General features: G+C 63.4%; 49 protein-coding genes. 15 read left to right on the forward strand and 34 right to left on the reverse strand.

Features of this window, described 5'->3' with window-relative positions; translation table 11 throughout:
- Positions 1 to 562: 562 nt before the first annotated feature.
- Entirely contained in the window at positions 563 to 1,414 is an 852-nt protein-coding gene (locus AC07OP_RS29190; RefSeq protein ID WP_495101182.1) for a GNAT family N-acetyltransferase, read from the forward strand.
- A gap of 22 nt (positions 1,415 to 1,436) precedes the next feature.
- Positions 1,437 to 2,150 carry a cupin domain-containing protein gene (locus AC07OP_RS29195; RefSeq protein WP_495101183.1) on the forward strand — a complete coding sequence of 238 codons (714 nt, stop codon included), beginning with the start codon at positions 1,437 to 1,439 and terminating at the stop codon, positions 2,148 to 2,150.
- A 1-nt stretch (position 2,151) separates the two neighbouring features.
- Here AC07OP_RS29195 and AC07OP_RS29200 read toward each other — a convergent pair whose 3' ends face one another.
- Positions 2,152 to 3,036: a LysR family transcriptional regulator gene (locus tag AC07OP_RS29200; protein ID WP_495101184.1), complete on the reverse strand. Its 885-nt coding sequence runs from the start codon at positions 3,034 to 3,036 to the stop codon at positions 2,152 to 2,154.
- A 95-nt stretch (positions 3,037 to 3,131) separates the two neighbouring features.
- Here AC07OP_RS29200 and AC07OP_RS29205 point away from each other — a divergent pair, with 95 nt between their 5' ends.
- From AC07OP_RS29205 to AC07OP_RS29220, 4 genes are all read left to right on the forward strand, one after another.
- Entirely contained in the window at positions 3,132 to 4,268 is a 1,137-nt protein-coding gene (locus AC07OP_RS29205; RefSeq protein WP_495101185.1) for a DSD1 family PLP-dependent enzyme, read from the forward strand.
- The gene (locus tag AC07OP_RS29210; RefSeq protein ID WP_495101186.1) at positions 4,258 to 4,665 is read left to right on the forward strand and encodes a RidA family protein; all 408 of its coding nucleotides are present in this window, start codon (positions 4,258 to 4,260) and stop codon (positions 4,663 to 4,665) included. The genes AC07OP_RS29205 and AC07OP_RS29210 overlap by 11 nt, the downstream gene beginning before the upstream one ends.
- Entirely contained in the window at positions 4,662 to 5,834 is a 1,173-nt protein-coding gene (locus tag AC07OP_RS29215) for an NAD(P)/FAD-dependent oxidoreductase (protein ID WP_141606830.1), read from the forward strand. Before AC07OP_RS29210 ends, AC07OP_RS29215 begins: the two co-directional genes overlap by 4 nt.
- 143 nt (positions 5,835 to 5,977) lie before the next feature.
- Positions 5,978 to 7,441, forward strand: coding sequence for an aldehyde dehydrogenase family protein (locus tag AC07OP_RS29220; RefSeq protein WP_495101187.1), 1,464 nt, complete (start codon positions 5,978 to 5,980; stop codon positions 7,439 to 7,441).
- A 296-nt stretch (positions 7,442 to 7,737) separates the two neighbouring features.
- Here the strand turns inward: AC07OP_RS29220 and AC07OP_RS29225 are convergent, their stop codons facing one another.
- Positions 7,738 to 8,226: an Hcp family type VI secretion system effector gene (locus AC07OP_RS29225; protein WP_141155538.1), complete on the reverse strand. Its 489-nt coding sequence runs from the start codon at positions 8,224 to 8,226 to the stop codon at positions 7,738 to 7,740.
- Positions 8,227 to 8,410: 184 nt separating this feature from the next.
- On the opposite strand from AC07OP_RS29225, the gene ssp4 reads away from it, so the two are divergent.
- Positions 8,411 to 9,325, forward strand: a complete 915-nt coding sequence (gene ssp4 / locus AC07OP_RS29230; protein ID WP_495101188.1) for an Ssp4 family T6SS effector — start codon at positions 8,411 to 8,413, stop codon at positions 9,323 to 9,325.
- Positions 9,322 to 9,828, forward strand: coding sequence for a hypothetical protein (locus tag AC07OP_RS29235; protein ID WP_495101189.1), 507 nt, complete (start codon positions 9,322 to 9,324; stop codon positions 9,826 to 9,828). The genes ssp4 and AC07OP_RS29235 overlap by 4 nt, the downstream gene beginning before the upstream one ends.
- 3 nt (positions 9,829 to 9,831) lie before the next feature.
- On the opposite strand, the gene AC07OP_RS29240 is transcribed toward AC07OP_RS29235, so the two are convergent.
- Positions 9,832 to 11,166, reverse strand: a complete 1,335-nt coding sequence (locus AC07OP_RS29240; protein WP_495101190.1) for an LLM class flavin-dependent oxidoreductase — start codon at positions 11,164 to 11,166, stop codon at positions 9,832 to 9,834.
- Between the two features lie 316 nt (positions 11,167 to 11,482).
- Here AC07OP_RS29240 and AC07OP_RS29245 point away from each other — a divergent pair, with 316 nt between their 5' ends.
- Positions 11,483 to 12,211: a class I SAM-dependent methyltransferase gene (locus AC07OP_RS29245; protein WP_495101191.1), complete on the forward strand. Its 729-nt coding sequence runs from the start codon at positions 11,483 to 11,485 to the stop codon at positions 12,209 to 12,211.
- Here the strand turns inward: AC07OP_RS29245 and ribD are convergent, their stop codons facing one another.
- From ribD to AC07OP_RS29280, 7 genes are all read right to left on the reverse strand, one after another.
- Complete coding sequence (gene ribD / locus AC07OP_RS29250; RefSeq protein ID WP_227451416.1) at positions 12,212 to 13,315, reverse strand: bifunctional diaminohydroxyphosphoribosylaminopyrimidine deaminase/5-amino-6-(5-phosphoribosylamino)uracil reductase RibD; 1,104 nt, start codon at positions 13,313 to 13,315, stop codon at positions 12,212 to 12,214.
- Entirely contained in the window at positions 13,312 to 13,968 is a 657-nt protein-coding gene (locus tag AC07OP_RS29255; RefSeq protein WP_057722505.1) for an SAM-dependent methyltransferase, read from the reverse strand. The genes ribD and AC07OP_RS29255 overlap by 4 nt, the downstream gene beginning before the upstream one ends.
- Positions 13,969 to 13,985: 17 nt before the next feature.
- On the reverse strand, positions 13,986 to 15,674 hold the full coding sequence (locus AC07OP_RS29260; protein WP_495101192.1) for a WD40 repeat domain-containing protein: 1,689 nt from the start codon (positions 15,672 to 15,674) through the stop codon (positions 13,986 to 13,988).
- Positions 15,675 to 15,702: 28 nt separating this feature from the next.
- Positions 15,703 to 16,299, reverse strand: a complete 597-nt coding sequence (gene ribA / locus AC07OP_RS29265; RefSeq protein WP_027607438.1) for a GTP cyclohydrolase II RibA — start codon at positions 16,297 to 16,299, stop codon at positions 15,703 to 15,705.
- A 10-nt stretch (positions 16,300 to 16,309) separates the two neighbouring features.
- Positions 16,310 to 17,341 (reverse strand): formylglycine-generating enzyme family protein, encoded by a 1,032-nt coding sequence (locus AC07OP_RS29270; RefSeq protein ID WP_495101193.1) that lies wholly within the window; start codon positions 17,339 to 17,341, stop codon positions 16,310 to 16,312.
- Positions 17,342 to 17,415: 74 nt separating this feature from the next.
- Positions 17,416 to 18,309 (reverse strand): VOC family protein, encoded by an 894-nt coding sequence (locus tag AC07OP_RS29275; protein ID WP_065940296.1) that lies wholly within the window; start codon positions 18,307 to 18,309, stop codon positions 17,416 to 17,418.
- Positions 18,309 to 19,364 carry a class I SAM-dependent methyltransferase gene (locus tag AC07OP_RS29280; protein ID WP_115486974.1) on the reverse strand — a complete coding sequence of 352 codons (1,056 nt, stop codon included), beginning with the start codon at positions 19,362 to 19,364 and terminating at the stop codon, positions 18,309 to 18,311. The genes AC07OP_RS29275 and AC07OP_RS29280 overlap by 1 nt, the downstream gene beginning before the upstream one ends.
- A gap of 342 nt (positions 19,365 to 19,706) precedes the next feature.
- On the opposite strand from AC07OP_RS29280, the gene AC07OP_RS29285 reads away from it, so the two are divergent.
- Together AC07OP_RS29285 and AC07OP_RS29290 are read left to right on the forward strand one after the other, a co-directional pair.
- A complete protein-coding gene (locus AC07OP_RS29285) occupies positions 19,707 to 20,360 on the forward strand; it encodes a helix-turn-helix transcriptional regulator (protein ID WP_141155543.1) in 654 nt (217 codons plus the stop codon).
- Positions 20,361 to 20,395: 35 nt separating this feature from the next.
- A complete protein-coding gene (locus AC07OP_RS29290) occupies positions 20,396 to 21,133 on the forward strand; it encodes a nitroreductase family protein (RefSeq protein ID WP_027607433.1) in 738 nt (245 codons plus the stop codon).
- On the opposite strand, the gene AC07OP_RS29295 is transcribed toward AC07OP_RS29290, so the two are convergent.
- The 22 genes from AC07OP_RS29295 to AC07OP_RS29400 form a co-directional block, all read right to left on the reverse strand.
- On the reverse strand, positions 21,100 to 22,542 hold the full coding sequence (locus AC07OP_RS29295; RefSeq protein ID WP_495101194.1) for an efflux transporter outer membrane subunit: 1,443 nt from the start codon (positions 22,540 to 22,542) through the stop codon (positions 21,100 to 21,102). The two genes, AC07OP_RS29290 and AC07OP_RS29295, sit on opposite strands and share 34 nt — an antisense overlap.
- Positions 22,539 to 25,622 (reverse strand): MexW/MexI family multidrug efflux RND transporter permease subunit, encoded by a 3,084-nt coding sequence (locus tag AC07OP_RS29300; RefSeq protein WP_065940300.1) that lies wholly within the window; start codon positions 25,620 to 25,622, stop codon positions 22,539 to 22,541. The genes AC07OP_RS29295 and AC07OP_RS29300 overlap by 4 nt, the downstream gene beginning before the upstream one ends.
- Before the next feature lie 21 nt (positions 25,623 to 25,643).
- A complete protein-coding gene (locus AC07OP_RS29305; RefSeq protein ID WP_495101195.1) occupies positions 25,644 to 26,750 on the reverse strand; it encodes an efflux RND transporter periplasmic adaptor subunit in 1,107 nt (368 codons plus the stop codon).
- Between the two features lie 36 nt (positions 26,751 to 26,786).
- Positions 26,787 to 27,287 carry a DUF2165 family protein gene (locus AC07OP_RS29310; RefSeq protein WP_495101196.1) on the reverse strand — a complete coding sequence of 167 codons (501 nt, stop codon included), beginning with the start codon at positions 27,285 to 27,287 and terminating at the stop codon, positions 26,787 to 26,789.
- A gap of 233 nt (positions 27,288 to 27,520) precedes the next feature.
- Positions 27,521 to 27,943 carry a RidA family protein gene (locus AC07OP_RS29315; RefSeq protein WP_146476527.1) on the reverse strand — a complete coding sequence of 141 codons (423 nt, stop codon included), beginning with the start codon at positions 27,941 to 27,943 and terminating at the stop codon, positions 27,521 to 27,523.
- Between the two features lie 11 nt (positions 27,944 to 27,954).
- On the reverse strand, positions 27,955 to 29,538 hold the full coding sequence (locus AC07OP_RS29320; RefSeq protein WP_495101197.1) for a flavin monoamine oxidase family protein: 1,584 nt from the start codon (positions 29,536 to 29,538) through the stop codon (positions 27,955 to 27,957).
- Positions 29,539 to 29,550: 12 nt separating this feature from the next.
- A complete protein-coding gene (locus AC07OP_RS29325; RefSeq protein ID WP_065940304.1) occupies positions 29,551 to 30,474 on the reverse strand; it encodes an ABC transporter substrate-binding protein in 924 nt (307 codons plus the stop codon).
- 18 nt (positions 30,475 to 30,492) lie between these two features.
- Positions 30,493 to 31,266, reverse strand: a complete 774-nt coding sequence (locus tag AC07OP_RS29330) for an amino acid ABC transporter ATP-binding protein (protein WP_065927298.1) — start codon at positions 31,264 to 31,266, stop codon at positions 30,493 to 30,495.
- Positions 31,259 to 32,224 (reverse strand): amino acid ABC transporter permease, encoded by a 966-nt coding sequence (locus AC07OP_RS29335; RefSeq protein WP_027607424.1) that lies wholly within the window; start codon positions 32,222 to 32,224, stop codon positions 31,259 to 31,261. Before AC07OP_RS29335 ends, AC07OP_RS29330 begins: the two co-directional genes overlap by 8 nt.
- A 15-nt stretch (positions 32,225 to 32,239) precedes the next feature.
- Positions 32,240 to 34,633 (reverse strand): TonB-dependent receptor plug domain-containing protein, encoded by a 2,394-nt coding sequence (locus AC07OP_RS29340; RefSeq protein WP_495101198.1) that lies wholly within the window; start codon positions 34,631 to 34,633, stop codon positions 32,240 to 32,242.
- A 577-nt stretch (positions 34,634 to 35,210) separates the two neighbouring features.
- The gene (gene gspD, locus AC07OP_RS29345; protein ID WP_495101199.1) at positions 35,211 to 37,433 is read right to left on the reverse strand and encodes a type II secretion system secretin GspD; all 2,223 of its coding nucleotides are present in this window, start codon (positions 37,431 to 37,433) and stop codon (positions 35,211 to 35,213) included.
- Positions 37,430 to 37,954 (reverse strand): type II secretion system protein, XpsN-like, encoded by a 525-nt coding sequence (locus AC07OP_RS29350; protein ID WP_495101200.1) that lies wholly within the window; start codon positions 37,952 to 37,954, stop codon positions 37,430 to 37,432. The genes gspD and AC07OP_RS29350 overlap by 4 nt, the downstream gene beginning before the upstream one ends.
- The gene (gspM, locus tag AC07OP_RS29355) at positions 37,951 to 38,562 is read right to left on the reverse strand and encodes a type II secretion system protein GspM (protein ID WP_065940309.1); all 612 of its coding nucleotides are present in this window, start codon (positions 38,560 to 38,562) and stop codon (positions 37,951 to 37,953) included. Before gspM ends, AC07OP_RS29350 begins: the two co-directional genes overlap by 4 nt.
- Positions 38,537 to 39,580 carry a PilN domain-containing protein gene (locus tag AC07OP_RS29360; protein WP_495101201.1) on the reverse strand — a complete coding sequence of 348 codons (1,044 nt, stop codon included), beginning with the start codon at positions 39,578 to 39,580 and terminating at the stop codon, positions 38,537 to 38,539. Before AC07OP_RS29360 ends, gspM begins: the two co-directional genes overlap by 26 nt.
- On the reverse strand, positions 39,577 to 40,302 hold the full coding sequence (locus tag AC07OP_RS29365; RefSeq protein ID WP_495101202.1) for a type II secretion system minor pseudopilin GspK: 726 nt from the start codon (positions 40,300 to 40,302) through the stop codon (positions 39,577 to 39,579). The genes AC07OP_RS29360 and AC07OP_RS29365 overlap by 4 nt, the downstream gene beginning before the upstream one ends.
- Positions 40,299 to 40,928, reverse strand: coding sequence for a type II secretion system protein GspJ (locus tag AC07OP_RS29370; RefSeq protein ID WP_092354852.1), 630 nt, complete (start codon positions 40,926 to 40,928; stop codon positions 40,299 to 40,301). The genes AC07OP_RS29365 and AC07OP_RS29370 overlap by 4 nt, the downstream gene beginning before the upstream one ends.
- Entirely contained in the window at positions 40,925 to 41,293 is a 369-nt protein-coding gene (locus tag AC07OP_RS29375; protein WP_092354855.1) for a type II secretion system protein, read from the reverse strand. Before AC07OP_RS29375 ends, AC07OP_RS29370 begins: the two co-directional genes overlap by 4 nt.
- On the reverse strand, positions 41,290 to 41,721 hold the full coding sequence (locus AC07OP_RS29380) for a type II secretion system protein (protein WP_027607416.1): 432 nt from the start codon (positions 41,719 to 41,721) through the stop codon (positions 41,290 to 41,292). Before AC07OP_RS29380 ends, AC07OP_RS29375 begins: the two co-directional genes overlap by 4 nt.
- 9 nt (positions 41,722 to 41,730) lie before the next feature.
- Positions 41,731 to 42,156, reverse strand: coding sequence for a type II secretion system major pseudopilin GspG (gene gspG, locus AC07OP_RS29385; RefSeq protein ID WP_024076412.1), 426 nt, complete (start codon positions 42,154 to 42,156; stop codon positions 41,731 to 41,733).
- A gap of 20 nt (positions 42,157 to 42,176) precedes the next feature.
- On the reverse strand, positions 42,177 to 43,379 hold the full coding sequence (gene gspF / locus AC07OP_RS29390; RefSeq protein WP_495101203.1) for a type II secretion system inner membrane protein GspF: 1,203 nt from the start codon (positions 43,377 to 43,379) through the stop codon (positions 42,177 to 42,179).
- Complete coding sequence (gene gspE, locus AC07OP_RS29395) at positions 43,376 to 45,106, reverse strand: type II secretion system ATPase GspE (protein ID WP_495101204.1); 1,731 nt, start codon at positions 45,104 to 45,106, stop codon at positions 43,376 to 43,378. The genes gspF and gspE overlap by 4 nt, the downstream gene beginning before the upstream one ends.
- A 128-nt stretch (positions 45,107 to 45,234) precedes the next feature.
- Positions 45,235 to 45,462, reverse strand: a complete 228-nt coding sequence (locus AC07OP_RS29400; protein WP_065927288.1) for a hypothetical protein — start codon at positions 45,460 to 45,462, stop codon at positions 45,235 to 45,237.
- 507 nt (positions 45,463 to 45,969) lie between these two features.
- On the opposite strand from AC07OP_RS29400, the gene AC07OP_RS29405 reads away from it, so the two are divergent.
- Entirely contained in the window at positions 45,970 to 48,720 is a 2,751-nt protein-coding gene (locus AC07OP_RS29405) for a beta-glucosidase (RefSeq protein ID WP_169899962.1), read from the forward strand.
- A gap of 468 nt (positions 48,721 to 49,188) precedes the next feature.
- Here the strand turns inward: AC07OP_RS29405 and AC07OP_RS29410 are convergent, their stop codons facing one another.
- Together AC07OP_RS29410 and AC07OP_RS29415 are read right to left on the reverse strand one after the other, a co-directional pair.
- Positions 49,189 to 49,803: a TetR/AcrR family transcriptional regulator gene (locus tag AC07OP_RS29410; RefSeq protein ID WP_115486958.1), complete on the reverse strand. Its 615-nt coding sequence runs from the start codon at positions 49,801 to 49,803 to the stop codon at positions 49,189 to 49,191.
- Positions 49,804 to 49,832: 29 nt separating this feature from the next.
- Positions 49,833 to 50,855 carry a LacI family DNA-binding transcriptional regulator gene (locus AC07OP_RS29415; RefSeq protein WP_495101205.1) on the reverse strand — a complete coding sequence of 341 codons (1,023 nt, stop codon included), beginning with the start codon at positions 50,853 to 50,855 and terminating at the stop codon, positions 49,833 to 49,835.
- A gap of 209 nt (positions 50,856 to 51,064) precedes the next feature.
- Between AC07OP_RS29415 and AC07OP_RS29420 the strand changes: the two genes are divergently transcribed.
- The 3 genes from AC07OP_RS29420 to AC07OP_RS29430 are packed head-to-tail and all read left to right on the forward strand — an operon-like array spanning position 51,065 to position 55,510.
- Positions 51,065 to 53,248 (forward strand): TonB-dependent receptor, encoded by a 2,184-nt coding sequence (locus AC07OP_RS29420; RefSeq protein WP_495101206.1) that lies wholly within the window; start codon positions 51,065 to 51,067, stop codon positions 53,246 to 53,248.
- Position 53,249: 1 nt separating this feature from the next.
- Positions 53,250 to 54,581 (forward strand): LLM class flavin-dependent oxidoreductase, encoded by a 1,332-nt coding sequence (locus tag AC07OP_RS29425; protein ID WP_495101207.1) that lies wholly within the window; start codon positions 53,250 to 53,252, stop codon positions 54,579 to 54,581.
- Entirely contained in the window at positions 54,578 to 55,510 is a 933-nt protein-coding gene (locus AC07OP_RS29430; protein ID WP_495101208.1) for a sulfonate ABC transporter substrate-binding protein, read from the forward strand. The genes AC07OP_RS29425 and AC07OP_RS29430 overlap by 4 nt, the downstream gene beginning before the upstream one ends.
- The last annotated feature ends 180 nt before the right edge of the window (positions 55,511 to 55,690 follow it).

Below are 55,690 nucleotides of genomic sequence, written 5' to 3' on the forward strand. Positions count from 1 at the left end.
CCCATTGCGGCGGCCCACGCTCCAAAGCCGGAGTGAGGGCACACCGAGCCTAGGCGAGGTGCCGAGTGTTGGGGCGAAGACCTTTTGGTTACTTTTGGGTCTTTCCAAAAGTGACCCGCTGTAAGAGCGGAACCATAGGCAGCCGTTACCGCAGCAACGGATATGTACTCCACCCCAACAAAAGCGGTCGCCCAAAGGCCGCCACGGAACCAAGCGCCCTCACCACAGACCGCTGAAAAAAATTATGCAGATACTTATGCCCCGATGGCAGCAGCTCAGCTACAGATGCATCCACTGACACTACTTCATCGCGGCAAGTCGAACCGTCGCACCGCCCCTCCCACATTTTTAACCGTGCACACCCGCCCTACTCCAGTTGGCTCCAACGCCAACCCCATGGCATTTGCTGCTGCCCCCCAACCCCAATTAAGTAGTAACTGTGGTCTCGCCCCGCACACCGCGAGGAATCTACCGAATATTCCCGGCCCTCTTGCCAGCCTCCAACCCAGGTGGGATACAAGCAACCTGACACCGCCAAAACAACGCTCCACGGAGGCTCGCCATGTCCGCCCTGCCACACCCCACTTATCTCTACCGCGCAATGACCGCAGCCGATCTGCCGGCCGCCCACGATTTGTCGGTGCAACTCAAATGGCCTCACCGCCTGGAAGACTGGGCAATGTTGCAACGGGTCAGCGACGGCTTCGTGGTCATGGATGGCGAGCGGCTGATCGGCAGCGCGTTCACCTGCCCCCAGGGCGACTACGCCACCATCGGCCTGGTGATCGTCAGCAATGACTACCAGGGCCAGGGCATCGGCCGGCGCTTGATGGAGAAGGCCATTGCCGCCTGCGATACGCGCACGCCGGTCCTCAACGCCACCCTTGCCGGCGCGCCGTTGTATGCCAGCCAGGGGTTCGTCGAGTTCGGCCGGGTGCAGCAGCATCAGGGCCAGGCGTTGGTGCCCGCCCTGCCGACGCTGGCCGACGGCGATACCTGCCGGGCGCTTAACGCCGATGATCACGCCAACCTGCTCGCGCTGGCCAAGGCCGCCAGCGGTATGGATCGCCGTGAAGTGCTGCGTGACCTGCAGGTGGAGCACGCCGTGGGTATCGAACGCGACGGCCGGCTACGCGGCTTCGCCCTGCTGCGGCCGTTTGGGCGTGGGCGTTGCATCGGCCCGGTGGTGGCGGAAAATATCGAGCAGGCCAAGTACCTGATAGCCACCTTGCTGGCCCAGGTGCCGGACACCTTTGTGCGCATCGACATTCCCGTCGCCTGCGGCCTCAGCGACTGGCTCGAACAGGCCGGCCTGAAGAACATCGACACCGTCGCGCAAATGGCCCTGGGTACGCCGCCCCAAGCCAGCCAAGGCGTCCACCCCTTTGCCCTGATCACCCAGGCGATCGGCTGACTTTTCTCCCGGAGCACTCCCCATGTCATCTCCCCGTATCCTGCTGTTGGCACGCGCCGACGGCAGCCGCGTTGCCACGTCTTTCAACCAGGCCGCCTTGAGCGCGCTGGACCCGTTCGGCGACAGCCGCCAACTCGCCTGGATGGGCGACGATGGCGTGTCAGCCGGCGTGGTGTCCTTCAGCGGCGAAGCGGTGATCGAAGAGTTCCCCCACAGCGAAACGCTGGTGGTACATGCAGGCCATGTCGTGCTCAGTGACGCGGAACAGACCTTGGAATTGGACGTCGGCGCCAGCGCCGTCATCGGCTTCGGCACACGCCTCACGGTGCAGGCCAGTGCAGGCAGCGAATGGGCGTTCTGCGCAGTCGAGCAGGCCGATGCCCCGGTGTGCCCCGGCCTGACCCTGCTCGAGCCGCACACTCTGCTCAACTCCTCCGCCGCGCCGGAACCCCAGATACTGATCGGCCCTACCCCGCAGTGCCGCGCCCTCAACCTGTTCGACGATGCCGTGACCGAGCTGCGCGTCGGCATCTGGGACTCGACGCCCTACGCCCGCCACGGCCGCCCGCACAAACTGCATGAATTGATGCACCTGCTCGAAGGCCGCGTCACCCTGCTGGATAACGAAGGTGGCGAGGTCACGGTGAATACCGGCGACACCGTGTTCGTGGCCAAGGGCGCGCCCTGCGCCTGGACCAGTACGGTGTACGTGCGCAAGGTCTACGCGGTGAAGTGACTCAGGCCTTCAACGCCTCTTCCAGAAACGCCACCAACGCCTGTACGCGCGGGCTGCGCAGTTTGCGCGACGGCACCAGCAGCAGCACCGGTGCGCTGTCAAAGCTCCAGTCCGCCAACACACGTACCAGGCTGCCGCTGGCCACGGCGTCACTCACGTCCCACTGCGAACGCAGCACCAGACCCAAGCCTTGCTCGGCCCAACGCCGGGCAACGCTGCCATCGTTGCTCAACAACGCAGGTTCCACGCGCAGGGTCTTGCGGCCCTGGCCTTTGCGCAGGTGCCACAGGGTCACGTCCTCATCATTTTCCCGAATGCAGATGCAGCGATGAGACGCCAGCTCATCCGGCGCAGACGGCACGCCGTGGGCGTGCAGGTAGGCCGGGCTGGCGCACAACCAACGCTCGTTTGGTGTCAGTGGCCGCGCGGTCCACAAGCTGTCATTCAGATGGCCGATATGAACCACCGCATCGCTGTCATGGCGATCGGGCCAGGGCGTCTCGCGCAAATCCAGATGCAAACACAGCTGCGGGTGCAGTTTGGCAAACCGCGCCAACAGCGGTGCGATGCGCTGGCGGCCATAGCCAAACGGCGCCGCCACCCTCAAGGTGCCCACCAGGGTTTCATCCTTGTGCCGGAACGACTCCGGCAGCGCCTCAAGCTGTTCCAGCAACAGCGCGCTCTCCCGCGAAAACCGCTCGCCATCCGCCGTCAGGCTGAGGCGCCGCGCATCGCGATTGGCCAGGCTCAGCCCGAGCAGCGTCTCCAACTTGCGCAGGCGCATGGACAACGCCGGCGGCGACACATTCAGGGTGCGGGCGGCGGCGCTCAGCGACTCCGAGCGGGCCAGGGTCACGGCAAGGCGCAGGTCTTCGATGGAAATCATTCAATTTTACTTAATGATTGATGAGTACCGATTGAACCACAGGTTAACGACAGCTGAGTAGAGTGCAGCCTGTCCCCCGCCACACGAGTTCCGCCATGCCCACGCCGATTGCTTCCCTCGACACGCCCGCCGCGCTCGTCGACATCCCGCAGATGCAGCGCAATATCCAGCGCATGCAAGAGCGCATGAACAGCCTGGGCGTGCGTTTGCGCCCGCATATCAAGACCAGCAAGTGCCTGCCGGTGATCCACGCCCAGATCGCCGCCGGAGCCAGCGGTGTCACAGTGTCCACCCTCAAGGAAGCCGAGCATTGTTTCGCCGCCGGCATCCGCGATGTGTTCTACGCCGTGGCCATCGCCCCGGGCAAACTGCCCCAGGCCCTGGCCCTGTGGCGCAAAGGCTGCAACCTCAGCCTGCTCACCGACAGCGTCCCGGGCGCCGAGGCCATCGTCGCTTTCGCACAGCAGCATGACGCACGCTTCGACGTGTGGATCGAAATCGATTGCGACGGCCATCGCTCCGGCCTGGCCGCGCAGGACCCGGTACTAATCGACGTCGCCTGCATCCTCAGCAAGGGCGGCCTGCACCTGCGTGGCGTGATGACCCACGCCGGCTCGAGTTACGAGCTGGACAGCCTTGAACCCCTGCAAGCGCTGGCCGAACAGGAACGCGCACTTTGCGTACACGCCGCAGACACCCTCCGCGCAGCCGGGCTGGCGTGCCCCGAGGTCAGCATCGGCTCCACTCCCACGGCCCTCTCGGCGCTGAACCTGGACGGCGTCACCGAAGTGCGCGCAGGTGTATATGTGTTCTTCGACCTGGTCATGCGCAACATCGGCGTGTGCCAGGCCGACGAGTTGGCGCTGAGCGTACTGACCACCGTGATCGGCCATCAGCCGGACAAAGGCTGGATCATCACCGACGCCGGTTGGATGGCCATGAGCCGTGACCGTGGCACCCAGCGCCAGCACCAGGACTTCGGTTACGGCCAAGTGTGCAGCGAAGCGGGCGACTGGATCGACGGCGCGCGGGTCACCGCTGCCAACCAGGAACACGGCATCGTCAGCCTGGGCGCTGCCCACAGTGACGCGCTTGTCACGCGCTTTCCCATCGGCAGTCGGCTGCGCATCCTGCCCAACCATGCCTGTGCCACCGGCGCGCAGTTCCCGGATTATCACGCGGTGGAGGCCGATGGCAGCGTGCACACCTGGAGTCGCCTGCATGGCTGGTAATCGCATCCACTTGATTCATAGCCCCCACGCGGCACCGCCGGGCGGGCACTATTCCCAGGCGGTGGCACACGGCGGCGTGCTGTATGTGTCGGGGCAACTGCCGGTACGCGCCAATGGCGAGCACAGCGCCGGGCAACCGTTCGCGGTGCAAGCCTCGCTTGCCCTGGATAACCTGGTGGCGATCCTCGGTGAAGCGGGCCTGAGCCTCGGTGACCTGCTCAAAGTGACGGTCTACGTGGTCGGCATCGAACACTGGCCCGCCTTCGACCGGATCTACGCGTGCTACCTGGGTGAACATAAACCGGCCCGCGCCGTGGTGCCCGTGCCGGTGTTGCACCATGGCTACCTGATCGAAATCGAAGCGGTGGCCCGTGCCACACAGGAGCAGCCTGCATGAACCCGCAAAAAAGCGCTGTGCTGATCATCGGTGGCGGCATCATGGGCGCCTCGTCGGCGTTTTTCCTGCGCCGCCGCGGTTGCTCGGTCACGCTGCTCGAACGCGACCAGATCGGTCAGTACGCCAGCGGTGTGAACTTCGGCAATGTGCGCCGCCAGGGCCGCTACCTGGGGCAACTGGAGTTGGCCAACCGTTCGTGGGCGCTGTGGAAACGCCTGCCGGAGTTGATCGACGACGACCTGGAATTTATCCCCAGCGGCCACATGCGCGTGTGCTATCGCGAAGATGAAATCGCCGAACTGGAGGCCTACGCCGCTGCGCCGGAAGCCGCGCAACTGGACCTGAAAATCTATCGCGGCGCCGAGTTGCACCAGCGTTTCGGTTTCCTCGGCCCCGAGGTGAAAGGCGGCTCCTATGCGCCCCACGACGGCCACGCCAACCCCCGCCTGGCCGCGCCGGCGTTTGCCCGCGCCGCACAGCGCCTCGGGGCGCGAATTGAGGAAAAAACCGAAGTCGCCGACGTGGAAAAGGTCAACGGCCTGTTCCACGTCACCACCACCGACGGTCAGTTGTTTGTTGCCGAGCAACTGTTGATTACCGCCGGTGCCTGGGCCGCGCGCCTGTCCGAGCGCTTCGGCGAGCCGGTGCCGCTGGAGCCCAACGGCCCGCAGATGTCGGTGACGGAACCGGTGCCCTACGCCTTGCCCACCGTGATCGGCGTGTTCACCAAGATCAAGGAAGAGGTGATCTACTTCCGCCAGATCCCGCGCGGCAACATCATCATTGGCGGCGGCGCCCGCTGCACGCCGGACATGCTCAACCGCCGCGCGTTTTTCAAGCCCGAGAGCCTGCTCAACCAGATGCGCCAGATGAAACGGCTCTTACCGGGCGCCGAGAAACTGAACATCATCCGAGTGTGGAGCGGCATCGAAAGCTATACACCCGACTCCCTGCCGGTGATGGGCCCCAGCGGCAGCGTGGACGGGCTGTTTTATGCCTTCGGCTTCTGCGGCCACGGCTTCCAGCTCGGCCCGGGCGTGGGGGATGTGATGGCCGAACTGATCAGCACCGGCAGCACCAGCACCTTGATCAGCCCGTTCGATATCCGGCGCTTTACCCAACCTTCGACGGTGCCGGCAAACGCCCCCACCACAGGAAAACTCATATGAGCCTCACCCGCCTGCCGGATTCAGCAGATTATCCCTTGCAGCGTTGAATAACGGCATCTTTGCGCGGGAGCCTTTTGCTAGCTTATCCGGACACCGGGCCGTGCTGTTTGCAGCGCCTATTACCGCTCCAGGGAGCCAGTTGGATGACAACTCAATCTTCAAACAGCTACAGCGTTGATGCGCAAACGGCTCACCAGTTTTACATCAACGGTCGTTGGACGTCCCCGGCGATCCCGGCGACGCTGCCGGTGGTCAACCCGGCCACTGAAGCCGTGGTTGCCGAGGTGGCACGCGGGTCTGCCGAGGATGTCGACCGGGCCGTTGCGGCGGCACGCGGGGCGTTCGCAGGTTGGTCTGCAACCCCGGCTGCTGCGAGAGCCCAGGTGCTGGGGAACATCCACGAACTGATCCTTGAACGCAAAGAGCAGCTGGCACAGGCGCTGTCCCTGGAAATGGGCGCGGCCATCGGTTTTGCGCGGGCGATGCAAGTGCCGCTGGCGGCCGAACACGTGCGGGTCGCCCGTGACCTGCTGTCCAGCTATCGCTTCCAGACTGTGGAAGGCGGCACCGCAATCGAGCGCGAGCCCATCGGCGTGTGCGGGCTGATCACGCCGTGGAACTGGCCGCTGTATCAAATCACCGCAAAAGTCGCCCCGGCCATCGCCGCAGGCTGCACCGTGGTGTTGAAACCCAGCGAACTGTCGCCATTGAGCGCTCTGCTGTTTGCCCAACTGGTGCATGACGCCGGCCTGCCGCCTGGGGTGTTCAACCTGGTGAACGGCAGCGGTGCCGACGTCGGCGCGGCCATGGCCGCCCATGGGGATATCGACATGATTTCCATCACCGGCTCCAACCGCGCGGGCGCATTGGTTGCCCAGGCGGCCGCGCCGACAGTCAAGCGGGTCACCCAGGAATTGGGGGGCAAGTCGCCGAACGTGCTGCTGCCCGACGCCGACTTCGCCAAGGCTGTGCCGCTGGGGGTGATGTCGGCGTTTCGCAACGTCGGCCAGTCGTGCAGCGCGCCGACCCGCATGATCGTGCCGAGAAACCGCCTGGCCGAAGTCGAAGCCCTGGCGGCGGCTACCGCGAATGCACTGATCGTCGGCGACCCGCAATCGGAACAGACACAGTTGGGCCCCATTGCCAACGAAGCCCAGTTTCATCGCGTCCAGGCCATGATCCAGGCCGGCCTCGACGAGGGCGCCAAACTGGTGTGCGGTGGGCCGGGACGGGCGGCGGGTTTTGACAAGGGCTTCTATACACGGCCGACGGTTTTCTCCGACGTGGACAACGCCATGCGCATTGCCCAGGAGGAAATATTCGGGCCGGTGCTGTGCATCATTGCCTATGACACGGTGGATGAAGCCGTCGCCATCGCCAACGACACGGTGTACGGGCTGGGCGCCCACGTTCAGGGGCAAGACCTTGATCTTGCGCGGGCGGTGGCTTCGCGTATACGGGCGGGCCAGGTGCACCTGAACCATCCGGCGTGGAATCCGATGGCGCCGTTTGGGGGCTACAAACGCTCGGGGAATGGGCGGGAGTATGGGGTGCAGGGGTTTGAGGAGTATCTGGAAACCAAGGCGATTATCGGGTTTGGCGAGTGAGTGATGGGCCTTTATCAAGATCAAAATAACTTATTGATTTTAAAGGGTTAAATTTTCACTCTAAAATCTTGAGTCTTGCATAAACAATTTCAGGCGACCGCATTCTTGTGGTGAGCGGGCTTGTCCCGCGCTGGGCTGCGAAGCAGCCCCAGTCAAGAAGAACGCGGTGTATCAGACACTCTGTAGAGGCTGGTTTTGGGGCTGCTTCGCAGCCCAGCGCGGGACAAGCCCGCTCACCACAGGGAGATGTGTCAGGGTTTAAAAAGTTGTGTCAGTACCTATGCCCTCTCAGCGCATCACACCTTGACGTTCTGCCGGATATTCCAGCCAAATTTCACCGGCCCGCCGTCCTTGGCACCATCGGCCTTCTGCGGCTGATAGCTGACGTCGACGGTGGCGAAGTTCAAGGCGATGCTGTCGTACAACACATCATCGGTCGTTTCAGCGCGGGTGCTGTAGGACACCACCATGACCTCCTTCAAGGTGATCACCAGATATTCCACCGGGCTGGCTCCGCCGGCCTTGCGCACCACCAATTTGGCTTCGGGGTAATGCTTGCCGGTGGCGCAGGCCATCATCAGGTTGGGGCTGGATTTATCCAGGGGTTTGGTCAGGTTCAGGTTGGCAAAGTCGGCCTTGCCCGAGCCGCCTCCCGTGCCGGAATGCATCGAGCCCGTTTGCGATAAACCCCAGCCCCAGTTGGTAATGTCGATCTCGTCACGATGGGCCTGGTCCCGCGATTCACCCTTGATATCGCCCAGTTTCAAAAACATATCGACTGCCATGTTGGCTCCTTGTCCTGTGGTCCGCCGGAAGTGACGTGGGGCGCACTTTTCCTCAATCGGGAGCGGGCCTACAAGACGTCAAAGTCGCGTCAGGAAGTGCCCGACTGCAAATGGCGAAGCTTCCGACACTCATCCCAGTCGCGGCGTCTTTACTCTCTCAACTCCCAAAAAAAGGAGTTCAGGAATGACCGTCGCCCTGTTCAAGGATGGATTCCCATCAGCCCACCGCACTACACGCCAACGCATTGAAAGCAGCCTCGACCTGCGGCGGTTGTTTTTCGCCATAGACGCCGACCCGACGTTGATCGGCGCGGGGGTGGTGTATATCGATGGGGATTTCAACGTGGTGGTACTGCGTGAGTTCCAGGCGATTTGCAGTGTGCGGCCGATCAAGGTGGTGCTGCGGGAAGCGCCGAGGTATGTGGGGCCGGTGGAGTTCAAGCGGATGTTGGAGCATGAGCCTCGGGAGTCGAGGTTGGCGGTGGAAGCTATAAATACGGCAATTGCATGCACCGGAGTAGTGTTGAGTTGGATGGTCATTGCGAGTGGGGCTGCGCTGATGCCTTTTACAGCTGGGGCTAGCTCGATAATTTCGTTTATCGGTAAAGCTGCTGCCGTTGCAAGTACAGTTCAATGCATCGGTGGCGCTTTACGTACAGCATCGGAGTTAGCCTTTCCAGAGGTTAATGACTACTTGGATAACGAGACGTGGTATGAGGCCGCAACAGCAGTGTTGGACGGTATTGCTTTGATGGGTGTTGCCAGCTCGGCATTCGTCACCGTGAAAGTCGTCACAACGACCACAAAAGTAACCGGAAAAACAGCTAGGCAAGTGCTTAGAGGGATGACACGGCAAGAACGGAAAAAATTGAACAATGAGCTGCTTAAAATCCGAGATCCAAGACTAACGACCAAGTTGCTCAAGCTGGAAAAAGCCTCCGGCAATGTGGCCAAACGTATCAGCGCTATTCAAATGCAGCGTGCAACTGCCGCGCACAAAATGGATATAGCTGCGGCCTTGCTCGGCTTTACCAGCAGTACAGTCTCTGGAAACATAAGAACTCTGGCGTTGGGCATCTACGAGGAAGTTAACCAGTGAGCCAACAACGGAAGATAAAAGGCCAATATTACTCATCACTCTTTATTGAGGATCCTTGGCAACTCCTCAAGCGGTTCATGCCCGTGATTGGAGGTGATGCATTGGCAGGATGTTTCTCGATCGCGTTGACAACGATCTTGGCGATGCTTACGTATTTGCCTACTCACCCCGTAGATTTTGTCGCCAAGACATGTTTTTTCAGCGCCGCGGGCTTGGGCGCAGTATTCGCCCTGGCCAAATACGAAGTGCTCTACGGCCGCATCCATTGGGTATGGATAAACGTCGCGATCTACCTCCTTTGCCTGCTGATATCCCTACCCGCCATTCTCTGGCGCCCCAATACCTATCTCTATGCACTGGCCCTGCTCTGCCCACTTGTCGGCCTGCTCATTCTCAACAGCAACCGCTGCCGCGAACTGCGGCAAAAGTCGGTGGAGTTACGCCACACACGCCTAGCCATTATCGCGACCCTGAAACAACAGGGCCGCTGGAAATGGTGGTGACTCTCAGGCCGCCTCGCTCCTTGCCGCCGTATGCCGATTCACCGGCACCGGCAAGCCCAGATGCCCACGCAACGTGCTGTGGCTGTACTCACGGCGAAACAACCCACGCTCGCGCAACAATGGCAGCACCTGGTCGGTAAACCGCGCAAAGTCATCCGGCGCGCCGACGTGGATATTGAACCCATCCACCGCACCTTCGACAAACCAGCGTTCGATCTCGTCGGCCACGGTCTTGGACGAGCCGACAAAGCTGGAAAACGGCTTGGCAAAACGCAACGCCGCCTCGCGCAGGGTAAGGCGCTGGTCGCGGGCGACTTGCTTGATGTTTTCGGCATGCCCGCGATAGCCGTTGCTGCCCAGGTCGCCCAGGTCCGGGAAGGGTTCGTCCAGCGGGTACTGGCTGAAGTCGTGGTAGTTGAACGGCCGCCCCAACTGCACCAGGGCCTTGTTCAAATCCAGCTCGCCATTGCGTTCGCGGTCGATGGCCTGGGCCTGTTCGTCGGTGTCGGCAATGATCGGCGAAATGCCCGGCAGGATGGTCACGTGGTCGGGGTTGCGTCCGGCAGCGGCGGTGCGTTGTTTGATGTCGCGGTAGTAGGCCTGGGCGTCTTCGAAGTTGCCCACGCCGGCAAAAATGCCCTCGGCATAGTTGGCCGCCAGGCTGCGTCCGGATTCGGAAATACCCGCCTGGAAAATCACCGGCTGGCCCTGGGCTGAGCGCGCGATATTCAACGGCCCGGTCACCGAGAAGAACTCGCCATGGTGATCCAGGCGATGCTGGCGTTGCGGGTCAAGGAACACGCCGCTGGCCTTGTCGCGCACGAAGGCGTCGTCCTCGTAGGAATCCCACAGCCCCTGCACCACCTCCAGGTGCTCGGCCGCGCGGCGATAGCGCTCGGTGTGGTCGATATGCTGCTCACGGCCGAAGTTGCCGGCCGCGCCTTCCAGGCCGGTGGTGACCACGTTCCAGCCGGCACGGCCGCCGCTGATCAGGTCCAGGGAGGCAAACTGGCGGGCGACGTTGAAGGGTTCGGTATAGGACGTGGTCAGGGTGGCCACCAGGCCGATCTTCGAGGTGGCGCCGGCCACGGCCGAGAGCAGGGTCAGCGGCTCCAGGCGGTTGAGAAAGTGCGGTGCCGAATCCGGGGTGATGTAGGGGCTGTCGACGATGAACACCAGGTCGAACTTCGCTGCTTCCGCCTGTTGCGCCTGGGTGCGGTACCAATTGATGTCCACACTGGCATCGCCGGGGATTTGCGGGTGCAACCATTCGTTTTGCGCGGTGCCGACGCCGGTGAGGATGGCACCGAGCCTGAGTTGCCGGGGTAAATGGGACATCACGATATTCCTCCGTGGATGGCAGCGACGCTGACCTGTGGAGGAGGACCATAAGGCCCATCGACAGGCTTGTGAAATGCTTTGTGGATCTATGCTAATCATTAAAAATAATGATCAAAACAATAGAAGATATTCCACAAACACATAATCAACCCAGCGCGCGCCTATCAGCAGGCTGACCCGATCGAGGCGCACCGCCCACCAAGCCGTTTGTTAAATCGAGGCGTTAGGCCTAATATCGCAAGTTATACCTTGCATAAAAATGCCAAGGCTTGCACATCCCCCCAGCCCGCATATTCGAAGGAGTGGCATGCAGATGAAAGAATCCAAAGAAGTGTACGAACGCATCAGTGAACAGTTCGAGGATTTCACCGCCAGGGCCTCTCAGCGCAAGGTCGAGGTCGACACCTTTCGCAGCATGGTCGGTCATATCGAGGGCCTGCATATCCTGGACCTGGCGTGTGGGCATGGCTTCTTCAGTCGCCAGTTGAAAGACTGGGGGGCCGCCAAGGTACATGGCGTGGATATTTCCGAAAACATGATTTACCAGGCACGGCAAGCCAACGACGGTATCGCCTACGAAGTGCGGGATGTGGCGAAGATGGGCCGTATCGGCGCCTACGACATGGTGACGGCGGCCTGGCTCTTCAACTATGCCAGCAGTGTCGACGAACTGAGCAAGATGTTTCAGTCGGCGGCCGACAACCTGAAGCCCGGTGGTCAATTGGTGGCCTACACCGCCAACCCGTCGTTCGAACTGCAAAAAGGCAATTTCACTCGCTACGGGATTGAGGTGTTCGATGAAACCCCGGTCGCCGGCGGGTTTCGCTGCAATGCGCAATTCATGTCATCGCCCCCCGCACCGTTTACCTACTACCGCTGGGAGCAAGGCGTGTACGAAGAAGCCGCACGGGTGGCCGGTTTCAACCAGCTCACCTGGGTCGCCCCGCTGATCAGCGAACACAGCCGCACCACCATGGGGGCGGGGTACTGGCAACTGTTCGAGCGCAACAGCCTGCAGATCGGTTTGACCTGCCGCAAATAATCACGCCGGGGCGGCGACCGGGCGCAATCGCACCCGGATGTCCGCCCCCACCAGGCACTGCTCGATGATCGACAAGGGTTGCGCCTGGCCCAGATCGGTCAAGCCATCCAGCGCCAGCAACGGCCGTGCATCACTGCCCAGGAACAGCGGGGCGATGTAGACCAGCCATTCATCCACCAGGCCTGCCGCCGCAAAGGCGCCACACAATACCGGGCCGGCCTCGACCTGGACCTCGTTGCACCCCTCCTCAGCCAGGACCGTCATGACCTCTCGCAGGTCAAGCCCTTCGCCGTCCACCCCGACCTGCCGGAAACGCACACCCGCAGGGGGTGGGTGCGCCGGCTGGACGCCGGGGCCATGAAACACCAGGGTCGGTGCCGCACCATCCAGCACATGGGCCTGGGCATCGCCCTTGAGATGCTGGTCGAGCACCACCCGCAGCGGAACGGAAAACGCCGCGTGCGGGTCGGGCAGGCGCACCGTCAGGCGCGGGTTGTCCGCCAGCAGCGTGCCGCTGCCGGTGAGCACCGCGCAGGCCCGGGCGCGCCACACTTGTACATCGTCCCGGGCCTCGGGCGAAGTGATCCATTTGGATTGCCCGTTACCCAGGGCCGTGCGCCCGTCCAGGCTCATGGCCAGCTTGACCCTCAGCCACGGCCGCTTGCGCTCGGTACGCGAGAAAAACCCCTGGTTCAACTCGCGCGCCTCCGGACACGGCAAGTGTTCGACCAGCACCCCCGCCGCCTCAAGCCGCTCAATGCCATGATGCTCATGCTGGGAGCGGTCGACACTGGCGATCACCACTCGCGCCACGCCGGCCCTGATCAACGCGTCGGCACAAGGCGGCGTGCGCCCATGACCGCCGCACGGCTCCAGGGTGACATAGGCGGTGGCGCCCCGCGCATCGACGCCCGCCTCGCGCAGGGCATTGACTTCGGCGTGTGCCTGCCCCGCCCACTCGTGCCAGCCCTGGCCAAGCAGCAGGTCGCCCTTGGCGATCACGCAACCGACCCGCGGGTTCGGCGCCGTGGTAAAGGCGCCGCGGTCAGCCAGTTTCAGGGCGAGCCGCATGAAGTGCATGTCGCGCGCCAGCGCCAGGCTCATGTGCGAACCAGCGCCAACAGGTACACCGCCTCACCATGCTGGCGCTCGATTACCACCAGGTCCTGCCAAGTGAAACCAAACGCTTCCAGGGTGTCGCGCACGCCCTGCTCGGTGAAGAAATAACCTTGACGCTGGTTATCCATCTCGCGCCAGCCCGGCTCCGGGTTGCTCGCGTCGACGCCGAAGACGTTGAGCCCGATCAACGCGCCAGGGCGCGCGTACTGGCGGATATTGGCCAGGTAACGGCTCCACTCATCCGGATGCTGGTGATGGAAGCAGCCATTGTCGAGTACGCCGTCAAACACCTCTCCTGCCGGTGGCTGCCAATCCTGCAGGGCGCTGCACACCAGGCTGAGACGCTCGCCCCAGCGTTTGCGCAGCAGCGGCCAGCTGGAATTCTCGACGATGTCCAGGCCGGTCACCCGGTGTCCTGCCAGGATGAACTCCGAGGCATCCCGCGCACGGCCGACGCCCACGTCGAGGATGTGCTGGTCCGGCGTCGGCCCCAGTGCCTCGAGGAAGACCCGGGCGGCCTTGGCCATGCCGATGTCCCAGGACCACTCATCTTCACCATGGCTGTAGCGGTGGACAAATGAGGTGTCGAGCGCCCGGCGGTACGTCGATACGTCCATGAATTGCGCTTGCTTGCTCATATCAGGCGGTCCTTGGGTCAAGAGGCGCGACGGGTGGCGATCCCGTAGATCTGGCCATCGTAGGAACTGGCCAGGAAATCATCGCTGGCCGTGCTGTGGGTGATACAGGAGATACCACTGGCGGTGGGACGCTGCACTTGCTGCCAAGAGCGGCTGGGCAAGTCGAACAGCGCGATGGTGCCGCTGTAGTTCGCGGTGGCAATCACCTCCCCGTCGGCCGAGGCACAAATGCACTTGATGGAATTGCGGTGCGGCGTGTCATAGACCTCGTCACCGGACTCCAGCCATAGGCGCAGTTTCAGGTCGCGACCAATGCTGGCGAAACCGCCGTCGACCCGGCAGCAACCGTTGGAGATACGCGTGTGGGCATTTTCGATATGCCGCGCGCAACTGAAGTCGCTGATAGTGTGCAGGGCGGCGGCGGCCGAGGCGCACACGCTGAACAAGTGATGCTCGTTGGCGGCCACGCCTTTGATCGCGTTGTCGTGCATCGGGATCGAGGCCACCAGTTCCAGGCTGTTATCGCCGGCGATGACAAACACCAGGCCTTCGCCGGTGTAGGTTCCGATCAATGCATGCAGTTGGCCATTGCGCTGGAACGTGGTGCCGCAATTGAGCGGCGAGCGATGCTGATACAACAGGCGCCCGCTGAGGGCATCGAACACCTGGCCCATCTGCCCACCGGTCAGCAACAGTGGGCCGAACGGCAGCAGGAAGTTGCACAGGCTGCCGACGCCGCTCACGGGCTGGTTATCGCGAAACAGCAGGCCCGCGTCACCGATGCTGTATTGCCCGCCCTCGGTGGTCACCACGGCGTTGATACTCACCGCCGGCTGAATGCCGTCCACGGTCCACTGATCGTGTTCATAATCCCAAGTGGCGTAGCGCGAGCCGAAGGTGGCGAACACCAAGGCGTCACTGCCGACGAACGCACAGCTGCGCGGCCAGACGATGCTCGGCAAATTGGTGCTGCGCAGGCGCTCCAGCTGGGTGCCATCGAAGCGCCAGAGGATCGCCAGGCGGTCATAACTCAAGGTCACCAGCAGCTGTTTTTCATCATTCCAGACAATGCGCTTGATCCCGGCATCGTGGGCAGGAATGGAGCGGATCTCGCCCCCATGAATGATCGAGATGCGCCCTTCATCGTCACCGGCAAACACCACGCCGGCACGGGTAATGGCGACGGTATCGGTCTCGACGCCGCCGATGTCGACTTCATCGCATTGCTCGAAGGTGCTGGTGTCCCACTGGCGCACCGTGCCGTCGTCGCTGCTGGAAATCAGGCGCTTGCCATCCGGCGACCAGACCACGGAAATCACATCGGCCTGATGCCCCCGGCAGGTGCCCTTGAGGTTGCCGTCGAGGTCGAAGAGGCGCAGTTGATGATCGCGCGAGCAGGTCGCGATCGACGCACCGTCCGGCGAGAACACCGCCATTTCCACGTCGTCGTCATGCCCCGACAGCACGGCCTTGAGGCGCATGCTCGGCACTTCCCAGACGCGGGCGGTGTAGTCGCTGCTGGCGCTCACCAGGTACTTGCCATCGGCACTGAACGCGCACTGGTTGGCCAGGTGGTCATGGCTGACACGGTGGATCGAATGCCCGGTCTGGGCGTTCCACAGAATGACTTGGTTGTCGTAGCCGGCGGTGGCGATGAACTCACCAGCATGGGCGGCGACGCCGCTGATAGGGCCTATGTGTCTCATCGAAAAGTCCTTTTCCTGGAGAATGAAATCAAAGCTTGATGGTGTGGCTCGACTTGCTGACTTTTGATCGCAGGTAGTTGTGGTTGTGCTTGGTCAGGAACACCCCGGTCGGCACTGAGCTGACCACGTCGATCCCGCCATCGCGCAACTGCTTGACCTTGTCCGGGTTGTTGGTCAGGAGCCGGCAGCGATGCACATCCAGGGCCCTTAGCATGGCGACCGCCGGGGCGAAACTGCGCGAGTCTTCCGGGTGGTTGAGCTTCACGTTGGCCTCGTAGGTGTCCATGCCGGCGTCTTGCAGCAGGTAGGTTTCGAACTTCGAATACAGGCCGATACCGCGACCTTCCTGGCGCAGGTAGATCAGGTAGCCGCCTTCGGCATCGAGCGCCTTCAGGGCTTCCTGCAACTGCGGGCCACAATCGCAGCGCTGGGAACCGAATACATCACCGGTGATGCATTCGGAATGCACGCGCACCAGGGGCACATCGGCATCGGGCTCACCGGCTCTGACGGCAAAGTGTTCATTGTTCTTGTCAAAGCCCTTGAACCCGTAGAAGTGGGCGTTGACCTCACCGCCGAGAATGGAGATGGGAACTTGCGTATGAAGCGTTACTGGAGTGTCCATGGCATAGCCTCTATGGAAGTGTCGCGTTCTGGCCAGAGTGGTTTTCTACCAAACGGAATCCCATGACATAGATGGGTCTTGGATAACGTCCATGTCGGCGCTGATTGCGCGCAAGATCCCTGAAGCGGGTGAAACTGCCGCCACGGGCTACCCGGTGCCGACCAACATCCAGCACCAGGTCATCGTTGACCTCAGGCCCGCCCGGATAGGCCCGATAATCGTCGGCAACGTACTCTTCCACGTTGCCGGCCATGTCCAGCGCGCCAAACATCGAGGCGCCCTCGAGGAACACCCCGACGGGTGTCGACGTGAGCAACCCCAACTCGATGGTGTTGGCGTACTCGACATTGAAGGTTTCGCCCCAGGGAAACTGAGAGCGCTGCGGCCCTGCCGCGGCGTATTCCCACTGTGCTTCGCTGGGCAGCGCGAACGCCCGGCCGGTGCGTCGGCTCAGCCATTGGGCGTAGGCGTCGGCATCCACGTCGCTGACGCTGTAGACCGGGTGGTTGGCCTGGTGCTGGGGAAAGCGGCCAAAGGCCCAGCCGGTCGGCAGGAACGGATAACCGGTATCCAGCAGGAAGGCGCGATATTCGCTGTTGGTGACCGGGTAGCGACCGATGCGAAAGCTCGCCAGGTCGACCCGATGGTTGGGGGTTTCTTTCTCGATCCAACTGCGGTCCAGGCCCAGCCCGGCGTAGGCGGTCATGACCGCATCGACGCGTTGCGGCTCCAGGCCGATCTCGACCTGGGCGGCAGGAACGTCGCACATGGCGGGGCTGAACACGTCGATGCGCGGGTCGCCCTTGTAGCCCAGCACTTCACCGGCGGCGATACGCCGCACCAGGGGTTCGGCAACCGACTCGACCACCCGCAGCAGTTGCTCGATGGGCGCACTCATCAGCTGTCCGGTGGCGTCGGCGATTTGCCGGGTCAGTTCATATTCGACGTAAGCCTGCGGGTAGCCCATCAATACCCGATCAGACACGTTCTTTGGCAAAGGGCTCGGCAGCGTCGGCCAATGCCAACCGTATTGATTCGTCATAGGTACACCTTTATTCCGAGCGAACACATCCACGACCGAGCGCGAAACCGCTCGGCGTGTGGATCAGTCAGGTATCAGAGTCGGTCGAGCAGCAACCTTCGATTGGTCTCGATCATCTCGATTTCGGTGGAGTACACCTCAACCACCAGGCCATCGGGATCTTCGAAGTACACGGCCGTGCGGACGTTGTCCGGACCGTGGTGATAACCCGGCGCGGGGCCATTGCCCTTGACCAGGGTGATGTTGTCGTCGGCAGCCACCTTGTCGGCGATGCGTTTGACATCCTCCGGCAGCGCACGAATGCCGATGTGGTAGCCCGGCGGGTAGACAAAGTCGGGATTGTGCTCGATGAAGAAGTCGAACCCGTTCAACTCCATCACCACTTTGCGCGGCCCCAGGTTGTAGCAATAGTGGGCGCCGAAGATGTCGCGATAAAACGCCTGGGAGGCTTCCAGGTTACGGGTGAGGATGTTGATGTGGGTCAGTTGCGGACGCTGGGATTCCAGCGCGGCCGCCTCGATGGATACGCCTTCCAGGGACCGCCACATTTTGATCGCGGCGGCGAATTTGGAGAAACCGGCCAGCCAGTTTTTCACCGTGTCCGTGGATACGCCCGCGTCAGTGATCGCCAGGCCATGGGGGTAAATGAAACAGGCCGTGCGTTGCAGCAATGCCGCGTTCAGCGGATCGCCGGCAGGTTGCCCGGCGCTGCCTTCGGCAAGGCGCACGATGCTGACCGCCTTGTTGTGGTAGCCATCGGCCAATGCCGCGAGCCGGGCAGTGAGGGTATCGAGGCTGTCTGCCGCCGACACCAGCAGGATAAACCCGTCGGCCTGGGGTAACTGCGCGCCCTCAACGGCCGCGCACAGTTCAAAACCGGCGGTTTTCGCGCAGGTGTTCAACGACTCGAGAAAGCCGTTCAGACGTGCGGCCGTGTCGGAGCTGTACAAGGTAATAAAGCGCAGCATCAGGCAACCCTCCCCTCAGTGCGGCGACCGATCAACAGGCTGTAGCGCCCGATAGGCTCCTGGACCACCTCAAAGCCCTGGGCAACCATCTGTTCGGCGATCCAGCGGGTGGGATGCAGTTCGCCGTGCACCGTGTTGACCATCATGTGCAGGGAGAAATCCGCCGACAGCGCCGGGTGAATTTCATCGTCTTCCAGGGTCATGCTCAGCACCAGCAACGAACCGCCGTCGTTGACCAATTGGGCCGCCGAGCGGATCAGCGTGCTGGTTTCTTCGCGGGTGAAATAGTGCAGGCAATCATTGACCATGATCACGTCGGCGCTTTCACCTTCGTAGCGGGCCAGGTCCAGCAGGTTACGCTCCTTGAACGTCAGGCGCCCCGCCAACTGGTACTTCTCGACGGTGCTTTCGGCGGACTGGCGCGTGGCGGCCAGGTCCCAGATTTCGCCCTGGACCTGAGGGTGCCGCCGAGCGATTTCGGCGATATAGGTGCCGTGTCCACCGGCCAGGTCGATGACCTTGCTGGCGGTATCGAACACCGGCAATTCCTTGAGCACATCGACCATGGGTTGACTGAAGCGCACCATCGCATCGTTGAAGGCATCACGTGCGGCGATGTCGTGCTTGAAGCGGTTCTCCTGCTGGAAATCCATGGACTCGGCGCTGCTCAGGATTTCCCCGAGGCGTGGCCAGTTCTGCCACTGCAAGCGCTGGTGGGCAATGATCGGGCCGATGAACTCGGCGCTGCGGCTGACCAGGAAACGCTCGGCCAGGGGCTGGTTGGTATAGGTGTCGGCGGACTTTTTCAACAGGCCCAGGGCGACCAGGCCATTGAGAAAGATCTTCGCCTTGTTGGGCACCCAGCCCAATTGCTGGCTGATCGCCTTGGCGGTAGCCGGGCGGGCGGTGTGATCGAAAAGGTGCTGCGCCACGGCGAAGTGAAGGATGGCGGATTGTCGATACTGGTCGGAGAGTTTTACCAGGTCGACCACGCTGGACAGAGCGGTTACTTCATCGGCGTGCTCATAGATGGTCGTCGGCTTTTGCGCATTCATACAGATTCTCTTCCTTGAATGTTTTTGTCTTCACTGGCGTCGGCGAGCGATGAGTGCTCGGGACGCAGCGTGTTTTTTAACGGTCCGGAGTCGTGTGCAAATGAATGTTTACGAGCAGCTTCCAAAAAGCTAGCTACGATCCTAGTCGTAAGTCCTACAAAAGCAAGCCAAACCTTTTATAATTATTTGCTATTTATAATTACCTATTGATTCCATTTATTTATTATTTTCCTGAGCAGCAAAAATGACTATGCTCATGCCCACTACCCCTTACGCAATGGATGGCGCCAAAGGTCGACGAACTCCAGTGATGCCCTCACTCCCCATGGTTACACGCGATTTATGACCTCCAGACCTGCCGACGATACCCAGTCATCCACCGCTGAACGCATCCTGTTTTTGCTCAAGACCCGTGGCCCGCTGAAAACCACCGAACTGGCGTCCCTGCTGGAACTCACGTTTGAGGCAACCCGGCAACAAATCCAGAAATTGCAGACATCGGAGCTGATCGTCGGCGTTTCGGCACCCACCTCCGGGGCCGGCCGCCCTTCGTTGAAGTGGGCGCTGACGGACACCGCGCAGAATAAATTCCCCGATTCCCACAGTGTGCTGACCCTGCACCTGATCGAATCCATCGAGGGCGTTTTCGGCAGCGACGGCATCGAAAAAATCATCTCCAGCATGGAAGCGACCAACCGCCAGGAATACGTCCAGGCGTGTTCGCAAGCCTCATCCCTGGAAGAAAAAGTCGCCATCCTGGTGCGCATCCGCGAACTCGCCGGCTATATGGCGCATATGGAACCCGCAGGTGAAGGTTGGCTGCTGATCGAAAACCATTGCCCGATCTGCGCTGCCGCGCGCAAATGCCAGGGTTTCTGCCGCTCGGAGCTGCAGATATTTCGTGCAGCCATGGGTGACGACACCCTTGTCGAACGCTGCGAACACCTGATCTCCGGGGACCGGCGTTGCGTCTATAACATTCAACCGCGCACCTGACCGCCCTACACCAACCGCCCTAAAGGAATAAGGCCATGACCCCGACTATCGACTTGCTCGCCAACCACCGCAGCGAGCGCAGCTTCCAACCCACGCCCGTCAGCGACGAACACCTGGATGCCATCTTGCGGGCCGGCCACCTGGCGCCGACGTCCTTCAATGCCCAGCATATTTCCGTGGTGGTCGTGCGCGACGCAGGCACCCGCCAACGCATTGCGGCAATAGCCGGCGGCCAGCCCTGGATCGCGTCGGCGCCGGTGTTTATCACCCTGGTGGTGGACTTTCACAAGACCGCCGTGGGTGCCGCGCTCAATGGCCAGCAACAGCAGATCCAGCGACATTTGGAAGGGCTGATCGCCGCCAGCACCGACGGCGGCATCATCCTCAGCACGCTGATGATCGCCGCACGTTCATTGGGGTTGGGCGTGGTGCCGGTGGGCGGCATTCGTGCCAACGCCGAGGCGATGATCGAGCTGCTCGGGCTGCCCGAGCAGACCTTCGCCCTGTGCGGCCTGGCCCTGGGTCATGTGCACGAGCCGGCGGCACAGAAACCGCGCATGGGCATCGAAGCCTTCCGTCACGACGAGCGCTACAACCCGGCCGCGCTGGCACCGGCGATCAGTGCCTATGACCAGCACCTGATGCGCCATTGGCAGATCATCGGCCGTGCGGACGGCCAGTCCTGGTCAAGCACCGTGGGCCGCACGTATGCACGTAACTACCGGCCCGACCTCAAGGCTCAGTTGCTGGCCAATGGTTTGTCCGCTGATTGAGCCTGCAGCGCACCGCCACTGCCCCAGCCCAGCGCCTTGTATAACGCGATGGCGTTGAGGTAGGACGCCGTCTCGGCATCGGCCACGTCCTTCTTGATCAGGAAAAACGCGCGCTGGTTTTCCAGCACCGCCATGTAGGTGCCCGAACCGCTGCGGTAGCGTTTGCTGGCGATGTCGATCGCCTGCTCGGCATGGGTGGCGGACGCCAGCAAGGCGCCCAGGCGGGTCTGGTCCTGCGCCAGGCGCATCAGCGCATTTTCCACATCTTCCTGGGCCTTGAGCAGCGACTGTTGATAGCGCGCCAGGGCACCTTCGGCCTGGGCCTGGGAACCGCGCAGGCGTGCGCGCACGTTGCCCAGGCGAAACGCCGGCCAGTCCACCGACGGCGCCAGCTCATACGCGCGGGACGCGCTGCCCAGGTCGCCGCCGCGCAGGGCGAAGAAGCCAATGAAACCGCCCAGGTTCAGGCGTGGGTACAAGTCCGCCGTGGCGGCGCCGACGTCTTCGGTGCTGGCGGCCAGCAAGCGTTCGGCGCTGACCACATCCGGACGATTGCGGATCAACTGGTCGACATCGCCCAAGGGCAGTTGCCGGGCCAGGGGCGCGAGGAAATGCGCCTTGGCCAGGGCCTGCTGTTGACGCGGTGGTTGGCCGGTCAATACGTCCAGGCGATAACCGGTTTCCTGGATCCGCGTCAGCAACGGTGGAATCGCCGCCTCGCTGAGCAGCAGGTTGGCATGGGCGTTTTGCTGATCCTCGAATTGACCGCTGCCGGCGCGCACCTGAGCGCTGGTCAGCGTGAGCGTTTCGCGCCAGGCACTGACCTGGGCCTGGGCCACTTCCAGGCTGCGGGTCAAGCCTTGCTGCTCGTAGTAATAACGCGCCACGTCGGCAGCGATGCTCAACTGCATCAGCGCCAGGTCCGCCTGGGCTGCCTGGGAACGCGCCATGGCCGAGGCGGTCAGGCGTTGCAAACGCCCGAACACGTCGATCTCCCACTGCACATCAAAGCCGGCGCGATAGGTCTGCGACAGCATCCGCTCCGGTGGCCCACCGTCGAACGGCAACTGCTGCTCCAGGCTGCGGCCATAGGCGGTACGGGCGGTGACGCCGGGATACTGGTCGAGCCGGCGGTCATCGAACACCGCACGGGAGGCCAACAGGTTGGCCTGGGCCTGGCGAATGTCATGGTTATGCGCCAGCGCCGTGTCGATCAGGCGATCGAGCTCGGCGTCGTCAAAAAACGCCCACCACTGGGCCTGCACCGGCGCCTGCCGAGCAAACAAATCCTTTTGCGCGGTGACCAGGCTGATCGGCGGGGTTACGGGCTTTTCGTAATGCGGCCCGACCATGCAGCCGTTGAGCAGCGCCAACGTCAGCACGGTGGTGACAGTTTTGCCGGGCTTCATGGTTCGCTCCTCAGGGTTTGCGCCAGGGACTGGGCCCGTGGGGTCGCGGCCGCCAGGGAATGCTTGCGGGCCAGCAGGGTGTAGACCGTCGGCAGCACGAACAGGGTGAAGCAGGTGCCGATCAGCATGCCCGATACAATCACCACCCCCAGGCCATAGCGGCTGTTGGCCCCGGCACCCGAGGCGAACAGCAGCGGCACCAGGCCGACCACCATGGCCGCCGTCGTCATCAGGATCGGCCGCAAGCGAATCTGCGCGGCCTTGCGTATCGCCTCGGAACGGTCGAGGTGTTCCTGGGCCTGCAGGGCGTTGGCGAACTCGACCATCAGGATGCCGTGCTTGCTGATCAGCCCGATCAGGGTCACCAGGCCGATCTGGGTGTAGATATTGATCGTGGCGTAGCCCAGCGCCAGGGGAATCAGCGCGCCGCTGATGGACAGCGGCACGGTGATCAGGATGATCAGCGGGTCCATCAGGCTTTCGTACTGCGCCGCCAGTACCAGGTAAATCACGATCACCGCCGCCAGGAACGCCAGCAGCAGCGCATTGCCTTCCTGGGTGTACTGCCGCGCATCGGATTGCCAGTCGTAGCTGAACCCTACGGGCAACTCGGCGGTGACGCCCTCCAGGAACGCCACGGCGTCGCCCAGGGTGACCCCGGCCGCCGGCACGCCCTGGAAGGTCGCGGCGTTCTGCTGGTTGAACTGGGTCAGCTTGTTGGGTTCGACGTGCTCGGACACCTGGATCACCGTCGACAGCGGAATCAGTGTGCCGTCTTCCGTGCGCACATACTGGCGGGTCAGGGCTTCGGGCGTCAGGCGTTCGCTGCCGGGGCTCTGGGCTATCACATCATAGGAACGGCCCTCCAGGCCAAAGCGGTTGAGGTAGTTTTCCCCCACCAGCACCGCCAGCGATTCGCCGATGTCCTGCATGCGAATCCCCAGGCTGTTGGCCTTGGCCCGGTCCACCCGCACCTGTACCACCGGGTTGTTATAGTCCAGGTCACTGTCGACCACGGCGAACAACCCACTGTCGCGGGCCTTCTGCTTGATCTGCTCCATGGTTTCGTACAGCACGCGGTAATCCTGGGAGCTGCGCAGCACCAGTTGCACCGGCAGGCCACCGGTGGAGCCCGGCAAGGCCGGCAACTGGAAGGCAAAGATGCTGGTGCCTTCCACATCGTTGGTGGCCGCCTGCAGGTCGACCTGGATCTGCGCGGCGGTGCGCTCGCGCTCGCCCCACAACGTCAGGTTGATGCCGCCAATGCTCGAGGCGATGCCGTCGCTGCCATTGATGATCCAGGTGCTGACGGTTTCCGGCAGGCGCCCATAGACCTCATTCAGCTTGGCGGAAAAGCGCTCGACGTATTCCAGGTTGGCATGTTGCGGCGCCTTGATGGCGGTGAGCAGCCCGGCCTGGTCCTCGGTGGGCGCCAGCTCCCGCTGCGGCAACTGGTACAGCCACGGCAGGCTGATCATCACCAGCAAGGCAAACAGCCCGCTGAGCCAGCGATGCCGCAGCGACAGGTCCAGTACCTTGGCATAACGCAGGGCCAGGCCGTCGAAGAAACGGTTGGCCAGGTGCGCCATGCGCCCTTCCGATTGCTTGGACTGCAGCAGGAACGAGCTCATGACCGGCGACAACGTCAGCGCCACCACGCCGGACACGATCACCGCGCCGGCCAGGGTCAGGGCGAACTCCCGAAACAACGCACCCGTGAGGCCGCCCATCATGCCGATAGGCGCATACACCGCCGCCAGGGTAATGGTCATGGCGATCACCGGCCCCGCCACTTCCCGCGCACCGATCAGGGCGGCCGCCACCGGGGTCTTGCCCTCCTCGATATGCCGGTGCACGTTCTCCACCACCACAATCGCATCGTCCACCACCAGCCCCACGGCCAGCACCATCGCCAGCAGCGTCAACAGGTTGAGGCTGAAACCGAACGCCAGCATCAGCGCCGCGGCCCCCAGCATCGACAAGGGGATGGTCACCACCGGAATCAGTACCGTGCGCAACGACCCCAGGCACAGGTAGATGACGATCACCACGATCAGCAAGGCCTCGAGCAGGGTCTTCATCACCTCGTCGATGGAGGTCTGGATAAAGCGCGCGGTTTCAAACGCCAGCTCGGCCTTGACGTCCGGCGGCAGGGTCTTGCGCACGTCCGGCAGGAGTTTCTTGATACCGTCGACGATCACCAGCGGGTTGCCGCCGGGCGTCGGGAACAACCCCAGGTGCACGGCCGAAACACCGTCCATGGTGGCACTGGTTTCGCTCGACGCCGCGCCCAGCTCCACGGTGCCGACATCCTTCAGGCGCACCAGGCCGTTGCCATCGTTGCGCAGCACCAAATCGCGAAATTCATTGACGTTGGTCAGGTCGGTATTGACCCGCAGGTTGGCGACCACGAACAGGCCTTTGACCTTGCCCGGCGCCGCCTGGTAGTTGTTGCGGCGCACCGCGTCGGCCACATCGGCGGCGGTCAGGCCGCGCGCGGCCAGCCGTGCGGGGTCGATCCACAGGCGCATCGCCAGGGTTTGCCCGCCGAACACCTGGACCTTGGCCACGCCCTCGATGGTGCTCATCACCGGCTCCACCACCCGTGCCAGGTAATCGGTCAAGGCCGGGGTCGACAGGGTCGGGCTGGAGAACCCGATATAGGCCACCGCCGTCGACTCGCCGGACGAGCGTTCGATCACCGGGTCATAGGCCTGCTCCGGCAGCCGGAAACGCACCTGGTTGACCTTGGCCATGACTTCCGTGAGGGCCTGGGTCGAGTCCCGGTTGAGCTCCATGCGCACCGTGACCACGCTGCGCCCCTGCACCGACGAACTCGACAGGTAATCCACGCCTTCCACCGATGACACCGCCTGGGCAATCGGTTGAGTGACGAAGCCCTGCATCAGGTCGGATGACGCGCCGGGGTATTCGGTGGTCACGGTGATGGTGGAGCTTTCCAGCATCGGGTACTGGCGGATCGGCAGCTGCAACAAGGACATGATCCCCAGCAGCAGGATCAGAATACTGACGACAAGCGCGAGCACCGGCCGCCGAACGAAAATATCGGTGAAAGTCATGAGCGTTCTCTGGGCGAAGAATCAGATGCCCGTCACAGGCGGTTTGGACGCAGGCAGGGCCAGGGTGTCATCGGTCGCCTGCACCGCCATGCCGTCACTGAGCTTGAGTTGCCCGGAGGTCACCACCTGGTCACCCTCGTGCAAGCCTTCCTGGATCTGGACCCAACCGTCCTGGCGCTGGCCGATTTTCACCGCCACCCGCTTGACCACCAGCGTGGCGCCCTGGTCCGGGCGGGCAAGGAAAACGGTATCGCCATAGGCGGTGTAGGCCACCGCCGTTTCCGGCACGGTCAGGACATCGGCCACTTCGGTATCGGCCACTTTGACGCTGGCGTACATGCCCGGCTTGAGGGGGGCGTCCGGGCTCTCCAGCGTGGCCTGCACCTGCACCGTGCGTGAGCGGCCGATCATCGGGTCGACGGCACTGATCCGCGCCTTGAACACCCGGTCAGGGTAGGCGTCGATCAGCACGCCCACGGTTTGCCCGACGACCAGGCGGCGGCTGAGCTGCTCATCCAGGGAGAAATTGACATAGAGCACCTGGGTATTGACCAGGCTGACGATGCGGTCGCCGACATTGAGGTACTGCCCTTCGTTGACCTGGCGAATCCCCAGCACCCCGGCGAAGGGTGCGCGGATGGTCTTCTGGGCAATCAGGGCCTGGACTTTTTTCAACTCGCCCAGGGCCATGTCATGGGCGGCCCGGGCGTTATCGAGCTGTTCCTGGGTCGCGGCGTTTTCCCTGACCAGCCCGGTCACGCGCTTGCGGATGATCTCGGCATTGCGCACCTGGGCCTGCAGCCGCAACTGCTCGGCCTGTTCCGGGGCATCATTGAGTTTGACCAATACGTCGCCGGCCTTGACCTGGCGGCCCGACTCGAAGTTGATCAAGGTGACCCGCCCACCTGCCTCGGCGGAAACCTGCACCTGGGAGGCCGCTTCCAGCTCACCGACGCCGGCGAAATACACATTGGCCGGGCGCAATTGCACCGCCCCCAGGGCCACCTTGGTCAAGGCGCTGGCGGGGGCGTCGGCGGATTGGGCCTGGGACGGCGCGCGCGACATCATCACCACCGCGATGACCGCCACCGGAATCAACACCAGGCTGGTTATCTTCTTGTTGTTCATGGACGTCCTTATCACGATGAGTGCGTTACGCGCGGCTCACAGCCAGCTGTGGTTAAACAGGAAGAAGGCCAGTACCGCCCAGATCGACAGCACCAAGTGAGTCAGTTGCAAACCCTCCTGGCGAATCCAGTAGCCGAACCACAAGCCCCCCAGCAACATGGCGAAGACAAACGCCGAAAACGCGCTGAGGGCGAGGTTGAGCCAGGGCCGTGCCGACAGCAGGCCGTCGCCGAGGATCAACTGATAACTGCCGGTCCAGGCCGCGAGTGCAGCGACCAATTGCAGGGCCAGCACCACCAGCAGGGCCAGTTGGTGCAGACGGGGTGAACGCACGGCCCGCACCAGCAAGGGAATGTCGATGGCGGGGCTCTGGCGCAACGGCTCCATCGCCATGGTTGCGCCTACCGCGCCTACCGAGCTGCGAAACGCTTGCCAATTGTTAAGCACCGCAATGCTCAGCCACAGGCTCAAGCTAACGGCCTGTACGCCTAGGAACACTGACATCGAGTGACCCAGTAACCCTGCCTCCACAGTCATTCAAACCTCCGTATTTGTCGAAAGGGAAATCCAGCCTCAGGTATATACACAAGACACTGCTTGGATAATACGTCGCAGGCGTTTAAATACAAGATTTATCTTTGTGCGGGAGGGGCTTCAGGAAGGTTGGAAACGCTGTCTGGCAGGCGCCCGCCGGGGGCGTTCGGCGCAGTCACGCCGAAGCCCCGAAGCGGTTGTGAGGGGGCTGGAGGGGAGTTACTTGCGAGGGATTGTCACGCCGTCCTGGCGGCGATGGCTTCGATTTCCACCAGTGCACCGGGCAATGGCAACGCCACGACCTGCAACGCGGTGCGTGCCGGCTTGTTCGGCTGCTCGGGGGTGCCGAAGAACTGCGTATACCCACGCTGCAACCCGGCGAAATCCAGCTTGCCGCCCGTTTCCTCGGCGCCGACCAGGAATACCCGTAACTGCACGATATCGCCCAGGTCCAGGTCTTGCTGGCGCAGGATCTGGCGCAGCTTGTTGAACACCGAAACCGTCTGCACTTCGGTGTTGCCAAACACCCCGGGAACCGTTGGATCAACCAGGTCCGGCAAAGTCCCGCTGACAAAGATCAGGCTGGCGGACGCCGGTACGGTGACGGTCTGCGAGATCGGGAAATCGCCGATGCTGGTGCGTTGAATGCTGTCGCTCATGGTGTGTCTCCTTAAGAGGCGGCGAGTGCCGCGACCTGTCGTTGTTGGGTCACGCGTTCAGCCAGTTGCGCGACCACATGCCGCGCCGAGTTGGCCGCCGATTCCTGCCAGATGCCCACCCCGCTTTGCACCAGGCCGTCGCCGGCGAAGTACACGCGGCCGTGGCCCTGTTCGAGCAAGGCGCTGGCATCGGCGGGGAAGTGTTCGCGTTGCAGCCACGGGCCTTCGCTGAAGGGGATCTGTTCCCAGGACACCGCCAGCGGGTGGCGCAGGTGTTTGGAATAGCCCGGATGCAGCAACTCCACGGCCTCCTTGGAGGTGGCGTACTGCTGGTCGAACGGTCGCGCACCAAACACATCGGCGCCCTCCCCGGTCACGTAGCCGGCCACCAGCAGGCCCTCGCGGGTGTTGAGGTCGTTGCTGGGGTACCAGAGCAGGCGCGCCGGGTGTTCGATCCACGACAGGCCGCCGTAGGTGCGGTAGTCGGTTTCCCAGAAGCGTGGGGACTGCCACGCCACTTTGGTGGCCTGGTCGCTGCGGGTGCTGAGCAAGGCGGCCTTGATCGGGTCGCTGAAGTCGGTGTCGAGCTTGGCCAGCAATGGCAGCGGCAAGGTCGAGACCAGATAGTCGGCGCGCACCACCTGCTCGCGACCGCTGCGTTGGTCGTGGTAGGTCACAGCCACGCCGTCTTCCAACTGACGGATCTGGCGCACCTGGGCGCCCAGTTGCACGTGATCGCTGACGCGCCGGTAGAAGGCGTCGGTGATGCGGTCCATGCCACCCACCGGCTGGAACATGGTCGCCGAGAATTCCGGGAATTCGGTGTGCAGCAAGGCGCCCCACAGTTCGGGGTGCAGCAGTTGGTCCAGTGCCAACGGGCTGCGGCTGGCGGGCAAGGCGCCAGGATGTGCAGGCGATTCCAGGTGCCCCGAACGGATCGTGCCCTCGAAGGTCAGCTCCTGGGACAGGTCGCCATACACGTGCAAAAACGCCAGCAAGCGCGTGCGTTCCTCGGCGCTCAGCACATCGTCGAGGGCATCACGCTGCACCGCTTTGGCCAGCAACCCGGACAAATGCCCGCGCGCATCGTTGATCGCCTGGCCGACGGTGAAGGCCGGCTGGTTCACATCCGGCCGCACCTGGGCGCCATGGCTGCTATTGACCAGCACTTCCAGCGGCACGCCCAGCTCACTGCAATAATCGAGGATCGTGCGGTGCTGGCTGGGAATCCGTGCCGGCCCGGCGTTGAAGTAATGCCCCGGCTCGAACGCGGCGGTCTGCGTGCGGCCATCCTGGTAGTCCACGCGGTCGCCATGACGGATTGTCCAGGTGCGACCGCCGACCCGCTCACGGGCTTCCAGCACCTGCACGCTGAACCCGGCGCGGGTCAGTTCCAGGGCGGTGACCAGCCCGGCAATCCCGGCACCCAGCACCAGCACGCGGGTGCCCTGCCCCAGGCCGTCCTTGAGTTTCAACGGTTGCGGTCGGCGGTGCGATGACGGCCCCAGGCCGAGTACCGCGAGCGCATCCTTGACGGCCTTTTCGCCGCCTACCGCCGCGATGCTCGATAACGCTTCACGTCGTGTCAGTCCCATGTCGATTGCTCCTTAATCCGGCAGGCCCGGTGGGTTGATCAGCGACTTGTCGACGCGCTCCACATCCAGGCCCCAGCGTTGCAGCACCTGCTCGTACTGGCCGCCGGCAATCGCGCCTTCCAGGGCGGTGTGGATCGGCTTGACCAGGCCGTTGTCCTTGCGGGTGGTCACGGCAATGTCCGCCTGCAATGGCCAGCCACCGTTCACCGTGCCGACGCGCTTGATGCCGCCGGTGATCGCCGCCGAATAGGCGTACACCGAGTTGGGCCCGAACAGCGCATCGCTGCGCCCCGACTGCACCGCCAGTTGCGCGGCGGCCTGGTCGTCGAAGTACTGCAACAGCGCGGGTTTGAGGCCGGCCTTTTCGTTGGCCTCGTTCCAGGCCAGCAGGACTTTTTCCTGGTTGGTGCCGGAGCCGACGATGATCTTCAGCCCGGCAATATCGGCTGCCTGCTTGATCTCGCTGATCTTGCTGGTGGTCTTGACGTAGAAGCCGAGCACATCCTGGCGATAGGTGGCGAAGTCAAAGCGCTTCTTGCGCGCCTCGGTCACGGTGACGTTGCTGATCACCGCGTCGTACTTGCCCGAGCTGACGCCCAGGGGCCAGTCTTCCCAGCTGGTCTGCACCACATTGAGTTGCAGGCCGAGGCTGTCGGCCACCAGTTGCGCGGTGTCGGCTTCGCTGCCGATGGTGGTCTTGTCGTCGCTGGCCAACAGCGCCAGGGGCGGCCCGGCCACGCCGGACACGGCCACGGTGAACTTGCCCGGCTGGGCGAACTTGAAGCCCGGCGGGATCTGCGCAATCGCCGCTTCGTTACGCGGCACATGGATGCGCGGGCGGTCGGGGCTGAGGTCGACCTGTTGTACGGCGAATGCGCTTTGCGCAGCACTGACGGCCAGCGCCAGCAGGGCCACACGGGTGGTGTTGATGAACATGGGCAGTCACTCCTTGAACTAAAGCACCTTGCCGAGAAAGGCCACGGTGCGGGGATGTCGGGGTTGGCGGAAAATCTGTTCGGGCGGGCCCTCTTCGATCAACTCGCCGTCGCAGAGGAACACCACGTGGTCGGCCACTTCGCGGGCAAAACCGATTTCGTGGGTGACGATCACCAGGGTCACGCCCAGCTGGGTCAGGCCCTTGATCACGTCGAGTACTTCGCCCACCAGTTCCGGGTCGAGGGCCGAGGTGGGTTCATCGAACAGCAGTACCTTGGGGTCCAGCGCCAGTGCGCGGGCAATGGCGACGCGCTGTTGCTGGCCGCCGGAAAGCTGGCGTGGGTAGGCATCGACCTTGTCCGCCAGGCCAACCTTGGCCAACAGTGCGGTGGCCTTGGCCTGGGCGTCGGCCTTGCTCCAGCGCTTGTGCGCCAGCGGCGCCTCGGCGACGTTTTCCCAGGCGGTGAGGTGCGGGAACAGGTTGAAGTTCTGGAACACAAAACCGACGTCGATACGGCGCTTGAGAATCTCGCGTTCCTTGAGCTCGTAAAGCAGGTCGCCCTTGCGTCGATAGCCGACGTATTCACCGTCGATGGTGATGTGCCCGCTGTCGATCTTTTCCAGGTGGTTGATGGTGCGCAGCAAGGTGGACTTGCCCGAGCCGGACGGCCCGAGAATCACCGTGACCTTGCCTGGATCGATGGTCAGGTCGATGTCTTTCAACACCTGTTGATTGCCAAAGCGCTTGCCCACGCCCTGGATCTGGATACGGCCGGCGCGGGCTTCACTCATGGGTGTTCTCCTTCAGCCAGCGGCGCACGCGTTGCCACGGCGTAGGCGGCAGCACCCTGGCCGTACCCCGGGCAAAATGCCGCTCGACGTAGTACTGGGCGCTGGTGAGCACGGTGGTGATGATCAGGTACCAGACGGTGGCGACGATCAGCAGCGGGATCACCGCCTGGGTGCGGTTGTAGATGACCTGCACGGTGTAGAACAGCTCCGGCAGCGCCAGCACGTAGACGATGGAGGTACCCTTGACCAGGCCAATGATTTCATTGAATCCCGACGGCAGGATCGAGCGCAGCGCCTGGGGCAGGATGATCCGGAAGATCCGCCGCGAGGCCGGCAGGCCCAGGGCCGCCGCCGCTTCATGCTGGCCGGCATCCACACCGATCAGGCCGCCGCGAATGATCTCCGCCGCGTACGCCGCCTGCATCAGGCTCAGGCCCAGTACGGCCACGGTGAATTGGCTGAGCACGTCCACCGTCGACCACTCGGCGAACACCACGCTGGTGAACGGTACGCCGAGGACGATGTGGTCGTACAGGTAGGCGAAGTTGTAGAGGATGATCAGCACCAGCAGCGCCGGCATCGAGCGGAAAAACCAGATGTAGCCCCAGGCCAGGGCCGCCAGCAGCGGCGAGCCCGACAGCCGCGCCAACGCCAGCGCAGTGCCGAGGATGGCGCTGAACACCGTGCTCAGCAGCGTCAGCAACAGGGTCTGGCCGAGGCCACGCAGCACCGACGGCGAGAAGAACCACTGGCCGAACACGCCCCACTCCCAGCGCGGGTTGGTGGCCAGGGAATGGGCGATGGCGAGCAGCACCAGCGCGGCAAAGATCGACCCGGCCCAGCGCCAGGGGTGCCGCGCGGGCACCACCTGCAGGGCTTTGATCGGAGTGGACACACGGGCCTGGCGCAGCGCGCCGGGCGAGTCAATCAGGTCATAGGATTTGGCAACGATGGGCATGATGTATTCCTCGGCCTAGAAGGCATAGGTCAAGCGGGTGTAGTAGTACCCGCCGGTAAAACCGTAGGGCGAATAGGTGCCGTAGCTGCTGACCATGGTGCTGCTCGGTACACCTTGTTTTTTCGGGTAGACGTCGAACAGGTTCTTGGCGCCGATGGCCACGTTGAGGTCTTTGGTGAGGTTGTAGCCAAGGTCGAGGTCGGTGATCCACTTGGCGCTGTAGACCCGGTCGAGGCTGCGGTCGGCGGAGACGTTGACCTCTTTGTAAGAGCCGTAGCGGGTCAGGGCCAGGTTGAGGTTGAAGCGCTCGATGCTCCAGTCGCCACCGAGGATCAGCTTGGTGCTGGGCTGCACGCCGGTGATCAGGTTGCGGGCCTGGCGGTCCATCAGGTCATAGGCCGTGCCCAGGATCGTGGTGGATTCCTTGTAATTGAGGATTCTGGTCTGGTTCCAGTTGAACGCGGCGGTCCATTTCAGCGCGCCATAGGGGCCGAGGTCCTGGCTGTAGTTGCCGACCAGGTCCAGGCCTTTGGTGCGGGTGTCGGCACCGTTGATGAAGTACTGGCCGCCGGAGGTGGAGGTGATGCCATTGCCTTGCAGCACCTGGGTGATTTCCGGGCCGAGCAAGGTGCCGGTGAGGGTGATGCGATCGCGCAGGTTGATCACGTAGGCGTCGGCGGTGAAGCTCAGGCGATCGCTGGGGGTGAGGGTGAAACCCAGGCTGAAGTTGGTGGAACGCTCGGGCTTCAGTTCCTGCGCCCCCAAGGCCTGGGCGGCGGCCGAACCTACCGGCAGCACGCCGTAGTTGATCGATTGGTACACGCCGTCGACCACGCCATAGGTGGTGGATCGCGCACTGAACAGGCTGTTGGCCAGGGACGGTGCACGGAAGCCATTGCTCACGGTGGCGCGCACGGCGAACTGCGGGGTGAAGTCGTAGCGGGTGGTCAGCTTGCCGCTGCGGGTAGCGCCCACGCCCTGGTTGTAATGCTCGTAGCGAAACGCGGTGCCCACGTACCAGTCCGGCACCGGGTTGAAGCCCACGTCGACGTAACTGGCGAGGCTGTTGCGCGAGGCGCTGCTTTCTTCATCCGGCGAGATGCCGTTGGTGACCTGGGCTCCGGACGACGCACAGTTACCCGGTGCCACGCAGTAGCCGCCGTTGGCGTAGGACTCATAGTCACCGGCCTGCACCTCGTAGGTGTCGCGGCGATGTTCGAAACCGTAGCTCAGGTCCAGCGGCTTTTGCAGGCCGATGTCGAAGCCGCGCTTGAAATCGAGGTTGGTGGTCAGCTCGGTGGAAATCCAGGTGCCGGAGGTGAAGCTGTTCGGCGTGGCCTCACCCAGGGAGGGGTTCTGGTTATGGGTGGTGCCCTGCTCCGCCTCGTTGCGTCCGTAGGTGGTGGACAGGTCCCAGTCCCACTCGCCGACGGTGCCTTTACCGCCGAATGCGGCCTGGAAGTCGTCCTCGTCGATATACCAGGTCGGCGTGTAGCCGCCGGGGTAACCGTTAGGCCCGGTGGTAATGGTGTTGGTGATGGTCGGCAGGCGGAAGTTCTGGCCCTGCTCGGCCTTGCGCCGCGAATAGGTGGTGAAGGAATACAGGCTGAAGCTGTCGTCGATCGGCAATTCGGCGTTGTAGCCCAGGGTCAGCAGGTTGGTCTTCGGTGTGCCGTAGCCGCCATAGGTGGAGCGGCCGGCCTGCTCAAAGGCCTGGGCATAGGTGTAGCCGTTGGCGCTGGCCTTGTTGTCGTCGTTCTGACTGCGCGCGTCCAGGGCCAACTGCACGATGCCGCCGTTGCCGATCTCGAAGCCCTTGTTGAGGCTTTGCTGCACGGTCTGTTTCTTGCCGTCGTAACCCTGGCCGACATGGGTCACCGAGGTGCCACTGGTGTCGGCCTTGAGGATCACGTTGATGACCCCGGCGATGGCATCGGAGCCGTACTGGGCGGCGGCGCCATCGCGCAGGACTTCGACGTGGTCGATGGCGCTGATCGGGATCAGGTCCAGGTCCGGCGGTGCGGCGCCGGTGTTGATGCCGTTGATGTTCAGGGTGGCCGCAGTGTGGCGGCGCTTACCATTGACCAGCACCAGCACTTCGGCGGCACTCATGCCGCGCAGGTTCGGCGCACGGGCGATGCCGCTGGCGTCCCAACCGGTTTTTTCCGGCAGGGTCAGCGACGGGATCACCGCACTCAACGCCTCCATCAAACCGGGCTTGCCGGTGCTTTGCAGTTGCTTGGCGCTGACCACATCGATCGGCACCGGGCTGCTGGTGACCGTGCGTTGTTCGGCGCCACGGTTACCGGTGACCACCACGGTGGACAGGGTACTGTCGTCCTGGGCCCGGGCGGTGTTGGCCAGGATCGCCAGCGCCAGGATGGCGGTCGGTTGTAAGACTTGCTTCATAGCCACTCCAGACATTCCAAATCGCGAAGTCGGGCAGTCACGCGGGCGGGCGCGGTGCTCGATTTTTTCAGGGGCGTTGCGGCGATTGGGGACTAGGTGTGGGGCAGTCGAGGGGTTTGAGTCGGCAACATACGTTGAGCTCCCTTCCAACGATTCTGCCGCGGGGCTATCACCCGGTTATGGCGCGCAGAATCTGAATCACGCTGGGTACCATCCGAGGTCAGGGGTAGGCTGTTGCGATCAAACATAACGGAATGGGTTTTGAAAATATAATGCTGTTTTGGTATAAGCTAATATTCTCTAATTTTATTATTTTTTTGTTTTTTTATTCATATAAATAATGTCTTTTTGAGGTTGGTCTTTATCTCAGGCCCAGATCTATCTGATATCGGGATATCAAACTGTGGGAGGGGGCTTGCGTACATCGCCTCCTGTAGGAGCGAGCTTGCTCGCGAAAAACGTCAACGATAACGCGTGCCTCCTGAATTAACGTGGCGCCTGTGAGTTTTTCGCGAGCAAGCTCGCTCCTACAAAAAGCCTTAACTGACTGGTATTAGGGCAAGCCCCCTCCCACATTTCAGTTAGCCGGCTTCAACAACTGCATCTGCTGGCGATAGTCATCCGTCACCTGCCGCGCCTGGCTGCTGCTGGTAATCACCCTCGGGGTAATCAGCACAATCAATTCCGTACGGTCCTTGGACTTGCTGGTATTGCCAAACAACCAGCGCAACCCGGGAATTTTCCCAAGGTAAGGCACCGCACTGACACTCTCCGCGTTGTCCTGCTTGATCAACCCGCCCAGCAACACCGTCTGCCCGCTCTGCACCGCGACCTGGGTCGATACCGAGCGCGTGGAGATACGTGGGTTGGCCTGGGTGTCGTTGCTGGACGCCTGCTGGTCCTGGGCATCGCTGACCTGCTGCTGGATGTCCATGTACACCAGTCCACCCGGATTGATCCGCGGCACGACGTCGAGGATCACCCCGGTCTGCACATATTCAACACTGCTCAAGGTGGTGTCGGAGGTGCCCGTGTTAACCGTGGTCTGGCTGATCGGGATGTTGTCGCCCACCTGGATCTGCGCCGGTTGGTTGTTCATCACCACCAGCGACGGCGCCGACAGCACCTGGGTGCGGCCGTTGGTTTCGAGGGCGTGCAGGGCCACTTGCAGGTTGGAGCTGACGAAGGAGTAGAACAACGAATCCGTCGCGCCCAACCCTGCCCCGCCGCCGCCCAACGCGCCCTGGCTGCCGGCGGTGTTGGCCACGGTGGTGCTGGTGGAATTGCCCGCCAGGCGACCGAGATACCACTGCACGCCCAGGTCCAGTTCGCCGGTGAGCTTGACCTCGAGGATGCGCGTTTCGATCTGCACCTGCAGCGGTGGATTGTCGAGGCGTTTGATCGCCGATTCGATTTCTTTCCACTGCACAGGGCGGGTGCGGACCAGCAGTTGGTTACTGCTTTTCTGCGCGGTGATGCGGGTGCCGGCGTCGAGACTTTTGGCCGGGGCGTCTTCGCTCGCGCCCTGCTCGGCGGTGTCCTGCTCGGCCTCGGGCTCCTGCTCCTCATCCTCGGCGGCGGGTGGGTTGCCATTGAGGTTGTTGCTCAGGCCACCGGGCGTGCTGCCGGAGGTGCTGTTGGTGCCCGGCGAGGACAAGGTCGCGGTGCGCAAACCGGGGGCGACCTTGGCCGGGGTATCGTCCTTGATCGCGCCCGTGCCGTAGATCTGGCGCAGGTACTTGGCCAGGTCGGTGGCCTTCATGTTGCGCACGTCGTAGACGTACATCTGCGGCTCGTTGCCGCCGCCTTCGTCGATGGTGTGGATCCAGTCGCCAACTTCACTGAGGTACTGCGGCTGCGACGAGATCGCCACCACCGAGTTGGTCCGCTCGATGGGCAAGAAGCGCACCATGCCGGCCAGGGGCATGCCGCTGTCGGGGCCGAACATTTTTTGCAGCTCGGGCATCAGCTCGGCCACCGACGCCCGTTGCAGGCCGAACACGCCCACCGACATGCCCTTGAGCCAATCCACGTCGAAGGTGTCGATGGTGTCCTGGTAGTTGGCCAGTTCCTCGGGGGTGCCGGCCAGGCTCAACACATTGCGCGCCGGGTCCACCAGCAGGAACGCATTCTCGCGGGCGAACGGCTTGAGCAGTTTCTGCATCTCGGTGGCCGAGATATAACGCAACGGAAACAGGCGTGCCGACAAACCGCTGGACGGCTGCGACACGCGCATCTCCGGCACCAGCTTGCCCGCCACCGCCTGGTTGGCCGGCAGGATCACATAGCGGTTGCCCTGTTTGATCATGGCGTTGTCGGTCCACGACAACAGGGTCTCCAGGATCGACAAGGCCTGCTGTTTGTTCACCGGCTTGGACGTGGAAAAGCTGACATTGCCCTTCACGCCCTGGGCGATGCTGTAGTTCTCGTGCAGCAGGTCGCCCATCACGCTGTTGATCACCGCTTCGATCGGCTGGTCGGCGAAGTTGAACACGATGTCGCCGCTGCCCTCTTCCTTGGCGGCCGAGACCGCCGTCGGTTGGCGCACGAACTGCTGGTTGCCGCGTATCAACTGGCGCTGGGGCGGTGTCTTCGCCTGGGGTTGGCCGCTGTCGACCGGCGCCTGTTCGCTGGCCGGGTCCACGGGTGGGCGTTGCGAACCGGTGCCCTGCATCGCCTCATGCAACAGGGCCTCGTCCGGGTCGAGATGCTCGGGGAAGGTGCCGCAGCCACCGAGGGAAACGGCGGTGGTCAGGCACAGCACGGTGGTGCGCAAGGCGCCAGGGAAGGTATCGATCAAGGGGTGGACTCGTGAGGAAGGGTAATCGGGGGTGTGGTGGACGGCGGCGGCAAACGCAGGGCCCGCAGGCTCAGGGTTTGCGTACGGCCGTCGAGGACAAAACGGGCATCGCGGGGCGTCAGCTGTTTCAGGCGCCAGCCATTGGGCAGGGTCTGGCCCTGCTGGACTTTGAGCGGCGGGCCATCGGCACGCTTGAGCAGCGCCACGCGCAGGTCGCCGTCGAGGACGATCCCGGTCAGCACCAGGCTCGACAGGCTGGAAACACCGGACTGGCCCACGGCACGGTCGGGGCTGCGGTAGGGGCTGAACAGCGGCGCCTGCCAGGTGCCGGCCAGGCTTTCGAGGGTCGCGCTCGGTGCCACCAGCACCTTGGCGGCGGTGTTGGCGCGCCCATCGGGCTCTGGTGCCGGCAACCACTGCGGCGCATCGCCGATGCTGCTGAGGATGCCGACCATCAGCAGGCCCAACAACCCGGCCACGCCGAGTAACAGCCATTCCAGGGGACGCAATGCATGGATCATCGTTGCACCTGCCGGGCGGCGGCCGGTTGCAGGTAACCGCGCACCAACAGGTGCACCACCAGTTGCCCGGCGCCGCCACTGGCCGGTGCGTTCGGTGGGCGACGAATGCTCATTTCATCGACGAACAGAAACGGCCGCTGGTACTCCAGCTCATGCAGGATCGCGGTCAAGGGTTCGATGGCGCAGTTGAGGGTCAGGCTGACCTTGACCTGGCGATAGGGCTCGGCGTCGTCCTGCTCCGGGGTGATGGGCATGCGCTGGGTCAGGCTGCAACCGCCACCAAGGCCGGCGCGGCTGTTGATCAGGTCGGCGATGCGTTGCATCAGGTCCGCCGCCACCGCGCTCGGGTCGTCGCCGGGCAACAGGCTGGTGCTGCTGGCCGGGTCCTGCCGCGCCTGTTCCAACTGTTGGCGCAGGCTGTCGCCCTGGCGCAACACGCCGGCGTAGCGTTGCTGCTGTTCACGCAGCTGCTCGGCTTGCTCGCCCATGGCGCGCAAGGGGCCGGCGAACCAGCTGTCGATCAACAGCCAGTAACCGGCGCCGAGCACCAGGGCCAGGGCGATCAGGGCCGCGCCACGGCGTTCACGGGGTGTCAGTGGTCGGCGCATCGGCGGCCTCCTGGTGCAGGTGGGCGCGCAAGGAAAATTGATCCTTGCCGGTTTGCGCATCGGGTTGGATCACCCCTTCGAACTGGGCGTTTTCCAGGCTGTGGCAGCCCTTGATCCGGGTGATCAGGGCACTGGCCTTGGCGCTCTGCCCGGAGAAGGACACCTGGGCGCCGTCGTTGACTTCCAATTGGTCGAGCCAGGTGTCCGAGGGCAGGCACGCGGTAAGCTCGTTGAGCAGCGCCGCCAACGGCGGTTGGGCGGCCTTGCGGCGAATCAGGTACTGGGCGGCGCCACGGGTATTGAGCAATTGCTGGCGCAGGGCCTGGATCTCGGCGACCTGGGCTTTCTGCTCGCGCACGCTGTGTTGCATGGCATCGAGCACGCGCTGGCGGTCGTTGAGCCACAGCAGCATCGCCGCAATCAGCAAGGCCCCGCACAACCACGGCAGGCTGCGTTGCAGGCCCTTGCCCTGGGGACGCTGACGGGGGCGCAACGGCACCGGCAGCAAGTCGATGCCCATGGGGTTGCCTGCGCTATCGGCGACATCCACGGCATGGGGCTGCAAGCCGAGGGCCGCGCAGTCATTGAGGATCTGGTCGAGGCGCTCACGCAGGATCGCCACCAGCGTGACGTGCAGGTGCGTGGGGGTGCGGCGTTCCTGGCGCGCGACAAAGTACAACTGGGCGGCGTCGAACGGCGTGAAGCGGTCCAGTTCATAGCCCACCACCGTCGACAGGTTGCGCGCTGCCGCCGGGGGCAGTTGCAGGGTTTGCACCAACACCGTTTCAGGCGGCAGCACCAGCACCTGACGCGCTTCGCCAGGCAGCTTTTCCACCGCGTCGGTCAGCGGCCAGGCGTAGACATGCTCGGGGATCTCGGCAAACGACAACCATGCCGGCAGGCAGCCACGCAGCTCCTTGAGCCACAGGCGCCAGCCCAGTTGCAGCAGGCTGCCGCGCCAGCGCTGGGTGATGGGCTGCGCAAGCGCCTGAAGCCGTGCGCTTAACTGTTCGTTCATTCTTGCCAACGTAAGACTCGATAAGGTTGTGCGCTGCCTTGCGCGGGGCTCAATAACACGGTGGCCTGCACCTGGGCGTGGTAACCGCCGGGGCGTTGGGCGCGGCTGCTGACCACCAGCACGTCGCCGGGATCGGCCCCCACCGCGTTCTGGTGCGGCAGGTTCAGTGCGCGGCGCATCAAGGCACTGGCGAATGCCGGATCGGGCCGGTCCAGGCCGCTCCACAAGCTGATCTCGGGCACCAGTTCGCTGTACAGCGCCTGGGTCATGCCCGGCAGTTGGCGCACCTCTTCCACCACCCGAAACGGCGCCAGGCCCTGGTTGCGCCGTACTTCCAGGGCCCTGGCGAGGTGGTTGGCCTGGGCCTGGGTCGCACCGCAGGCCAGGGCCAGGCGGGAAAAATCACCCACCTCGGCGCTGTTCAAATACAACTTGCCGCGTTCGCTGTGCAGACTGACGCGCAGCTGCGCATCGTCGAACACCAGCGGAATTTCACGCCCGTCGGCAATCCACTGCTTGCGCTGCAACGGGTCGGCGACGGCCTGCATCGCCAACGCCACCCCGGCCTCGGCCGCCAGCACCGCCTGGGTGTGCTGGCGGTGCCAGGCGGCCTGGCGGGTTTCCAGTTGCACCCAGCCGGCCAAACCGCCGAGCAACAGGCTGAGCAAGGCCAGCACCCACAGCACCAGCAGCAGGGCCACACCGCGTTGATGGCGGATCATTCGGGTGCCCCGCCGGACAGGTTCAGGCGCAAGGCAACCACCTGGGTCACCCACGGCACCGGCCCGTTCACCCGTGCGTCAATCCGCACTGCGTAAGGCAGGCGTTTGGTCCACGGCCACTCACTGATCCAGCCGGTGGCCTGGCCCTTGGGCGACACCCCGCGATAGCTGAATTGCAGGTCCTCGATATCCTTCAACAATACCTGCGGCTCACTGCGCGAGGCCGGGACGCTGACTTGCGCGGGGGACTCAAACCGCGCGAACGCCACCTGCAAATCGCGCTGCGATTCAGGGCCCACCAGTTGCAAGGTGAAGCGCTGGATACCGCCGCCGAGCACACCTGGCAGGGTCGCGACAAACTGCATGCGCTGGGGCCCACCGGCGAAAAAGCCATCGGTCTGGCTGTCGTCCTCGGTCACGTCCAGCGGCAACGCCTCGCTGATGGCGGTGCGCAAAAACTGCTGCGCGGCGCGCATTTCATCCAGGCTGACCGTGTAGCGCTGGGCCTTGAGCACGGCGCGATTGGCGCCCAGCAATGCACCGCCGACCAGGGTCAGCAACACCCCGAGCAGGCTCAGTACGATCATGATCTCAAGCAAGGTAAAGCCCTGCTGACGCGCCTTCACAAGCCGGCCCCGACGCCGGCAGCGCGCAGTTTCAAGGTGCTGAAACGGGCTTGGCGCGGGCCTTCGCTGACGGTGAGGTCCAGGCGAAACAGATGGGCCTGGCCGATCCGGCTGGGTTGTTGGGCGATGCGCAGTTGCCAGGCGATGCCGTCCAACTCGCCCTGGCGTGTACCGCTGGCCAAAGGGCCCATGCCTTCCTGATCCATCACACTCAAGGCGGCATGGGTCAGGCGGTCGCTGTGGGCCACCTGCAACAACGAGCGTGCGCTCTGGCCGAAGGCGACCAGCAGCACCGTGCTACAGATCGCCATCAGCGTCAGCGCGGCGAGCATTTCCAGCAGGGTAAAACCCGCCTGGCGCTTCATGGCAGGGCCTTGGATTCGACGCTGCCGGTCAGCCAGCCGATGTCGATGCGCCAACGCCGACTGCCGTTGGCCAGCAACACGTGGCCGCCGGTGGAGCTGCCATCGGGGTAGAAGTCCACCGCAGCGCCGGCTTGCTCGGCGGTGTGCAGGGTCACTTGCAGCCCGGCCGGCCAATACTTTTTCGGACGGCCCGGCGCCTGCACACTGAGGTTACGCAAATCGAACACCGTGCTTTCGGTAGTGCCACTGACAATCGCCCGCGCCCGCGTGCTGCGCAACGCCTCGACCACCTGCCCGACGGCCTGGCGCTCTTTGGCCGCACGCAGGCCTTGTTGCAGGCCAAACCCTACCAAGCCGGCCGCGATGCTGATCAAGACGATCACCACCAGCATTTCCAGCAAGGTAAAGCCGCGTTGGGCGTTGGCCATGGTCGTGGGTTATTCCCAGTTGCCCAGGTCGGCGCTGTAGCCTTCGCCGCCGGGCTGGCCGTCCTGGCCGTAGAAAATCAGGTCGAACGCACCGTGCTCACCGGGGAAGCGATAGCCGAAGGCATGACCGAACGGGTCCTTGAGGTCCGACGGTTTGGCATACGGCCCGGCCCAACCGGCGCTGTTGCCCGGCTTGTCGACCAGTTGCTGCAGGGTCTTGGGCGGCGAACCGACGTCCAGGCCGTAGCTTTCGATCTTCATGCTCAGGCTGGCCAGCTGGGCCTTGCCCGCGCCGTATTTGCCCTTGTCCACATTGCCGCCGACCTGGCGCACCACGATGGTCGCGACAATGCCCAGCAGCACGATCACGGCGAGCATTTCCAGCAAGGTAAAACCGCCCTGGCGGCGGGCGGGCTTGAATCGGGTATGGCGCATCAGCGTGTTTCCTTAAGGGTTCATATGTTGCTGGTCAGGCTCATCAGCGGCAGCATGATCGCCAGCATGATCACCGCCACCAGCACCGCCATGACCACGGTCAGGGACGGCACCAGCGCGGCGAGCAGGCGGTCGATGCCGCGTTTGGCCTCGACGTCGAACACCGCGGCGACCTTGAGCAGCATGCTGTCGAGTTCGCCGGCCTGTTCGCCGACTTCAATCATTTGCAACGCCAGGTCGGGCAACAGCGGCTCGCTGCCGAAGGCGCTGGCCAGGGTGCCGCCGCCCTTGACCGACTCGGCGGCCTGGGCGACCTGGGCTTGCAGGGCGCGGTTGGTGCAGACCTGGCGGGCAATCACCAGCGCTTGCAGCAGCGCCACACCGTTGCTCAGCAGGGTGCCGAGGGTACGGGCCAGGCGGGCTGCTTCGACCCGTTGCAGCAACGGGCCGATGATGCGGATGCCCAGCACGCGGCGGTCATAACGTTCGCGGCGCTGGGGATCGCGCAGGCGCGCGGCCAGGGCCCAGGCGCCGACCATCAACCCGGCCAGCACCGCCAGGCCGTAGGCCCCAAGGAATTGGCCGAGGCCCAGGATCACCTCGGTGATCAGCGGAATCGGCACGCCCAGGTCCTTGAAGATCGGTACGAACTGCGGCACCACATAGGCCAGCAGCAACGCCAGCGAACCGAGCACGCCGACCACCAGAAACGCCGGGTAGATCAGCGCGTTGATCACTTCGCCCCTGAGCAGTTGGCTGCGCTCCAGGTAGTCGCTGAGCTGGCGCAGGGTGTCTTCGAGGGCGCCGCCCGCCTCGCCGGCGCGGACCATGCTCAGGTACAGCGGCGAGAACTGGCCGCCCTCCGCCTCCAGCGCCTTGGATAGCGGCTGGCCGGCCTTGACCTGTTCGCGGATACGCTCGATCAACACACGGGTCTGGGGCTGGCCGGGCTGCTTGAGCAGGATGCCCAGAGAGCGTTCCAGCGGCTGGCCGGCGCCCAATAGCGTGGCCAACTGTTGAGTGAAACTGACCAGCGCCGCGCCGTTCAACTGGCCCCGGCCAAAGGCCTTGCGCAGGCCCTGGGCGCCCGCCACCTCGATCTGCAACAGCAGCAAACCGCGCTTGTGCAGGGCGGCGACGGCGGCATCCTGGTCCTTGGCTTCGAGGGTGCCGTTTTGCGCCTGGCCCTGGCTGTCGAGGGCGCGGTATTTGAACAGGCTCATGCGCCCTCTCCCCGGGTGACGCGCAGCACTTCTTCAAGTGAGGTGACACCGGCCACGGCCTGGCGCAGGCCTTCTTCATGCAAGGTGCGCAGGCCGCCACGGCGGGCGGCCTGTTCGAGGGTGGCGGCGTCGGCCTGGCGCATCAACAGGCTGCGCAATTCGTCGTTCATCACCAGCAGTTCGGTGATCGCACTGCGGCCGTGGTAGCCACCGCCCGGCGCATCGGCGCGGGGGCGATAAAGCATGATCGGGCGCTGCTCGGTAAACCGGTCGAGGCCGTGTTCGGCGATCAACTCCGCCGGTGCTTCGAAGGCTTCGCGGGTGGCCGGGTCCAGGCGCCGCACCAGGCGCTGGGCGAGGATGCCGTTGACGGTCGAGGCAATCAGGTAGCTTTCGACGCCCATGTCCAGCAAGCGCGTGATACTCGCCGCCGCACTGTTGGTGTGCAGGGTCGAGAGCACCAGGTGGCCGGTGAGGGACGACTGGATGGCGATGCGGCAGGTTTCCAGGTCGCGGATTTCACCGATCATGATCACGTCCGGGTCCTGGCGCACGATGGAGCGCAGCGCGCCGGCGAAGTCGAGGCCGATGGCCGGTTTCACCTGGATCTGGTTGATGCCCTCAAGCTGGTATTCCACCGGGTCTTCCACGGTGATGATCTTGCGCTCGGCGGTATTGAGCCGCGACAGCGCGGTGTACAGGGTGGTGGTCTTGCCCGAGCCGGTGGGCCCGGTGACGAGCAGGATACCGTGGGGCCGTTCGAGCACTTCGAGGAAGGCTTCCAGGCGCTGGCCATCGAAGCCCAGGCTCTGGAAATCGAACTGCACGGTCTGGCGGTCGAGCAAACGCATGACCACCGATTCGCCAAAACTGGTGGGCACCGTGGACACCCGCAAGTCCAGCTCCTTGCCCTGGATGCGCAGCATGATGCGCCCGTCCTGGGGCAGGCGCCGCTCGGCGATGTCCAGGCGCGCCATGATCTTCACCCGCGAAATCACCGCCGCTGAAGAGCTGGACGGCGGCGCCTCGGCTTCATGCAGCACGCCATCGATGCGGTAGCGCACCTTGAGCTGGTTTTCGAAGGGTTCGATATGAATGTCCGAGGCGCGATGTTCCACCGCGCGCTGCAGGATCAGGTTGACCAGGCGAATCACCGGCGCTTCGGAGGCCATGTCCTTGAGGTGTTCGATGTCTTCGAGGGCACCGCCCTGCTCGTCGAGGTTTTCGATCAGGGTGCCCATGGCCGAACGGCCCTGGCCGTAGTAGCGCTCGATCAGGGTTTCGACTTCGTTGCGCGGCCCCACCGCCAGCCACACCGGCACGCCACAGGCATAGGCCATGGCCTGGAACGGGTAGACCAGCGACGGGTTGGCCGCCAGCACCCGCAGGCCGCCCTGGCTCCAGCCCACAGGCACCACCTGGTAGTGGCGCATGAAACGCTCGGTCAACACCGGTAGCGGGTCCAGCAGCGGCGGCGCCGCATCGGCCAGCAGCAGCGGTGCGCCGAGCAGGTCGGCCCAGGCGCGGGCCAGCTCCACTTCCGAGACCAGCCCCAAGCGCGTGAGCAGGCCGAGCAACTCGGTGTCGCCCGCCTCCTGGGACAAGCGTCGGGCGCGCTCCAGATCAACGGTTTTCAAGCCGGCATGTTGCATCAGCCACGCGCAGACCTGTTCGGTGTGCGGGATGTGCAGTTGGCAGGCATCGATAGGCGTTGAAGGGCTGGGCATGGGTAAAAATCTGAGGGGCTATATGAGCCCCCTGTAGGAGCGAGCTTGCTCGCGAAAAAGGTACATCCGACGCCGCGATGCGCTTGGAATACTTTCGCGAGCAAGCTCGCTCCTACAGGGGGTCAGGCTTACTTGGTTGGTGCTGTTTTAGAGGTAGCAGATTGGCTCAGCGGCCGCCCACCCTTGGTGGTTTCAGCCTTCTGTTTTTTGACGGCCTTGGCATCGTGGGCCTGGGTCAGCACCGTGGAATCGGCGGCGCCGGATTTCGCATCGGCGTCCGTGGACTCGGCCGCCATCGCCGCGCCACTTAGCGCAACGCCCAATACAACACCGGCACCCAACAGGGAAATCTTCATCAACTTTCTCCAGATCAAAAACAGCAGATAGCCCAAGTGGCGCCTTGAACTCGATCAAGACCCTACACCAAAGCGTTGTGTATGACAGCTTGTGTAAACATGGCACTTTAGAACTACCGAGCAATGCCACTAGTTAGCCACGACTCGATAAATTTTCTTAAACCAATCGACTGGTAGGTTTAGCCTTAGTTCCGAAAGGTAAGAAAATATTTCTTATTTCACGCAAAAATTAGCTTTCGTTTGACTTATAACCGCAAGAATTGCCTTAATTATGCGGTTTTTGCGGTTCAAAATGCCATCCCGTGATATCGCTTAGACACTATCCACAACAATAACTAATACAATTATTACACTTATAAAACTGCGAAATTCGCCAAATAGTTGCAATTAGCCATCGGTTAAAAATTGCGATCGGGGGCAACTATTGCCCAGAAAAAAGTGACGAGGTGCAGTGCAACACGCACTTCTCGGCGCGCCCTGTTTACTGAACTGTTGTCGGAGAGACCCATGAATAAACGCAAAATGATCGGTGCACAGTCGGCTTTCGCCCTGCTGGCACTGGCCGTGTCCCAGGTGCATGCGGCCACCAGTCCTGCCCTGGATGAAGGCCGGGTCAGCCGCGCGGAAAAAGCCGCGGACAAGACCCTGGCGAAGATGACCCTGGAAGAAAAACTCGCCTACATCGGCGGCACCGGTGGCTGGGACGTCAAGCCACTGACCCAGTACGGCATCCCGCAGATCCACGGCGCCGATGGCGGCGTGGGCGTGCGCTACACCAGCGAAGGCAACGCCCAGGGCGTGGTCTACCCGTCGGGGCCGAACCTGGCCGCCAGCTGGAACCCACGGCGCGCCATCGACCTGGGCCGCGCCCTGGGCTATGACACCGCCAGCGGTGGTTATCAGTTCGTCACCGGCCCTGGCGTGAACCTGTACCGCATGCCGTACAGCGGCCGGGCGTTCGAGTACCTGTCCGGTGAAGACCCGTTCCTCGGCGCCAGCCTGGCGCCGGCCGTGATCAACGGCATTCAGTCCCGTGGCGTGTGGGCCAATGCCAAGCATTTCGCCGCCAATGACCAGGAAAGCAACCGCTTCCACCTCAATGAAATCATCAGCGAACGCGTGCTGCGCGAGATGACCCTGCCGCCGTTCGAGTCCGCCTCGAAGAACAGCAAGGTCGCGATGATGATGTGCGCCTTCCAGAAGGTGAACGGCGAGTTCGCGTGCCAGAACAAGCACCTGATGCGTGACATCCTCAAGACCGAATGGGGCTACCCGGGCTTCGTGCAGAGCGACTACAACGCAGTGGTCGACGGTTTGCCGGCGGCACAGGCGGGTACCGACCTGGACATGATGGGCTACCAGATGAACAGCACCATCCTCAAGCCGTACCTGGACAGCGGCGAGCTGAGCAGCGCGACCATCGATGACAAGGTGCGCCGCATCCTCAAGCAGATCTACCTGTACAAGTTCGACAGCAAGGCGCCGCTGACCAGCCACAACATGAACAGCGCCACCAGTAACCGCGTGGCCCTGAACGCCGCCCGCGAAGGCATCGTGCTGCTGAAAAACCAGAACAGCCTGCTGCCGCTGGACGCCAGGAAAGTCAAGCGCATCGCCGTGGTCGGCACCCTGGCCAAGTACGCGCCGCCTACCGGTTTCGGCAGCGCCAACGTCATGGCCGCCAACTACATCAGTGAGCTGAGCGGCTTGCAGCAACTGGCACCAGGCGCCAAGGTCGAGTTCATCGACGGGCTGTCCCTGGACCCGGCCACCTCGACCTGGACCCATGCCGACGGCAATGGCAACAGCGTCAAAGGCCTGAAGACCGAGTTCTTCAGCAACACAAACTGGTCCGGCGACCCGGCCGCCAGCCGCACCGACACCCATGTCGACCTGGACTGGTCCACCGACAGCCTGCCGGTGAACGGCGATACCGCCGCCACCTCGATTCGCTACAGCGGCCAGATCACCCCGACGGTCAGCGGCGAGCAGGTGTTCAAGGTGCGTGCCGACGGCGCCGTGCGCCTCTACGTCAACGGCAAGAAAGTCCTCGACAACGGCGACGGCAAACCGCTGCCGAACAACAGCATTCCGCCGACCATCCCGGTGTTTGCCAAGGTCAACCTGGAAGCCGGCAAACCGGTCGACATCAAGCTGGAATACTCACGCCGCAACGGTTACCTGTCGACCATGGGCGGCCTCGTCGGTGTGCAGATGAGCTGGGCCTCGCTGGTGGCACCGCAGGACCTGGCCAAGTACGACGCGGTGCTGGTCGCGGCCGGTAACAGCAATGAGTACGAAGGCGAAGGCTTCGACCACAGCTTCGACCTGCCCGAATACCAGAACCTGCTGATCCAGAGCATCGCCAAGGTCAACCCGAATACCGTGGTCACCCTGCACGGCGGTACCGGCCTGAAGATGAGCGACTGGATCGATCAGGTACCGGCCGCGCTGCATGCGTTCTACCCTGGGCAGAACGGCGGCCAGGCCTTGGCGGAGATCCTGCTGGGCAAGGTCAACCCGTCGGCCAAGCTGCCGATCAGCATCGAGCGCAACATCGAAGACAACCCGATCTACGCGACCTTCCCCAAGTTCGACAACCAGGAAACCCTGGCCGAGATGAGCTACAAGGACGACCTGTTCCTGGGCTATCGCGGCTACGAGAAAAAGGGCATCAAGCCGCTCTACCCGTTCGGCTACGGCTTGTCGTACACCACCTTCGGCTACAGCAACATCAGCGTGACCCCTGGGGTGGCGGTGGCCGGGGCGCCGATCAAGGTGTCGTTCGACCTGGCCAACACCGGCAAGGTCGCGGGTGCCGAAGTGGCCGAGTTGTACGTGGGCCAGAACAACCCGAAAGTCGAACGCGCGATCAAGGAACTCAAGGGCTACAAGAAGGTGTTCCTCAAGCCGGGCGAGAGCAAGCGCGTGACCATCGAGCTCAACGATCGCTCGCTGGCCTACTACGACGTAGCGAGCAAGCAATGGGTGGTGGATGCCGACAGCTTCAACCTGTCGGTGGGCGCGTCGTCCCAGGATATTCGCCTGAACGCCAAGCTGGTCAACCCGTTCCGCCAGGAACTGTCGACCACCACCAGCAACCCGCTGCCGCGCTCGGCGCTCAACTCGACGCTGCGTGAATCGACGGTGAAGACCGGCGGTGTGCTGCATCAAAACGAAGGCGACAGCGGCACCAGCGACGGTGATGGCTATGACATGAGCGATGACAGCAGCCAGGGCAGTGCTACCGGCAACTGATCCCTGTGGAAGGGGGCTTGCCCCCGATGAGCATGGGTATCTACACAACTGTGTAGCGGCCAACGCTAACCACGATGCGAAGCGAGCCGCCCTTGATCTTGATCTTGCTTTTGATCTTGATCTCAGGCGCCCCGTTAACCACGCTGGCCGGAATTCGATAGTGATTTGGGGGGTAAACCGGCAGGGATGCCGGTTTAGCCGCCCCGCGCCATGGATGGCGCGTGGCGGCGGCCCCCCACATCACTGTCGGATTACGGGCACACCGAGCCTAGGCGAGGTGCCGAGTGGTGGGGCGAAGCGTTTTTGGTTACTTTTGGCGCTCTTCCAAAAGTGACCCGCTGTAAGAGCGGAACCCTAAGTAGCCGTTACCGCAGCAACGGATATGTACTCATTCCAACCCCAGCAGATGGTCGGCCCAGAGGCCGCCATCGGGGGCAAGCCCCCTCCCACATGTTGACTGTGTTCGACTCAGGTTCTGATGGCTGCCTCGACCCGCGCGATGTAGCCGTCAAACCGCGCCACCAGGTCCACCTGCTCGGGAAACCGCAGCCACTGGATCTGCAGGCCATCCATCATGGCCAGGATTTCTTCCACCAGCCCGGCGATGTCCACATCGCTGCGCACCTCCCCCGCCGCGACCAGGTCGGCAAACTGCCCCTGCATGCGCTGGTGAATCGCCGCATAGCGCGCCTGGAACCAGGCCCAGGCCGGATGGGTGTCCAGCAGGCTTTCGGCATTCAAGATGGTAAACGCGCGCACCACGCCCGGTGCCGTGGCATTCGAACGATTGATCGCACGCAGGCTGCCGAGCAGGCCATTGAGGGTTTTCTCCGCACGTACCTCATCGGCAATCCGTTGATTGACCTCATCGCGACGCTGCAACACCCCCATCAACAGCGAGATCTTGCTGGGAAAATGATGCAGCAGCCCGGCCACCGAAATACCCACGATCGCCGCCACCTGGGCCATCGAGGCGCCGCTGTAGCCTTCCAGGGAGAACACCTGCAGGGCCGCGTCCAGCAGCTCTTCGCGGCGTTTTTCACCTTTGGGGGCGCGGCGGGTCTTGGGGGCGGGTTCGGTCATGGGCAGGTCCTAGTGGGCGGTAAAAAAGCTCAGGCGCTTTCCCGTTCGATCAAGCGGCAATCCAACAGGTTCAAACGCTGTACGGCATCCGGCAACACGCCGAGGCTTTCCAGCACGCGGGTTGCCGCCAGTACGCCGATCTCCAGGGCCGGCGGTTTGATCGTACTCAGGCTTGGCAACAGCATTTCGGCAAACGGGTAGTCGCCGAACCCAAGCACCGCGCACTTTAACCCGGAACGCTGCCCCGCCAGCAAACCACCGGCGGCGAGGTTGTCATTGGCGAAGAAGATCGCGTCAGGCGGGGTAGCGTGGTTCATCAGGGCTTGCATCGCCTGCTTGCCGGCTTCGAACGGCGCGCTGTCAGCGTCCGGGACGAAGACCCGGGGCTGTACACCCAGTTCGATCAGGGTCGCGGCAAACCCATCACCCCGCTCCAGCGCGCTGAAGTCGCCCGTGGCGCTGTTCTGCACGAAGGCCATGCGCCGATAGCCCTTGCCATGCAGGTAGCGCGCGGCCGTGACGCCGACGTCGTAGTGGGAAAAACCGATCTGCACCGGCGCGCGTTCGGGCACGTAGTCCCAGGTTTCCACCACCGGGATATCGGTGTCGGCGATCATCTTTTCGGTGCCTGCACTGTGGAAGCGGCTGGTCAACACCAGCGCCGCCGGCGACCAGCCGAGGAACGCGCGCACCGCGCTTTCTTCCTGCTCGGCGCTGAAGTAACTGGACGCCAGCAACAGCTGATACCCATGGAGACTGAGGGTGTCGCTGAAGCCCTGGATCGTGTTGGCGAAGATCGGCCCCGAGATGTTCGGGATCACCATCGCCACGATCCGCCCCCGCGCCGACGCCAGCCCGCCGGCCACCAGGTTGGGCACATAACCCAGCTCCGCCACCACCTCGGCGATGCGCTCGCGACGTTCGGGCGAGACTTGCTCCGGCTGGTTGAAATAGCGCGACACGGTGATCGCCGACACCCCGGCCTGGCGGGCCACGGTGTTCAAGGTGACGCGCCCGGCGCCACGGCGTTTGCGCGGTTTGTCTTCGCTCACGGGACCATCCTGCTAACAACAAAAAAGAATATAGGGATAATTTTTAAGTCTTTGACGCTCTAAACCCGAGTTACCAATAATGCCGATGTTAGCGCTAACAAGGCGCGCTGTCTGCTACTCGCTCAAGCGAATGCCCAAGGCAGTTTCCACAGGCGCTGACGGTCGTAAGAACCGCAGCGGTTCAGGGCATTTTTTCGAGCGAACCCACCATGCACAGGCACACGCACTTATTCCTTCTCGCCGGTCTGACCGCCCTCCCCGTGCTCGGCGCCTTTGCTGCCGACGAGCAGGAACCCACGCTCAAAGCGGTGACGGTCACCGCCACCCGGCGTGAAGAATCCCTGCAAAAAGTCCCGGTGGCGGTCTCGGTGCTGGACGGCGAACAATTGGAGCGCGACAACCGCAACGGCGTGGCCAGCATCGCCCAGCAAGTACCGTCGCTGAACTTTCGCACCGGCGCCTCGAACAAGGACACCTCGCTGTTCGTGCGCGGCGTGGGCACCATTTCCACCTCCCCTGGGGTCGAGCCGACGGTGGCCACGGTGATCGACGGCGTGGTCTACGCGCGCCCCGGCCAGGCCACCCTCGACCTGCTGGACCTGAAACGCATCGAAGTGCTGCGCGGCCCGCAAGGCACCTTGTTCGGCAAGAACGCCTCGGCCGGCGTGCTCAACATCACCAGCAAGGCGCCCAGCGCCGAGACCCACGGCTATATCGACCAGGCGTACTACAGCGGCAACGAAAGCCGCACCCGTTTCGGCATCGGCGGCAGCCTGGTGCCGGAGGTGCTCAAGGGCTCGATCAGCACGTTGTTCGGCAGCTACGACGGCAACGTCGATAACCCGCACAACGGCCAGGAGGTCAACGGCTACAACCACAAGGGCATCCGCGGCAAGCTGGAATTCACCCCCAACGATGAGGTGAAACTGACCCTGATCGCCGACTACATGCAGTCCCACGACGACGCGCCGAATGGCGTGGTCAGCAAATCCCTGAGCCCGGCCTTCAGCAATGCCTTGAGCCCGGTGCGCGCCTCCGGCGACAACCGCGACATCAACACCGATACGCGCAGCCATGTCGAGGACACCAATAAGGGCTTGTCCGCTCAGTTGGACTGGAACCTCGGCGATTACACCCTGACCTCGATCACGGCCTGGCGCGGCTGGGACAACACCCAGTACCAGGACGGCGACCGCCTCGGCACGGTGACTGCCGCCTTCCCCGGCACCGCCGACAAGGGCGAGTTGGCCTTCGACCAATACTCCCAGGAACTGCGCCTGGCTTCGCCCAAGGGTGAGTTCCTGGAGTACGTCGGCGGCCTGTTCTACATGCACGGCAAGGACGAGGAAACCTATAAGCGCACGCTCACGACCACCACGCGCACCGACCGTGGCATCGCCGACTACAGCACCACCAGCGACAGCTACGCAGTGTTCGGCGAGACCACGCTGAACTTCACCTCGCGCTTTCGTGGCATCGCCGGCCTGCGCTACACCCACGATGAGCTGAAATACGATCACCGCCGCGTCTCCACCTCGGCCACCACGGTCAGCGGGATCCAACCGGCCACCTCCAGCTCCGGCTCGGTGGACGAAGACGGCTGGTCCGGCCGCCTCGGGGTGCAGTACGACCTCAGCGACAGCGTCACCAGCTACCTCACCTACTCGCGCGGCTACAAGGGCCCGGCCTACAACGTGTTCTTCAATATGCAGCCGCGCGACACCGACGCACTCAAGCCGGAAACCTCCAACACTTGGGAAGCCGGAATCAAGGCCACCGCCTGGAACAACCGCCTGACCACCAACCTGGCGGTATTCCACAGCGACTATGACAACTACCAGGCGAACTTTTTCGACACCGTCGCCGGCCAGGTCGTGACCCGCCTGATCAACGCCGGCAGCGTCAGCACCGAAGGCGTCGAGCTGGATTACGCCCTGCAGGCCACCCAGCAACTCAAGCTCTCCGGCGCCCTGGCCTACACCCGTGCGCGCATCGATGAGTTCGCCTGCCCGGCCGGTGCAGCGGCGACGTGCAACGTGAATGGCAAGCCACTGCCCTTCAGCCCCGACTGGAAAAGCTACGTGCGCGCCGACTACACGATCCCACTGGATAACGGCCTGGACATCGAACTGGGCACCGACTACAGCTGGCAGAGCGAAGTGCAGTACGACATCAGCCAGAACGTCGACACCAAGCAAGGCGCCTACGGCATCTGGAACGCCAGCGTGGCCCTGGCCGACTACACCAACGGCTGGCGCGTGGCGTTGCTGGCCAAGAACCTCGCCGACAAGTCCTACTCACCGCTGCTGGCCAGTGGCGGCAACTACATCTACCGCGCCGTACCCCGTGACGATGAGCGTTACTTCGGCGTGCAACTGCGCAAGGATTTCTAGCATGAGCCGTCAACTGAAACTCGGCGCCTTTCTCATGGCCACCGGGCACCATGTCGCCGCCTGGCGCCACCCGGACGTGCCGGCGGATGCCGGGCTGGATTTCGCCCAGTACAAACACCTGGCGCGGGTGGCCGAAGCGGCGAAGTTCGATGCGCTGTTCGTGGCCGACAGCATCGCCGCCGCCACCGGTGAGATCGCCAGCCATATGGCGCGCTCGGATCATTTCGAGCCGCTCACCCTGCTCTCGGCGCTGAGTGCGGTGACCGATAACATCGGCCTGATCGCCACGGCGACCACCAGCTACAACGAGCCCTACCATGTGGCGCGCAAGTTCGCTTCGCTGGATCACCTGTCCGGCGGGCGTGCGGGCTGGAACCTGGTGACCTCGGACAACGCCGCCGAAGCGCAGAATTTTGGCCGCGACGAACACCTCGGCCATGGCGAACGCTATAGCCGCGCCAGGGAGTTTCACCAGGTGGTGACCGGGCTGTGGGACAGCTGGGAAGACGATGCGTTTGTGCGCGACAAGGCCAGCGGCAACTATTACGACCCGGCGAAGTTGCATGTGCTGGACCATGTGGGCGAACACTTCCGGGTCAAGGGCCCGCTGAATGTGGCGCGCTCGCCCCAGGGCCAGCCGGTGATCGTGCAGGCCGGTTCTTCCGAAGCCGGCCGTGAGCTGGCCGCGCAGACCGCCGAGGTGGTGTTTACCGCACAGACCTCGCTGGCCAATGCCCAGGCGTTTTATGCCGACCTCAAGGGCCGCTTGAGCCAGTACGGGCGCGGGCCGGATTCGCTGAAAATCATGCCCGGTGTGTTTGTGGTGGTCGGGGCGACCGAGGCCGAGGCCCAGGCCAAATTCGAGGCGTTCCAGGATCTGGTCGAACCTGAGGTGGGTGTCGCGTTGCTGGGACGCATGCTGGGCAATTTCGACCTGTCCGGCTATCCGCTGGACGGGCCGTTGCCGGCGCTGCCGTTGACCGACAGCGGGCAACGCAGTCGCCAGCAACTGCTGAGTGACTTGGCCGATCGTGAGCAACTGACCCTCGCGCAATTGGGTCGGCGAATTGCCGGGGGCCGCGGGCATTACAGCCTGATCGGCACGCCTGCGCAGATTGCCGATGAGCTGCAGAACTGGTTCGAAAACGGCGCGGCCGATGGCTTCAATATCCTGGTGCCGCACTTGCCGGGTGGGTTGGAAGATTTCGCGCAAGGGGTGGTGCCCGAGCTGCAGCGGCGCGGCCTGTTTCGCACTGAATACAGCGGTTCCACCTTGCGCGAAAACCTCGGCCTGACGCGCCCGGCCCATCGTTTTACAGAGGGTAAAGCATGAAGTTTCCAGCACTGATCCTGGCCCTGCTGGCGGTGACGCAAACCGCCCTGGCCGCCGACCCCGCCACCTTGCGTATCGGCTACCAAAAAGGCTCCATCGCCCTGGTCCTCGCCAAGCAACATGACCTGCTGGAAAAGCGTTTCCCGAAGACGGAGGTGAAGTGGATCGAGTTCCCCGCCGGCCCGCAGATGCTTGAAGCGCTGAACGTGGGGGCACTGGATGTGGGTTCCACCGGCGACATCCCGCCGCTGTTCGCCCAAGCCGCCGGGGCCGACCTGGTCTACATCGGCGCCGAACCGCCCAAGCCCAGCGCCGAGACGATCCTGGTGCGCAACGACAGCCCGCTGCATTCGGTCGCGGACCTCAAGGGCAAGAAAGTGGCGTTCCAGAAGGGTTCCAGCTCCCACAACCTGATCCTGCGCGCGCTGAACAACGCCGGCCTGAGCTACAAGGACATCCAACCGGTGTACCTGCCGCCGGCCGATGCGCGAGCGGCGTTCGAACAAGGCAGCGTCGATGCCTGGGCGATCTGGGAGCCCTACTCGTCACTCGCCTTGAGCCAGAGCCCCAGCCATGTGCTGGCCAATGGTGAAGGCTTGGGGCTGTCGGGACCGGTGTACAGCGCCCGGCGCGAGTATGCGCGGGACAATGGGGCCTTTATCCATGACCTGCTCGACGAACTCACCGCCGCCGAAGCCCTTACCCGCAGCCAGCGCGAAGACAGTTTGAAAGTACTGACCGAGTTCATGGGCCTGCCCGCCGAGGTGGTTGCGCGCTATATGGACAACCGCCCGCCTTCGCCGATTTTGCCGATTGACGAGGGGATCATTCAGGCGCAGCAGGCGACGGCGGATCTGTTTTTCCAGAACCGGTTGTTGCCCAAAGCCATCGAGGTCAACAAGGCCGTGTGGAATTCCAAAGCCAACTGAGATCCAAATGTGGGAGGGGCAAGTCCCAATGCCGATCAGTTAAGAGATAGAACGGGCAAACAGTCACCTGTGGTGAGCGGGCTTGCCCCGCGTTGGGCTGCGTAGCAGCCCCAATAAGAGCGCTGCAGTGTGCCAGGCAGGTCCGGGGCTGTGTTTTGGGGCTGCTGCGCAGCCCAACGC

Source organism: Pseudomonas sp. GW821-FHT09D08, from assembly GCF_059416305.1.

Bases quoted from the DNA above. Each gene is read 5' to 3' on its own strand.
- AC07OP_RS29190 (WP_495101182.1), top strand. From the start codon at position 563: ATGTCCGCCCTGCCACACCCCACTTATCTCTACCGCGCAATGACCGCA.
- AC07OP_RS29195 (WP_495101183.1), top strand. From the start codon at position 1,437: ATGTCATCTCCCCGTATCCTGCTGTTGGCACGCGCCGACGGCAGCCGC.
- AC07OP_RS29200 (WP_495101184.1), bottom strand. From the start codon at position 3,036: ATGATTTCCATCGAAGACCTGCGCCTTGCCGTGACCCTGGCCCGCTCG.
- AC07OP_RS29205 (WP_495101185.1), top strand. From the start codon at position 3,132: ATGCCCACGCCGATTGCTTCCCTCGACACGCCCGCCGCGCTCGTCGAC.
- AC07OP_RS29210 (WP_495101186.1), top strand. From the start codon at position 4,258: ATGGCTGGTAATCGCATCCACTTGATTCATAGCCCCCACGCGGCACCG.
- AC07OP_RS29215 (WP_141606830.1), top strand. From the start codon at position 4,662: ATGAACCCGCAAAAAAGCGCTGTGCTGATCATCGGTGGCGGCATCATG.
- AC07OP_RS29220 (WP_495101187.1), top strand. From the start codon at position 5,978: ATGACAACTCAATCTTCAAACAGCTACAGCGTTGATGCGCAAACGGCT.
- AC07OP_RS29225 (WP_141155538.1), bottom strand. From the start codon at position 8,226: ATGGCAGTCGATATGTTTTTGAAACTGGGCGATATCAAGGGTGAATCG.
- ssp4 (WP_495101188.1), top strand. From the start codon at position 8,411: ATGACCGTCGCCCTGTTCAAGGATGGATTCCCATCAGCCCACCGCACT.
- AC07OP_RS29240 (WP_495101190.1), bottom strand. From the start codon at position 11,166: ATGTCCCATTTACCCCGGCAACTCAGGCTCGGTGCCATCCTCACCGGC.
- AC07OP_RS29245 (WP_495101191.1), top strand. From the start codon at position 11,483: ATGAAAGAATCCAAAGAAGTGTACGAACGCATCAGTGAACAGTTCGAG.
- ribD (WP_227451416.1), bottom strand. From the start codon at position 13,315: ATGAGCCTGGCGCTGGCGCGCGACATGCACTTCATGCGGCTCGCCCTG.
- AC07OP_RS29255 (WP_057722505.1), bottom strand. From the start codon at position 13,968: ATGAGCAAGCAAGCGCAATTCATGGACGTATCGACGTACCGCCGGGCG.
- AC07OP_RS29260 (WP_495101192.1), bottom strand. From the start codon at position 15,674: ATGAGACACATAGGCCCTATCAGCGGCGTCGCCGCCCATGCTGGTGAG.
- ribA (WP_027607438.1), bottom strand. From the start codon at position 16,299: ATGGACACTCCAGTAACGCTTCATACGCAAGTTCCCATCTCCATTCTC.
- AC07OP_RS29270 (WP_495101193.1), bottom strand. From the start codon at position 17,341: ATGACGAATCAATACGGTTGGCATTGGCCGACGCTGCCGAGCCCTTTG.
- AC07OP_RS29275 (WP_065940296.1), bottom strand. From the start codon at position 18,309: ATGCTGCGCTTTATTACCTTGTACAGCTCCGACACGGCCGCACGTCTG.
- AC07OP_RS29280 (WP_115486974.1), bottom strand. From the start codon at position 19,364: ATGAATGCGCAAAAGCCGACGACCATCTATGAGCACGCCGATGAAGTA.
- AC07OP_RS29285 (WP_141155543.1), top strand. From the start codon at position 19,707: ATGACCTCCAGACCTGCCGACGATACCCAGTCATCCACCGCTGAACGC.
- AC07OP_RS29290 (WP_027607433.1), top strand. From the start codon at position 20,396: ATGACCCCGACTATCGACTTGCTCGCCAACCACCGCAGCGAGCGCAGC.
- AC07OP_RS29295 (WP_495101194.1), bottom strand. From the start codon at position 22,542: ATGAAGCCCGGCAAAACTGTCACCACCGTGCTGACGTTGGCGCTGCTC.
- AC07OP_RS29300 (WP_065940300.1), bottom strand. From the start codon at position 25,622: ATGACTTTCACCGATATTTTCGTTCGGCGGCCGGTGCTCGCGCTTGTC.
- AC07OP_RS29305 (WP_495101195.1), bottom strand. From the start codon at position 26,750: ATGAACAACAAGAAGATAACCAGCCTGGTGTTGATTCCGGTGGCGGTC.
- AC07OP_RS29310 (WP_495101196.1), bottom strand. From the start codon at position 27,287: ATGACTGTGGAGGCAGGGTTACTGGGTCACTCGATGTCAGTGTTCCTA.
- AC07OP_RS29315 (WP_146476527.1), bottom strand. From the start codon at position 27,943: ATGAGCGACAGCATTCAACGCACCAGCATCGGCGATTTCCCGATCTCG.
- AC07OP_RS29320 (WP_495101197.1), bottom strand. From the start codon at position 29,538: ATGGGACTGACACGACGTGAAGCGTTATCGAGCATCGCGGCGGTAGGC.
- AC07OP_RS29325 (WP_065940304.1), bottom strand. From the start codon at position 30,474: ATGTTCATCAACACCACCCGTGTGGCCCTGCTGGCGCTGGCCGTCAGT.
- AC07OP_RS29330 (WP_065927298.1), bottom strand. From the start codon at position 31,266: ATGAGTGAAGCCCGCGCCGGCCGTATCCAGATCCAGGGCGTGGGCAAG.
- AC07OP_RS29335 (WP_027607424.1), bottom strand. From the start codon at position 32,224: ATGCCCATCGTTGCCAAATCCTATGACCTGATTGACTCGCCCGGCGCG.
- AC07OP_RS29340 (WP_495101198.1), bottom strand. From the start codon at position 34,633: ATGAAGCAAGTCTTACAACCGACCGCCATCCTGGCGCTGGCGATCCTG.
- AC07OP_RS29350 (WP_495101200.1), bottom strand. From the start codon at position 37,954: ATGATCCATGCATTGCGTCCCCTGGAATGGCTGTTACTCGGCGTGGCC.
- gspM (WP_065940309.1), bottom strand. From the start codon at position 38,562: ATGCGCCGACCACTGACACCCCGTGAACGCCGTGGCGCGGCCCTGATC.
- AC07OP_RS29360 (WP_495101201.1), bottom strand. From the start codon at position 39,580: ATGAACGAACAGTTAAGCGCACGGCTTCAGGCGCTTGCGCAGCCCATC.
- AC07OP_RS29365 (WP_495101202.1), bottom strand. From the start codon at position 40,302: ATGATCCGCCATCAACGCGGTGTGGCCCTGCTGCTGGTGCTGTGGGTG.
- AC07OP_RS29375 (WP_092354855.1), bottom strand. From the start codon at position 41,293: ATGAAGCGCCAGGCGGGTTTTACCCTGCTGGAAATGCTCGCCGCGCTG.
- AC07OP_RS29380 (WP_027607416.1), bottom strand. From the start codon at position 41,721: ATGGCCAACGCCCAACGCGGCTTTACCTTGCTGGAAATGCTGGTGGTG.
- gspG (WP_024076412.1), bottom strand. From the start codon at position 42,156: ATGCGCCATACCCGATTCAAGCCCGCCCGCCGCCAGGGCGGTTTTACC.
- gspF (WP_495101203.1), bottom strand. From the start codon at position 43,379: ATGAGCCTGTTCAAATACCGCGCCCTCGACAGCCAGGGCCAGGCGCAA.
- gspE (WP_495101204.1), bottom strand. From the start codon at position 45,106: ATGCCCAGCCCTTCAACGCCTATCGATGCCTGCCAACTGCACATCCCG.
- AC07OP_RS29400 (WP_065927288.1), bottom strand. From the start codon at position 45,462: ATGAAGATTTCCCTGTTGGGTGCCGGTGTTGTATTGGGCGTTGCGCTA.
- AC07OP_RS29405 (WP_169899962.1), top strand. From the start codon at position 45,970: ATGAATAAACGCAAAATGATCGGTGCACAGTCGGCTTTCGCCCTGCTG.
- AC07OP_RS29410 (WP_115486958.1), bottom strand. From the start codon at position 49,803: ATGACCGAACCCGCCCCCAAGACCCGCCGCGCCCCCAAAGGTGAAAAA.
- AC07OP_RS29420 (WP_495101206.1), top strand. From the start codon at position 51,065: ATGCACAGGCACACGCACTTATTCCTTCTCGCCGGTCTGACCGCCCTC.
- AC07OP_RS29425 (WP_495101207.1), top strand. From the start codon at position 53,250: ATGAGCCGTCAACTGAAACTCGGCGCCTTTCTCATGGCCACCGGGCAC.
- AC07OP_RS29430 (WP_495101208.1), top strand. From the start codon at position 54,578: ATGAAGTTTCCAGCACTGATCCTGGCCCTGCTGGCGGTGACGCAAACC.